The sequence below is a fragment of the Streptomyces sp. NPDC058683 genome (assembly GCF_042716195.1).
In the GTDB taxonomy this organism is placed as follows: Bacteria; Actinomycetota; Actinomycetes; order Streptomycetales; family Streptomycetaceae; genus Streptomyces.
The window spans coordinates 171,107-213,324 of record NZ_JBHXSK010000012.1 but is presented as its reverse complement, the minus strand read 5'-3'; the positions used below and the strand labels follow the sequence as shown (position 1 = coordinate 213,324).

General features: G+C 72.1%; 38 protein-coding genes and 1 pseudogene (1 of these 39 cut by a window edge). 22 read left to right on the top strand and 17 right to left on the bottom strand.

What is annotated here, in order from left to right; translation table 11 throughout:
• Window positions 1–5 precede the first annotated feature (5 nt).
• The gene (locus tag ACFWXC_RS15715) at window positions 6–923 is read right to left on the bottom strand and encodes a (2Fe-2S)-binding protein (RefSeq protein ID WP_384478902.1); all 918 of its coding nucleotides are present in this window, start codon (window positions 921–923) and stop codon (window positions 6–8) included.
• A gap of 163 nt (window positions 924–1,086) precedes the next feature.
• Here ACFWXC_RS15715 and ACFWXC_RS15710 point away from each other — a divergent pair, with 163 nt between their 5' ends.
• A complete protein-coding gene (locus ACFWXC_RS15710; RefSeq protein WP_384478900.1) occupies window positions 1,087–1,854 on the top strand; it encodes a GntR family transcriptional regulator in 768 nt (255 codons plus the stop codon).
• A 177-nt stretch (window positions 1,855–2,031) separates the two neighbouring features.
• Here the strand turns inward: ACFWXC_RS15710 and ACFWXC_RS15705 are convergent, their stop codons facing one another.
• Together ACFWXC_RS15705 and ACFWXC_RS15700 are read right to left on the bottom strand one after the other, a co-directional pair.
• On the bottom strand, window positions 2,032–2,799 hold the full coding sequence (locus tag ACFWXC_RS15705) for a hypothetical protein (RefSeq protein ID WP_384478898.1): 768 nt from the start codon (window positions 2,797–2,799) through the stop codon (window positions 2,032–2,034).
• 168 nt (window positions 2,800–2,967) lie between these two features.
• Window positions 2,968–4,668 (bottom strand): PucR family transcriptional regulator, encoded by a 1,701-nt coding sequence (locus ACFWXC_RS15700; protein WP_384478954.1) that lies wholly within the window; start codon window positions 4,666–4,668, stop codon window positions 2,968–2,970.
• Window positions 4,669–5,020: 352 nt separating this feature from the next.
• Between ACFWXC_RS15700 and ACFWXC_RS15695 the strand changes: the two genes are divergently transcribed.
• The 5 genes from ACFWXC_RS15695 to ACFWXC_RS15675 all read left to right on the top strand — a co-directional run bounded on the left by ACFWXC_RS15695 (window position 5,021) and on the right by ACFWXC_RS15675 (window position 11,711).
• Complete coding sequence (locus ACFWXC_RS15695) at window positions 5,021–5,911, top strand: FAD binding domain-containing protein (protein ID WP_384478896.1); 891 nt, start codon at window positions 5,021–5,023, stop codon at window positions 5,909–5,911.
• Window positions 5,911–6,480 (top strand): (2Fe-2S)-binding protein, encoded by a 570-nt coding sequence (locus ACFWXC_RS15690; protein WP_384478895.1) that lies wholly within the window; start codon window positions 5,911–5,913, stop codon window positions 6,478–6,480. Before ACFWXC_RS15695 ends, ACFWXC_RS15690 begins: the two co-directional genes overlap by 1 nt.
• Before the next feature lie 2 nt (window positions 6,481–6,482).
• The gene (locus ACFWXC_RS15685; RefSeq protein ID WP_384478893.1) at window positions 6,483–8,894 is read left to right on the top strand and encodes a xanthine dehydrogenase family protein molybdopterin-binding subunit; all 2,412 of its coding nucleotides are present in this window, start codon (window positions 6,483–6,485) and stop codon (window positions 8,892–8,894) included.
• A 150-nt stretch (window positions 8,895–9,044) separates the two neighbouring features.
• Window positions 9,045–10,505: an NCS2 family permease gene (locus tag ACFWXC_RS15680; protein WP_384478891.1), complete on the top strand. Its 1,461-nt coding sequence runs from the start codon at window positions 9,045–9,047 to the stop codon at window positions 10,503–10,505.
• 54 nt (window positions 10,506–10,559) lie between these two features.
• Window positions 10,560–11,711: an XdhC family protein gene (locus ACFWXC_RS15675; protein WP_384478889.1), complete on the top strand. Its 1,152-nt coding sequence runs from the start codon at window positions 10,560–10,562 to the stop codon at window positions 11,709–11,711.
• A 206-nt stretch (window positions 11,712–11,917) separates the two neighbouring features.
• On the opposite strand, the gene ACFWXC_RS15670 is transcribed toward ACFWXC_RS15675, so the two are convergent.
• Entirely contained in the window at window positions 11,918–12,592 is a 675-nt protein-coding gene (locus ACFWXC_RS15670) for a Crp/Fnr family transcriptional regulator (protein ID WP_384478887.1), read from the bottom strand.
• Window positions 12,593–12,677: 85 nt separating this feature from the next.
• Complete coding sequence (locus ACFWXC_RS15665; protein ID WP_384478885.1) at window positions 12,678–13,118, bottom strand: SRPBCC family protein; 441 nt, start codon at window positions 13,116–13,118, stop codon at window positions 12,678–12,680.
• A 157-nt stretch (window positions 13,119–13,275) separates the two neighbouring features.
• Here ACFWXC_RS15665 and ACFWXC_RS15660 point away from each other — a divergent pair, with 157 nt between their 5' ends.
• On the top strand, window positions 13,276–14,298 hold the full coding sequence (locus tag ACFWXC_RS15660) for a DUF2278 family protein (RefSeq protein ID WP_384478952.1): 1,023 nt from the start codon (window positions 13,276–13,278) through the stop codon (window positions 14,296–14,298).
• A 103-nt stretch (window positions 14,299–14,401) separates the two neighbouring features.
• On the opposite strand, the gene ACFWXC_RS15655 is transcribed toward ACFWXC_RS15660, so the two are convergent.
• Window positions 14,402–15,220, bottom strand: coding sequence for a polysaccharide deacetylase family protein (locus tag ACFWXC_RS15655; RefSeq protein ID WP_384478883.1), 819 nt, complete (start codon window positions 15,218–15,220; stop codon window positions 14,402–14,404).
• A gap of 122 nt (window positions 15,221–15,342) precedes the next feature.
• Between ACFWXC_RS15655 and ACFWXC_RS15650 the strand changes: the two genes are divergently transcribed.
• The 4 genes from ACFWXC_RS15650 to ACFWXC_RS15635 all read left to right on the top strand — a co-directional run bounded on the left by ACFWXC_RS15650 (window position 15,343) and on the right by ACFWXC_RS15635 (window position 19,002).
• Window positions 15,343–15,984 carry a phosphoribosyltransferase gene (locus ACFWXC_RS15650; protein WP_384478881.1) on the top strand — a complete coding sequence of 214 codons (642 nt, stop codon included), beginning with the start codon at window positions 15,343–15,345 and terminating at the stop codon, window positions 15,982–15,984.
• A gap of 15 nt (window positions 15,985–15,999) precedes the next feature.
• Complete coding sequence (locus ACFWXC_RS15645) at window positions 16,000–16,419, top strand: TIGR03668 family PPOX class F420-dependent oxidoreductase (RefSeq protein WP_384478879.1); 420 nt, start codon at window positions 16,000–16,002, stop codon at window positions 16,417–16,419.
• Between the two features lie 107 nt (window positions 16,420–16,526).
• A complete protein-coding gene (locus ACFWXC_RS15640) occupies window positions 16,527–17,897 on the top strand; it encodes a hypothetical protein (protein WP_384478877.1) in 1,371 nt (456 codons plus the stop codon).
• A gap of 139 nt (window positions 17,898–18,036) precedes the next feature.
• Window positions 18,037–19,002 (top strand): serine/threonine-protein kinase, encoded by a 966-nt coding sequence (locus ACFWXC_RS15635; protein ID WP_384478875.1) that lies wholly within the window; start codon window positions 18,037–18,039, stop codon window positions 19,000–19,002.
• A 23-nt stretch (window positions 19,003–19,025) separates the two neighbouring features.
• Here the strand turns inward: ACFWXC_RS15635 and ACFWXC_RS15630 are convergent.
• Window positions 19,026–19,121 (bottom strand): annotated as a pseudogene (locus ACFWXC_RS15630) (IS5/IS1182 family transposase); the annotation flags it as partial.
• Between ACFWXC_RS15630 and ACFWXC_RS15625 the strand changes: the two are divergent.
• A complete protein-coding gene (locus tag ACFWXC_RS15625) occupies window positions 19,080–19,313 on the top strand; it encodes a hypothetical protein (RefSeq protein ID WP_384478960.1) in 234 nt (77 codons plus the stop codon). The pseudogene ACFWXC_RS15630 and the gene ACFWXC_RS15625 sit on opposite strands and share 42 nt — an antisense overlap.
• 220 nt (window positions 19,314–19,533) lie before the next feature.
• Here the strand turns inward: ACFWXC_RS15625 and ACFWXC_RS15620 are convergent, their stop codons facing one another.
• From ACFWXC_RS15620 to ACFWXC_RS15600, 5 genes are all read right to left on the bottom strand, one after another.
• Window positions 19,534–20,556, bottom strand: coding sequence for a terpene synthase family protein (locus tag ACFWXC_RS15620; protein WP_384478950.1), 1,023 nt, complete (start codon window positions 20,554–20,556; stop codon window positions 19,534–19,536).
• A 28-nt stretch (window positions 20,557–20,584) separates the two neighbouring features.
• Complete coding sequence (locus tag ACFWXC_RS15615; protein ID WP_384478873.1) at window positions 20,585–21,739, bottom strand: Rieske 2Fe-2S domain-containing protein; 1,155 nt, start codon at window positions 21,737–21,739, stop codon at window positions 20,585–20,587.
• Window positions 21,739–22,755 (bottom strand): hypothetical protein, encoded by a 1,017-nt coding sequence (locus ACFWXC_RS15610; RefSeq protein WP_384478871.1) that lies wholly within the window; start codon window positions 22,753–22,755, stop codon window positions 21,739–21,741. Before ACFWXC_RS15610 ends, ACFWXC_RS15615 begins: the two co-directional genes overlap by 1 nt.
• A complete protein-coding gene (gene uppS, locus ACFWXC_RS15605; RefSeq protein ID WP_384478869.1) occupies window positions 22,752–23,426 on the bottom strand; it encodes a polyprenyl diphosphate synthase in 675 nt (224 codons plus the stop codon). The genes ACFWXC_RS15610 and uppS overlap by 4 nt, the downstream gene beginning before the upstream one ends.
• A 598-nt stretch (window positions 23,427–24,024) precedes the next feature.
• Window positions 24,025–26,433 (bottom strand): SpoIIE family protein phosphatase, encoded by a 2,409-nt coding sequence (locus ACFWXC_RS15600; protein ID WP_384478867.1) that lies wholly within the window; start codon window positions 26,431–26,433, stop codon window positions 24,025–24,027.
• 230 nt (window positions 26,434–26,663) lie between these two features.
• Between ACFWXC_RS15600 and ACFWXC_RS15595 the strand changes: the two genes are divergently transcribed.
• Window positions 26,664–26,894, top strand: a complete 231-nt coding sequence (locus tag ACFWXC_RS15595; protein ID WP_362578761.1) for a helix-turn-helix transcriptional regulator — start codon at window positions 26,664–26,666, stop codon at window positions 26,892–26,894.
• A gap of 60 nt (window positions 26,895–26,954) precedes the next feature.
• The gene (locus ACFWXC_RS15590) at window positions 26,955–28,082 is read left to right on the top strand and encodes an NAD(+)/NADH kinase (RefSeq protein WP_384478864.1); all 1,128 of its coding nucleotides are present in this window, start codon (window positions 26,955–26,957) and stop codon (window positions 28,080–28,082) included.
• A 242-nt stretch (window positions 28,083–28,324) separates the two neighbouring features.
• Here the strand turns inward: ACFWXC_RS15590 and ACFWXC_RS15585 are convergent, their stop codons facing one another.
• Complete coding sequence (locus ACFWXC_RS15585; protein ID WP_384478862.1) at window positions 28,325–29,257, bottom strand: AraC family transcriptional regulator; 933 nt, start codon at window positions 29,255–29,257, stop codon at window positions 28,325–28,327.
• 174 nt (window positions 29,258–29,431) lie between these two features.
• Here ACFWXC_RS15585 and ACFWXC_RS15580 point away from each other — a divergent pair, with 174 nt between their 5' ends.
• Window positions 29,432–30,748, top strand: a complete 1,317-nt coding sequence (locus ACFWXC_RS15580; protein WP_384478860.1) for an amidohydrolase family protein — start codon at window positions 29,432–29,434, stop codon at window positions 30,746–30,748.
• Here ACFWXC_RS15580 and ACFWXC_RS15575 read toward each other — a convergent pair.
• Both ACFWXC_RS15575 and ACFWXC_RS15570 read right to left on the bottom strand, forming a co-directional pair.
• Window positions 30,745–31,656 carry an alpha/beta fold hydrolase gene (locus tag ACFWXC_RS15575; RefSeq protein ID WP_384478858.1) on the bottom strand — a complete coding sequence of 304 codons (912 nt, stop codon included), beginning with the start codon at window positions 31,654–31,656 and terminating at the stop codon, window positions 30,745–30,747. The two genes, ACFWXC_RS15580 and ACFWXC_RS15575, sit on opposite strands and share 4 nt — an antisense overlap.
• A 210-nt stretch (window positions 31,657–31,866) precedes the next feature.
• Window positions 31,867–32,754: an aldo/keto reductase gene (locus ACFWXC_RS15570; protein WP_384478948.1), complete on the bottom strand. Its 888-nt coding sequence runs from the start codon at window positions 32,752–32,754 to the stop codon at window positions 31,867–31,869.
• A gap of 198 nt (window positions 32,755–32,952) precedes the next feature.
• Here ACFWXC_RS15570 and ACFWXC_RS15565 point away from each other — a divergent pair, with 198 nt between their 5' ends.
• Window positions 32,953–33,549 (top strand): TetR/AcrR family transcriptional regulator, encoded by a 597-nt coding sequence (locus tag ACFWXC_RS15565; RefSeq protein ID WP_384478856.1) that lies wholly within the window; start codon window positions 32,953–32,955, stop codon window positions 33,547–33,549.
• A 13-nt stretch (window positions 33,550–33,562) separates the two neighbouring features.
• Here the strand turns inward: ACFWXC_RS15565 and ACFWXC_RS15560 are convergent, their stop codons facing one another.
• Window positions 33,563–35,263 (bottom strand): purine-cytosine permease family protein, encoded by a 1,701-nt coding sequence (locus ACFWXC_RS15560; protein ID WP_384478854.1) that lies wholly within the window; start codon window positions 35,261–35,263, stop codon window positions 33,563–33,565.
• A 148-nt stretch (window positions 35,264–35,411) separates the two neighbouring features.
• Window positions 35,412–36,488, bottom strand: a complete 1,077-nt coding sequence (locus ACFWXC_RS15555; RefSeq protein WP_384478852.1) for a substrate-binding domain-containing protein — start codon at window positions 36,486–36,488, stop codon at window positions 35,412–35,414.
• A 110-nt stretch (window positions 36,489–36,598) separates the two neighbouring features.
• Here ACFWXC_RS15555 and ACFWXC_RS15550 point away from each other — a divergent pair, with 110 nt between their 5' ends.
• The 6 genes from ACFWXC_RS15550 to ACFWXC_RS15525 form a co-directional block, all read left to right on the top strand.
• Window positions 36,599–37,075, top strand: a complete 477-nt coding sequence (locus ACFWXC_RS15550; protein ID WP_384478850.1) for a MarR family winged helix-turn-helix transcriptional regulator — start codon at window positions 36,599–36,601, stop codon at window positions 37,073–37,075.
• A gap of 178 nt (window positions 37,076–37,253) precedes the next feature.
• Window positions 37,254–37,586, top strand: coding sequence for a WXG100 family type VII secretion target (locus ACFWXC_RS15545; RefSeq protein ID WP_384478848.1), 333 nt, complete (start codon window positions 37,254–37,256; stop codon window positions 37,584–37,586).
• A gap of 33 nt (window positions 37,587–37,619) precedes the next feature.
• Window positions 37,620–37,910, top strand: coding sequence for a WXG100 family type VII secretion target (locus ACFWXC_RS15540; RefSeq protein ID WP_384478846.1), 291 nt, complete (start codon window positions 37,620–37,622; stop codon window positions 37,908–37,910).
• Window positions 37,911–37,912: 2 nt separating this feature from the next.
• The gene (locus ACFWXC_RS15535) at window positions 37,913–38,524 is read left to right on the top strand and encodes a hypothetical protein (RefSeq protein WP_384478845.1); all 612 of its coding nucleotides are present in this window, start codon (window positions 37,913–37,915) and stop codon (window positions 38,522–38,524) included.
• 61 nt (window positions 38,525–38,585) lie between these two features.
• A complete protein-coding gene (locus tag ACFWXC_RS15530) occupies window positions 38,586–41,807 on the top strand; it encodes a hypothetical protein (RefSeq protein WP_384478844.1) in 3,222 nt (1,073 codons plus the stop codon).
• Between the two features lie 186 nt (window positions 41,808–41,993).
• A protein-coding gene (locus tag ACFWXC_RS15525; protein ID WP_384478842.1) for a YbaB/EbfC family nucleoid-associated protein crosses the window boundary here: on the top strand, window positions 41,994–42,218 show its 5' portion. It continues 210 nt past the right edge of the window; 225 of the gene's 435 nt are visible here — the first part of the coding sequence; the start codon lies at window positions 41,994–41,996; the stop codon falls past the right edge of the window.

Below are 42,218 nucleotides of genomic sequence, written 5' to 3'. Positions count from 1 at the left end.
TTTTTTTATTCCGCGTGCCCGCTTGGTGTCACCCCGCCGGGTGTTATTTTTGGGGCGCGGGGGGGGGCCGCCGGGCGGGCGGGCGGGGGGGGGGGCCCCCCCCCCCCCGCGGCCGCCGTGAGTTTGGCGATCCGCTCGTCGTCGCAGGTCCGCGGGCAGGTGGCGCAGGTGTCCTCGGGGCGGAGCGTGTAGTACATGCAGCAGCTCGCCCGGTCCCGGGTCGGCAGCGGCTCGCCCGCCGGGCCGGTCAGGACCCGGAAGGCGGCCGAGCCGACGTACGGCTTGGTGGCGCCCGGCAGCAGCCGGTCGAGTTCGCGTACGGCCCGCTCCTCGTCGCCGAGCATCTCGGCGACGTACCAGAGCCCCTCGACGATCTCGTCGGTCGCCATGCCCCACAGTGCGCGCCCGCGCCGCCGCATCCGCGGCCCGAAGGCGCCGAGGACCGGTTCCAGGTGCTCGGCGACGGCCGCCCGCACCTCGGCCCGCAGCGCCTCCTCGTCGGCGACGACGACCGCGCCGGGCAGCACCGCCGCCGGATCGCCCGGCAGGCAGGCGAAGGAGGCGACGCGCACCGCCATGCGGCCGGCCACGCGGTCGTACGAGACATGCGTCACGGGCAGCCGCGGGACCCGGCGGTCCAGGAACCACGGGAGGGTGATCAGGAGGCAGGCGGCCCAGCCGTAGCGGTGCAGGCCGAAGCTCGCCACCACGTCCGGGCGGCCCGGCTGTCCGTAGTCCCGCTGGATCTGGTCCTCGTCCCAGGCGAGGAAGGTGTCCAGACCGGCTCCGCCCGCCGCCAGCTCGGCGGCGCCGACCCAGTCGCCGCCCCGGGGTGCCGGCTCGCCCGCGCCCAGCTCCGTGACCACCAGGTCGGGGCAGACCTCGGTCAGGCGGGCGTAGGCGGCGGAGACGGGGGAGGTCATGGGCTACCACCGATCGGGTGCGGGCCGACTGCCGGATAAGTAAGCCTTACCTTACCCATTCATTCGGAAATTTGAACTATCGCCCGGGGCGCCTAAGGTGCTTGACGGACAAGTAACAACCCACCGTTAATGACCCAAGTCCCGACGAGTCGGAGGAGGACCCGTGAACCATCGCGCGCACCCGGCTCCGGCCGAGACGGCCAGGGTGCCGGCGCAGACGCGGTCCGGGGAGACGGCCCGGGAGGCGACCGGACACCCCGCCGGCACGCCGGCCGCGCGCGGCGAGCACACGCACTGCGAGAGTCCGATCCCGCCGCCCAGGCCCGCCGTGCAGCGGGCCTCCGTGCGGGGGCAGATCCTGGACGCGTTGCGTACGGCACTGGCGAGCGGGGAGCTGACGCCCGGTGAGGTGTACTCGGCGCCGGCGCTGGGGGAGCGGTTCGGGGTCTCCGCGACGCCCGTGCGCGAGGCCATGCAGCAACTGGCGCTGGAGGGCGCGGTCGAGGTCGTGCCCAACCGGGGGTTCCGGGTGGTGGAGCGGGGGGCGCGTGAACTCGCCGAACTGGCCGAGGTGCGGGCGCTGATCGAGGTGCCGGTGATGATGCGGCTGGCGCGCAGCGTGCCGGCCGAGCGGTGGGCCGCGTTGCGGCCGCTGGCCGAGGAGTCGGTGCGGGCGGCGGCGAAGGGGTGCAGGGCGACCTACGCGGAGGCCGACCGGGCTTTCCACCGGGCGGTGCTGGCCCTTGCGGGCAACGAGCAGCTGGTGCAGATCGCGGAGGATCTGCACCGGCGGGCGGTTCCGCTGCGCGGGGGCCGGGCCGACCTGATGGCGGACGCGGGTGAGCATGCGGCGTTGCTGGAGGCGTTGATCGCGGGGGAGCTGGACGCGGTGCGGCGGTTGGTGGCCGGGCATTTCGCCACCGCGGGTTGAGGGGCGGAGGGGCGTTTTCGCGGCGGCCCGCCGTAGAGGGTGCGGACCGGGTGCCGGATGCGGGCGCGTCGTGGCCGATCGCGCAGTTCCCCGCGCCCCTGAAAGACGTTGCTGTGAGCGCCCCTTCAGGGGCGCGGGGAACTGCGCGACCAGCCCCCGCCGGGCCGCAGATGGGCGCTACGCCGTCGCCGCCCCCGGGGTCGGTGGGGTCAACTGGGCCGCCAGCCACGTCGGGACGCCCCCCAGCAGGCGGAACAGGCGGCCCGCCTCCTCCCGTAGCCGCGACGCCTCCGGCTCCGTCTCCGTGTCGGCCAGGGACGCGAGTGCCGGTGCCGTGCCCACCAGGTAGCCCAGCTCCTCCCTGATCCGCAGGGACTCCGCGAAGCCGTGCCGGGCCTCCGCCAACTCCCCGTCCCGCAGCGCCAGTCCGGCCAGATGCCGCCAGGTGAAGGAGAGCAGCAGCGGGTCGGCGTGGGCGGTGGCGGCCGCGTGGGCCCGGCGGTAGGCCGCCCGCGCCGCCTGCGGGGAGCTGGTCAGGTTCTCCGCCAGCAGGCCCCGGCGGAAGTCGAGAAGGGCCCGCCCCGGCGCCCCCGGAGGGATCAGCGCGGCCGCTCTGCCGAGCGCGGCCCGCGCCTCGTCGGCCCGGTCCCGCACCCCGTGCAGCGTGGCCGCGTAGGCGAGTTGGCCGCGCTCGCACGCGGCGGCGCCCCGTTCCTCGTCGGTGCGGGCCACCGCCTCCGCCGTCCGCAGCGCGTCCTCCGCCTCTCCCCAGCCGCCCTCGGTGTACAGACACCGTTCGACCATCAGCCCCGCCCGTTGCAGGGAGGACGTCGGCGTGTCCGTCGGCAGCAGTGCCGCCGCGTCGGCCCAGCAGGCCCGCGAGCGCAGCCGCCATACCGCGGTCTGGAGCGGATCGTCACCTGCGTTCGTTCCGTTCCCAGACATGGCGGAGTACGCCACGTTGCCCTCCCCTTGCACGCCGTCGAGCAGTTGAGTGGTGGCCGCATTCCAGCATCGATCGCCACGCGGGGCCAAGAGGGTGGGTGAATAATTTCACAAAGTCGTGGGACGGTGAGGGCACTTGGCGCGCGCCGGTCGCACGCCCGCGTGACGTCAGCTCATCCGCAATGCCAAGAAGAAATCGAGCTTGTCCTCCAGTCGGGAGAGGTCCCGGCCCGTCAACTGCTCGATCCTGCCCACGCGATAGCGCAGTGTGTTGACGTGCAGGTGGAGGCGGGTGGCGCAGCGGGTCCAGGACCCGTCGCAGTCGAGGAACGCCTCGAGGGTCGGGATCAGCTCGGCGCGGTGCCGGCGGTCGTAGTCCCGGAGGGGGTCCAGCAGGCGGGCGGTGAAGGCGCGGCGGACGTCGTCGGGGACGAAGGGGAGCAGCAGGACGTGCGAGGCCAGTTCCTGGTGGCCGGCCGCGCAGACCCGGCCGGGGCGGGCGGCGGCCACCCGGCGGGCGTGCCGGGCCTCCTCCAGGGCCCCGCGCAGCCCCTCCGCCGAGTGCACGGCCGCGCTGACGCCGAGGGTGACCCGGCCGTCGTCGTCCAGGCCCGCGGACAGCGGGTCCCGCACCGACTTCAGGAGGGCGTCGGCGTGGATACCGGACTCGGAGCCGTCGTGCTCGGCGGAGACCGCGGGGAGCGGGACCAGGGCGATCGCCTCGTCGCCGGTGTGGGCCACCGCTATCCGGTCGGACGGCTCCGGGCCGGTGGCCAGCGGGTCGACCAGGATCTCCTCGAGCAGGGACTGCGCGACCGGGCCGCCCTCGACCTCGCCGCCCTCCCACTCGACGCGGGCGACCACCACCTGCCAGTGCGGGGCCGCGCCGAGACCGGGCAGCAGGACGGGCGCGGCCACCCGCAGGCGCGCGGCGATCTCCGCCGGGGCCGCGCCCGTCTGGACCAGCTCCAGCACCTCCTGGGCGAGCCGGCGCCGTACCGTACGGGCCGCGTCGCGGCGGTCGCGCTCGACGGCGATCAGCTGGGTGACGCCCTGGAGCAGGTCGAGGCGCTCGTCCTGCCAGTCGCTCGCGTCCGCCTCGACGGCCAGCAGCCAGTCCGAGAGCACGGTCTCGCGCACGTCCCGCGCGCCCTGCGGGGAGCGGCCTCCCCCGGCTGCCGCCGGGCGGTGCCCCCAGGAGCGGACCGGGAAGAGCGAGTACGTCGTGGAGCCGAGGAGGACCCGGTGCGGGCCCCGGCGGCCGGTGCGGGTCGCGGCCAGGTGCTCGGCGGCCAGCTGGGCGCAGGTCTCGGCGGGCAGCGCGGGCCCCGACACCTTGGAGCCCGCGATCAGACGGCCGGTCGGGGAGAGCACCCAGGCGCGCAGGTCGAGGTCCGAGCCGAGCAGGTCGAGGACCACGTCCGGGCCGCCGCCCGCCGGGCCCGAGGTCATCATCCGGCGGTGCCGGTCGACGACGGCCGCGAGGTCCCCGGCCCGCTCGCCGCTGACCTGCCGAACGACGTGCTCGGTGATCGTCGCGAACGCCACCGACTCGTGCACCGCGAAGAGCGGGAGCCGGTGCCGGGCGCAGGCCACGACCAGGTCGTCCGGGACGTCCCCCAGCTCGGCCTCACCGGCCGCCAGCGCGGCCACCCCGGCCTGCGCGAGGAGTCGTACGAACGGCTCGGAGTCCGCGGCGTCCCGGCGCCAGGCCAGGCCCGTCAGCACCAGCTCACCGCCCGAGAGGTAGCGGCTGGGGTCACGCAGGTCCGTGGTCATCACCCCGCGCACGGTGCGGTCCAGCTCGTCCTCGCCGCCGAGCAGCCGCAGGCCCAGCGCATCGGTGTCCAGCAGTGCGCGCAGCCGCATCTCGTCGCCGCCGTTCTGTGTCTCGAAATCTACGATGAATCGTGCAGTGTCATGGATGAGGCGCCCGGCGTGCAGGGTCACGGGCCGCGATCGCGGGGTGCCTGGGCGTTTCCTGCGTTTCCACAGGAAAACCAGGAGGTTACTGATGACCTCCGTTCATACGAATCTACAAGATGCCCGTGCTGGCCAGCCAACTCCTTCATGGTTTCGGTGACTGACCCCACTGGAGTACGGGGCGGTGTACTGGCGTCATTCCGCGTTAACAGGACATGAACGAGCCGGGCCCGCCGCACACGGATTGGCTCAATCCGCACGACTCACGAGACTCACGAGACGGAGAAGAGAGCCGGTCATGGACTTCCTTCGCCCCGCCAGCTGGGAGGAGGCGCTCGCCGCGAAGGCCGAGCACCCCACCGCAGTGCCGATCGCGGGTGGCACCGATGTGATGGTCGAGATCAACTTCGACCACCGCCGGCCCGAGTACCTCCTTGATCTCAACCGCATCGGCGATCTCTACGAATGGGAGGTCGGCGAGGAGAGCGTACGGCTCGGCGCCTCCGTGCCGTACACCCACATCATGGAGAACCTGCGCACCGAGCTGCCGGGCCTGGCCCTCGCCTCGCACACCGTCGCCTCCCCGCAGATCCGCAACCGCGGCGGCGTCGGCGGCAACCTCGGCACCGCCTCCCCGGCCGGCGACGCCCATCCCGCGCTGCTCGCGGCCGGCGCCGAGGTCGAGGCCGAGTCGGTGCGCGGCACCCGGCTCATCCCCGTCGACGACTTCTACACCGGCGTCAAGCGCAACGCCCTCGCGCCGGACGAGCTGATCCGCGCGGTGCACGTGAAGAAGGCCGACGGACCCCAGCAGTACTCCAAGGTCGGCACCCGCAACGCCATGGTCATCGCCGTGTGCGCCTTCGGGCTCGCCCTGCACCCGGAGACGCGGACGGTGCGTACGGGGATCGGTTCGGCCGCCCCGACGCCGGTGCGCGCGAGGACCGCCGAGGACTTCCTGAACGCGGCGCTCGACGAGGGCGGCTTCTGGGACAACGGAAAGATCATCACGCCGTCGGTCGCCAAGCAGTTCGCGGACCTGTGCGCCGCCGCCTGCAACCCGATCGACGACGTCCGGGGCACCGCGAGCTACCGCCGCCACGCGGTCGGCGTGATGGCCCGCCGGACGCTCACCTGGACCTGGGAGTCGTACCGCGGCGCCCGTCGCATCACGGAGGGAGTGGCGTAATGCGCGTCAACTTCACGGTCAACGGACGCCCGCAGGAAGCCGACGACGTCTGGGAGGGCGAGTCCCTGCTCTACGTCCTCAGGGAGCGCCTGGGCCTGCCCGGCTCCAAGAACGCCTGCGAGCAGGGCGAGTGCGGATCCTGCACGGTCCGGCTGGACGGCGTCCCGGTGTGTTCGTGCCTGGTCGCGGCCGGTCAGGCCGAGGGCCGCGAGGTCGTCACCGTCGAGGGGCTCGCGGACTACGCCCGGCAGCGCTCCTGCGGCGACGCCCACGGGACCTCGCCGGCCACGGCCCAGGGCCGGCAGGCCAAGGGCACCGACTCCCACACCGGCGAAGGCACCCCGCTCTCCCCGGTCCAGCAGGCGTTCATCGACGCCGGCGCCGTGCAGTGCGGCTTCTGCACCCCGGGTCTGCTGGTCGCCGCCGACGAGATGCTGGAGCACAACCCGAACCCGACCGACGCGGACATCCGCGAGGCGCTCTCGGGCAACCTGTGCCGCTGCACCGGCTACGAGAAGATCATGGACGCGGTCCGTCTCGCGGCCGCCCGGCAGGGAGAGGCGGTCTGACGATGACCACCAACAGCGCTCCCCTCGGCACCCCCACCAAGGTCACCCAGGGCTCCCAGACCAAGGGCGGTATCGGCGAGTCCACGCTCCGCCCGGACGGCACGCTCAAGGTCACCGGAGAGTTCGCGTACTCGTCCGACATGTGGCACGAGGACATGCTCTGGGGCCAGATCCTCCGCTCCACGGTCGCGCACGCCGAGATCGTGTCGATCGACACCAGCGAGGCCCTGGCCCAGCCCGGCGTCTACGCGGTCATGACCTACGACGATCTGCCGACCGAGGTGAAGAACTACGGCCTGGAGATCCAGGACACCCCGGTCCTCGCGCACGGCAAGGTACGCCACCACGGCGAACCGGTCGCGATCGTCGCCGCCGACCATCCGGAGACCGCCCGCCGCGCCGCCGCCAAGATCAAGGTCGAGTACCGCGAGCTGCCCGTCATCACCGACGAGGCCTCCGCGACCGCACCGGACGCGATCCACATCCACGAGAACCGCCACGACCACCACATCGGCCACGTCCCGCACCCCAACATCGTGCACCGCCAGCCGATCGTCCGCGGCGACGCCGACGAGGCCGCCAAGAGGGCCGCTGTCATCGTCAAGGGCGAGTACTACTTCGGCATGCAGGACCAGGCCTTCCTCGGCCCCGAGTCCGGCCTCGCGGTGCCCGAGGAGGACGGCGGCGTCCACCTCTACATCGCCACCCAGTGGCTCCACTCCGACCTGCGCCAGATCGCGCCGGTGCTCGGCCTGCCCGAGGACAAGGTGCGGATGACGCTGTCCGGCGTCGGCGGCGCGTTCGGCGGCCGCGAGGACCTGTCGATGCAGATCCACGCCTGCCTGCTGGCCCTGCGCACCGGCAAGCCCGTCAAGATCGTCTACAACCGCTTCGAGTCCTTCTTCGGCCACGTCCACCGCCACCCGGCCCGCCTCTACTACGAGCACGGGGCCACCCGCGAGGGCAAGCTGACGCACGTCAAGTGCCGGATCGTGCTCGACGGCGGCGCCTACGCCTCCGCCTCCCCGGCCGTCGTCGGCAACGCCTCCTCGCTCGGCATCGGCCCGTACGTCGTCGACGACGTCGAGGTCGAGGCCATCGCCCTCTACACCAACAACCCGCCCTGCGGCGCGATGCGCGGCTTCGGCGCGGTCCAGGCGTGCTTCGCCTACGAGGCGCAGATGGACAAGGTGGCGGGGCAACTCGGCATGGACCCGGTGGAGTTCAGGAAGCTGAACGCCATGGAACAGGGCACCCTGCTGCCCACCGGCCAGCCGGTCGACTCCCCGGCTCCGGTCGCCGAACTCCTGCGCCGGGTCAAGGCGATGCCCCTGCCGCCCGAGCAGCAGTGGCTCTCGGCCGGCGAGGAGGCGGACGTACGGCAGCTGCCCGGCGGCCTGTCCAACACCACGCACGGCGAAGGCGTCGTCCGCGGTGTCGGCTACGCGGTCGGCATCAAGAACGTCGGCTTCTCCGAGGGCTTCGACGACTACTCCACCGCCAAGGTGCGCATGGAGGTCATCGCCGGCGAGCCGGTCGCCACCGTGCACACCGCGATGGCGGAGGTCGGCCAGGGCGGTGTCACCGTCCACGCGCAGATCGCCCGCACCGAGCTGGGCGTCACCCAGGTCACCATCCACCCGGCCGACACCCAGGTGGGCAGCGCCGGTTCGACCTCGGCCTCGCGCCAGACGTACGTCACCGGTGGTGCCGTCAAGAACTCCTGCGAGCTCGTCCGCGAGAAGGTGCTGGAGCTCGGCCGCCGCAAGTTCGGTACCTATCACCCGGCCTGGGCCACCGCCGAGCTGCTGCTGGAGACCGGCAAGGTCGTCACCGACGGCGGCGAGGTGCTCGCCGACCTGGTGGACGTGCTCGGCGACGACGCGGTCGAGATCGAGGCGGAGTGGCGGCACCGGGCGACCGAGCCCTTCGACCTGCACACCGGCCAGGGCAACGGCCATGTCCAGTACAGCTTCGCCGCCCACCGCGCGGTCGTCGAGGTCGACACCGAGCTGGGCCTGGTCAAGGTGATCGAGCTGGCCTGCGCCCAGGACGTCGGCAAGGCGCTCAACCCGCTTTCCGTCGTCGGCCAGATCCAGGGCGGTACGACCCAGGGCCTGGGCGTGGCGGTGATGGAGGAGATCATCGTCGACCCCAAGACGGCGAAGGTCAGGAACCCGTCCTTCACCGACTACCTGATCCCGACCATCCTCGACACGCCGACCATCCCGGTCGACGTCCTCGAACTCGCCGACGACCACGCCCCGTACGGGCTCCGTGGCATCGGCGAAGCCCCGACCCTGTCGTCGACCCCGGCCGTCCTCGCGGCGATCCGGAACGCGACGGGCCTGGAGCTGAACCGCACGCCGGTCCGACCGGAACACCTCACCGGCACGGGACCCTCCGGGGGCTGAACCGGTGAGTTCTCCTGGGGGACTTCGTCCCCCAGGACCACCCCTGAATGTTCGCCTCGGGCCGTCCCCCGGGTCGGGCACCTCCCCAAATCCCGCCGCTCGCCGTAGGCGAGCCGCGGGTGCCCCTTTGAACCTTGGGAGTAGGCCCATATGACCCAGCAGTCACTCGAGCCGAAGACCGTCGCCGAAGACGCGGGCGAGGGAACCCGCGTCCCGGCCGGACGGTCCTGGCTCGACCGGTACTTCCACATCTCCCTGCGGGGATCCACCGTCGCGCGTGAAGTGCGCGGCGGCGTCACCACCTTCATGGCGATGGCGTACATCCTCCTGCTCAACCCCCTGATCCTGTCCGGCAAGGACGCGGCCGGGGACACCCTCGGCCAGAAGGCGCTGATCACCGCGACCGCCTTCGCCGCCGCCTTCACCACGCTGCTGATGGGCTTCGTCGGCAAGGTGCCGCTCGCGCTGGCCGCCGGCCTCTCCGTCTCCGGCGTGCTGTCCGCGCAGGTCGCCCCGCAGATGACCTGGCCGCAGGCGATGGGCATGTGCGTGCTGTACGGCGTGGTCATCATGCTCCTGGTCGTCACCGGCCTCCGCGAGATGATCATGAACGCGATCCCGCTCGCGCTCAAGCACGGCATCACCATGGGCATCGGCCTGTTCATCGCCCTCATCGGTCTCTACAAGTCCGGCTTCGTGCACCAGGGCAAGGCCACCCCGCTCACCCTCGGCCCCGCGGGCGAACTCACCGGCTGGCCGGTGCTGCTCTTCGCCGGCACCCTGCTGCTGATCTTCATGCTCCAGGCCCGGAACGTCTCCGGCGCCATCCTGATCGGCATCGTCGGCGGCACGGTGGTGGCGGCCGTGCTCAACGGCCTCGGGGTCATCGACCCCAAGCAGTGGGCGGGCGGCGTCGCCCCCGCCCTGCACGGCTCCGCCGTCTCCATGCCGGACTTCTCGCTCTTCGGGCACGTCGAGTTCGGCGGCTGGGGCGAGGTCGGCGCGATGACGGTCGCGATGATCGTCTTCACCCTGGTGCTCGCCGGGTTCTTCGACGCGATGGCCACCATCATCGGCGTCGGCACGGAGGCCAAGCTCGCCGACGACAAGGGCCGGATGCCGGGCCTGTCCAAGGCGCTGTTCATCGACGGAGCGGGCGGTGCGATCGGAGGCGTGGCGGGCGGCTCCGGGCAGACCGTGTTCATCGAGTCGGCGACCGGCGTCGGCGAGGGCGCCCGCACCGGACTCGCCTCGGTGGTCACCGGCCTGTTCTTCGCGGCCTGTCTCTTCTTCACCCCGCTCACCGCGATCGTCCCGCAGGAGGTCGCCTCGGCCGCCCTGGTGGTCATCGGCGCGATGATGCTGATGAACGCCCGGCACGTGGACTGGGCCGACCGGGCCACCGCCGTCCCGGTGTTCCTGACGGTCGTGCTGATGCCCTTCACCTACACCATCACCACCGGTGTGGCCGCCGGCGTCATCTCCTACACCGCCATCAAGGCAGCTCAGGGCAAGGTCCGGGAAGTCGGCGCATTCATGTGGGGCCTGACAGGCATCTTCCTGGTCTATTTCGCCCTCCATCCCATAGAGAGCTGGGTCGGCGTCCATTAGCCCGCCTCGCCAAGACCCTCTGCACCGACCGCCGTTGTGTAAGGAGACCGAGAGATGCTGGACATCGCCGAGGAGCTGAACCGGTGGGTCGCGGACGGCCGTGACTTCGCCGTGGCCACGGTGGTGGCGGTCGGCGGCAGCGCCCCGCGCCAGCCCGGCGCCGCCCTCGCGGTGGACGCCGACGGCACCGCCGTGGGCTCGGTCTCCGGCGGGTGTGTGGAGGGTGCCGTGTACGAGCTGTGCCGGCAGGCGCTGGAGGACGGCGACACCGTCCTGGAGCGCTTCGGCTACAGCGACGAGGACGCCTTCGCCGTCGGCCTGACCTGTGGCGGCGTCATCGACATCCTCGTCACCCCGGTACGGGCGGACGACCCCGCCCGGCCGGTGGTCGAGGCCGCGCTGGCCGCCGCCGCGCGGGGGGAGGCGGCGGCCGTCGCGCGGATCGTCACCGGGCCGGCCGAACTCCTCGGCCGCGTCCTGCTTGTGGACGCCGACGGCGGCTACCGGGGCGGCTTCGGCGCCCACCCCGAGCTGGACCGCACGGTGGCCGCCGAGGCGGGAGCCTTCCTGGACGCGGGCCGCACCGGCACCCTGGAGATCGGAGAGCAGGGCTCTCGCTGCGGAGCGCCGCTCACGGTGCTGGTCGAGTCCTCGGTCCCGGCACCCCGGATGATCGTCTTCGGGGCGATCGACTTCGCGTCGGCGCTGGTCCGCGTCGGCAAGTTCCTCGACTACCGCGTGACGGTGTGCGACGCGCGGCCCGTCTTCGCCACCAAGGCCCGCTTCCCGGAGGCCGACGAGATCGTCGTCGAGTGGCCGCACGAGTACCTGGAGCGGACGCAGGTGGACGGCCGTACCGTCCTGTGCGTCCTCACCCACGACGCCAAGTTCGACATCCCGCTGCTCCGGCTCGCGCTGCGCCTGCCGGTCGCGTACGTCGGCGCGATGGGCTCCCGCCGCACCCACCTGGACCGCAACCAGCGGCTGCGCGAGGTCGGCGTCACCGAACTGGAGCTGGCCCGCCTCAGGTCCCCGATCGGCCTGGACCTCGGCGCCCGTACGCCCGAGGAGACCGCCCTGTCGATCGCGGCCGAGATCGTCGCCAACCGCCGCGGCGGCAGCGGACTCCCCCTGACCGGCGCCCACACCCCGATCCACCACGACACGGCATCGACGCCGCCGCGGCGGATCGGGTCGGTGGCCTGACTCCCCCCGGGGACAGGCCACCCCGCAGGGAGCGGAGCGCCCGGTCCGTTCCCCCGATCGCCGTACCGGCCCGGGCGCCAGGGGACGATGGAAGCGCCTTCACGGGGGTCGTACAGCGTCAAATGACGCATTCGGCGGGGGGAGTTCCGTTCTGATGCGTTCGCGGTGCACGCCGCCTCCCGCTCCGGTGGCCCGAGCGGGGTGCCTCACTCCTCCGCCCAGCGCCGTAACCCCGCCAGATCGAGGACGACGGTGCGGCCCCGCCGGGTGGCCACCAGGCCCTCCTGCTGCATCGCCCGCAGACAGCGCACCACCGACTCCCTGGACGCCCCGGTGGCGGCGGCCAGCTCACGCTGGTTGACCTGGACGGAGACGGCACCCGGCAGGGTCTCCGGCGCGGCCGAGCCGTACTGCACGGCCAGCTTCACCAGCAGCCCGGCGACCCGGGCCCGGGTGGTGCGGGCGCCCTGTTCGGCGCGCAGCCCGTCGGAGTCCCGTAACCGGCCCACGACACTGCGCAGTACGGACAGGCACAGTCCCGGGTCCCGCTCCAGGAGCCGCAGGAAGGCGTCCGCGGCGACCACCACGCCCTCCGAGCGGCGCATCGCGGTGACGGTCGCGCCCCGCGGGCCACCGTCCACGCAGGCGAGTTCACCGAGGAGTTCACCGGGGCCGCGCAGGGCGAGCAGGCTGGTGTAGCCGTTGGCCGAGTCGACGGTCGCCTTCACCAGACCGGCCGTCAGCAGCACGACGGAGTCGGCCTCCTCGCCCTCCCGCATCAGCACCTCGCCGCGGACCCATCCGCGCGGGTGCCCGGCCTCCCGCAACAGCTTTATTTCCCCGGGCGAGAAGAGCGCCACCCCCGTGCCTCCCGGCCGCATCGACCCACGGTGACCGTTCGGCACCGGAGGGCCACTGTCCATCGTGCGGCCGGGATCTGCCAAGGGGTGGCCGCCGACGCCGCGCCTACGCCTTCCTGAGCAGCGCGTTGACCGCCCGACCGAACATCGCCCGGGCCGCCCGGTCCAGCAGCGGGTCGAAGGCCGACGGCAGGCCCCGCACCCGCAGTTCCTCGTGCCAGATCACCCGGGTACGGCCGCCGGGCCCGGGGTGCACCTCCAGTTCGGCCCAGCCGAGCACCACCCGGCCGTGCTTGACCAGGCGGCACCGGCCGGAGCCGCCGTCCTCGGGGGGCTCCCAGACGGTCACCTCCATGGGGTCCTCGAAGGACAGCGGCCCGAGCCCGGAGCGGGCCACGAAGACCGTGCCCTCGTGGGTCGGGGGTTCGGTGAGCACGGTGATGCGGGTCAGCGGGACCGCATCGGCGTGCGCGGACCACTCCGTGAGCCGGCGCCACGCCTCGTCGATCGGCAGCGGGGCCGTGCGTTGGAGAAGGAAGGTGACCACGGAACGATCGTAGGGAATCGGCCAGGCTCCGCGGGTCGCACACCATCTGTTCACAGGACCGACAGAAACGTCCAAGACGGGCCGGAACCGGCCCCGGGCCCGTACGATTCACGCCATGGGCGGGCAAACCGCCTGCCTTCACGGGGAGTTGGCCGACATGCCGTTGAAGACCTATGGCGTACTGATCACCCGGGCCGTCGACGTCCGGCGCGAGGGCGCCGGCGACAGCCCGCACTACCAGATCCACCTCACCGACGACACCGGCGTCCACTACCGGGCCGCCGTCAACGTCCTCTCGCAGCAGAAGCCCGCCGAACTGCTCTATCTCGTCGACGACGACTTCAAGCACCCCCTCACCGCCCGCCTGGAGGGCCTGACGAGCGGCTGGAACACGCTGCCGCCCGGGCCCGGCGGACCCAACCTCGACTTCGTGCGCGGCAACCTCTTCGACCCGGCGAAGATGCGCGTCCTGCCGGCCGACCGCTCCGGGCCCGACAACGACCTGGCCGACCTGCTCGACCACTATGTGCGCCGCGCCGTCGACGACCCCGGCGCCCGGCTGTACCTCTTCGGCGAGCGCTGGGGGCCCGAGACCGGCGTCAAGGACAAGATCTTCGGCTTCCTGCCCGGCAACGGCGTCCACGACATCCATATGAACCAGGGCAACAGCGGCCGCTTCAGCAGCGACGACGGGGTGTGGCAGGACGGCGGGCTGCTGATCCGCCTCCCCGGTGACGGCCAGAGCGAGGAACGGTGGGTCGGGATCTTCCTCGCCTTCCAGAACCAGGCCTGGCACACCGACGACGTCACCGGCCACGCCCTCGACGGCGTCGACACCTCCCGTCCGGCCCCCGGCGACCAGCCGGTCCGGATCCTCGCCGCGCTGGTCAACCCGGTCGGTCCCGCGCCCGAGGCGGAGACCGTCACGCTCCTCAACGCCTCGCCCGCCCCGGTCGACCTCACCGGCTGGCGCCTGCTCGACCGCATCGGTCAGGCCTCCCCGGTCCCGCCCGGCCCCCTCGCCGCCGGCGCCGCTCTCGCGGTGCCGCTGTCCGGCGGTGCCCGACTCGGAAACCACGGCGGCGAGATCACCCTCCTCGACACCGCCGGCCTCAAGGTGCACGGGGTGTCCTACACGGCCGAGCAGGCGGCCCGTGAAGGATGGTGGGTCGTCTTCTGACCGGACCCTGCCCGGGGTGTGCGGAACCCGGCCGGGGTGTGCGGGACCCTGCCGGGGGTGGGCGGCGCCACACACCGCCCCCGCGCCCGGTCCGGTGACGCCCCTAGGGCCGGTACACCTTTCCGGGTTCGGCCTTGCCGGGGGCCAGCAGCTGCGGGACGGTCACGAAGACGTACCCGCGCTCCTTGAGGGCGTCGATGATCCCGGGCACGGCGGGCACGGTGCCCTTGTAGATGTCGTGCAGCAGGATGATCCCGTCCCGGGACACCTGGTCCAGCACCCGCTTCTCTATCAGCGCCGAGTCGGTGGTCAGGTAGTCCTTGGCGGTCACGCTCCACAGCACCTCGGACAGGCCCAGCTCGCGGCAGATCCGGTGCACGTTCGCGTCGGTACGGCCCTGGGGCGGGCGCATCAGCGTGGGCTTGCGCCCGGTGATCCGCTCGATCGCGTCGTCGGTCCGGGTGAGCTCCTCGCGTATCTGCCGGTCGGAGATCTCCGTGAGGATCTTGTGGTCCCAGGTGTGGCTGGCGATCTCGTGGCCCTCCGCGGCCATCCGCCGGACCAGCTCCGGGTACTTCTCGATGTGCCGCTTGCCCAGCAGGAAGAAGGTCGCCGGGACGTGCTTCTCCTTGAGGATGTCGAGCAGCCGGGCCGAGTTCTCGCTGGGCCCCGCGTCGAAGGTGAGCGCGACGCACTTGGCCTGGCGGCAGTCGACGGTCCCGAACCGGGCCTGGCTCGCCTTCACGGCGTGACCGCGGGCGTCGGCGGGCGAGGTCGTGTCGACCTGCGCGCAGCCCGACAGGGCCAGGGCGAGCGAGACGGCGGCGGCGGTGAGCGCCGGTACGCGAAACCCGGGGGACGACCGGAACCTGTAAGGCCGTCTTTCCCTCTTCTTGGTCGGAAGCTTGCTCCAAAGTGGCATGCCGGGACTGTACACACAGTTTATAGAAAATGTGTACGAATATCTCCGGTGGACTCGGCCCTCGACACCTTCGGGTGTGAGCATGGAAGAAGGGGGCCGACCCCGGCCGGAGAGGATCAACCGTGCGCTACCGGGACCGCGCCCAGGCCGGTCGCGAACTCGCGTCCGTACTGGGGAAGTTGCGCGACGAAGGCGGCCTGCCGGACCCGATCGTGCTGGCGCTGCCGCGGGGCGGTGCGGCCGTCGCCGCGGAGGTCGCGCGGGAGCTGTCGGCCCCGCTCGACGTGCTCGTCGTACGCAAGATCGGGGCCCCGCGCCACGAGGAGTTCGGCGTCGGCGCGATCGCCGGGGACGACCCGCCGCTCCTCGACCGGGCGACCCTGGCCCACCTGGGCATGAGCGAGGACTCCCTGGCCCCCGTGGTGGAACGGGAGCGGCAGGAACTGCGCCGCCGTGAGCGCCGCTACCGGCAGGGCCGGCCGGAGCCCGAGCTGCGCGGCCGTACCGTGATCGTCGTCGACGACGGCCTGGCCACCGGCTCCACCGCACGCGCCGCCCTGCGCCACGTGCGACGCCGAGGCCCTGCCCGGACCGTGCTGGCCGTGCCCGTCGGCGCGCCCGACTCCCTCGACGCGCTCGCCGCCGAGGCCGACCTCGTCGTCTGCCCGTACCGGCCGGCCGTGTTCAACGCGGTCGGTCAGTGGTACGACGACTTCGCACAGCTGACGGACGCCGACGTGCTGGACGCGCTGCGCGGCGCCTGACGGGGAGGGGACGCCGTGCCGGAACTGGCCGAGGGTGAGGCGCGTCGGCGGTTCGCCGGGGCGCGGGTGGCGCGGCTCGCCACCGTCGACGAGACCGGCCGCCCGCATCTCGTGCCGGTCGTCTTCGCGCGGCACGGTGCCGACGGAATCGTCACCGCCGTGGACCACAAGCCCAAGACCACGCCCCGGCTCAAGCGGCTGCGCAACATCGCCGCACAGCCGTCCGTGAGCCTGCTCGTGGACGAATACGACGAGAACTGGGACCACTTGTGGTGGGTCCGGGCGGACGGAGACGCGCGGGTGATTCCCGCCGACGCGGCGGTCATCGAGCCGCTGTGCGCGAAATACCCGCAGTACCGGGAACGCCCGCCGGGCGGTCCGGTGATATTCGTGACCGTCTCACGCTGGACCGGGTGGCAGGCGGCCGCCTTTTAGACGCGGAATTTCCGCATGTCAAGTCCCGAGCTGTCGGAACATGACCCTGTCGCGCGTCGCGGGCCTACTGGAAGCACGAGCCCGATTCGCTTCAGGAGGAGAAGGAAATGATCCGCGAAATGCGCAACGCCGTCAGCGGGAATGCCCGTCCCAAGCGTCGTCGGGGTGCGGTGGCCGTCCTGGCCTCCGCGGTGGCGGTCGCCGGTGGTGTGGTCCTGCCGGTCGCGGTGGCCACGGCGGCGCCGATGCCGAAGGCGCCGGTGGCCGGCGCCCACCTGTCCAAGGAGCTCAGGAAGAACTGCGGCAAGAAGCCGCCGGCGCGCCATACGCAGGGCCGCGTGTACTCGTGCTGGGCCAACAACAAGCAGTACCACTGGGACGAGAAGTACCACTGCTACTACTACCTCGTCGACTCGCACCGGTATTACTGGGACTGGGACCGCGACTGCTATTACGTGGTCAAGAACCACCACAAGTACTACTGGGACCACCACCACGACTGCTACTACGTCGTGCACAAGCACCACAAGTACTACTACTGGGATTCGTATCGCCAGTACAACTACTGGGAGCACAACAAGCACGAGAAGCACTGGGACCACTGGAGCAGCGACAGCTGGAAGAAGCCCGAGTGGGTGGAGAAGCACGACAAGGAACCCCCGGACGACAAGGGCAAGAACAGCGAACACGGCCGGCCCCCGGCCAAGGGCCCGGACGGCACGGAGACAACGGGAACCCACGAGAACGACACGGATCAGGGGACCGATCAGGGGACGGACCACGGCACGGATCAGGGCACCGATCACGGTACGGATCAGGGGACGGACCACGGTACGGATCAGGGGACGGATCACGGTACCGATCAGGGGACGGATCACGGCACCGATCAGGGCACCGATCACGGTACGGATCAGGGGACGGATCACGGCACCGATCAAGGGACCGATCACGGTACGGATCAGGGGACGGACCACGGCACCGATCAAGGGACCGATCACGGTACGGACCAGGGGACGGATCACGGCACCGATCAGGGCACCGACCACGATACGGATCAGGGAACCGATCAGGGAACCGATCACGGTACGGATCAGGGCGGGGCCGACCAGCAGGGTGGCACTGACCAGCAGGGCGGGACCGACGAGCAGGGCGGTACCGACCAGCAGGGTGGTACGGATCAGGGTGGTGCGCCGGCTGACGACGGTGGTGCTCCCGCCGATGACGGTGGTGCCGACCAAGGTGGCGCTGCTGACCAGCCTGCCGATCAGGGTGGTACGGATCAGGGTGGTGCGCCGGCTGACGATGGCGGTGCTCCCGTCGATGACGGTGGTGTCGACCAGCCCGCCGACCAGGGCGGGGCCGAGCAGCCCGCCGATCAGGGCAGCGGGGCTGATCAGGGTGGCGGGGCCGATCAGGGTGGGGTTCCTGTTGGTGGGGACCAGGGGGTCGGTGGTGACCCGGCGGCTCTCGTTGGCTGAGGTGGGTGTCTGAGCGGTGGGTGGAGGTCTTCCGGCCTTCGCCCACCGCTCTTTCGCGGGTGCGCCGCCCGCCCAGGCGGGACGCCGCCCCTCTGGATACGATTTGGGAAGGTTTGGCACGCTACGGGGTGGACATGCCATGGCGACGCGCATCGCGGGTTACGAGGTCGAGGGCGAGATCGGGCGGGGCGGAATGGCCGTCGTCTACCGTGCGACGGACCTGCGCCTGGACCGCACCGTCGCCCTGAAGCTGCTCGCCCCGGAGATGGCCCGCAACGACACCTTCCGCCGCCGCTTCACCCACGAGTCGCGGGTGGCGGCCGCCCTCGACCACCCCCACATCGTGCCGATCTTCGAGGCCGGTGAGACGGACGGCGTGCTGTACATCGCGATGCGCTACGTGTCCGGCCCGGATCTGCGCGCGCTGCTGGACAAGGAGGGCGTGCTGCCGGTGGCCACGGCGCTGCGGATCGCCGCCCAGATCGCCTCGGCGCTCGACGCGGCCCATGAGCACGATCTGGTGCACCGGGATGTGAAGCCCGGCAACGTGCTGGTGGCGCGGGGCACGGACAGCGACCACCCGGAGCACGTCTATCTCACGGATTTCGGGCTCACCAAGAAGTCGCTGTCGCTGACGGGGTTCACGACGGTCGGCGAGTTCGTCGGCACGCTCGACTACGTGGCGCCGGAGCAGATCTCGGGCCGCCCGGTGGACGGCCGGTGCGATCTCTACAGTCTCGCCTGCGTGGTCTTCGAGATGCTCGCCGGCGGTCCGCCGTTCGTCCGGGACGAGGACATCGCGCTGCTGTGGGCGCACCAGTACGACCGGCCACCCGCGCTGAGCGAGGTACGGTCCGGGCTGCCGCCGGGGCTGGACGAGGTGTTCGCCAAGGCGCTGGCCAAGGTCCCCGAGGACCGTTTCGGCTCCTGCCTGGAGTTCGTGGGCGCGCTGCGGCTCGCCGCGTACGGCGTCGTACCGGGAGAACCGGCGTCGTCGGACCGTCCCACGGACCGGACCCCCACGGTCCGCCGGGACACCGGCCCCACCCCCGGCTCGCCTGCCCCCGGCCCGCCCGCCTGGGCCCGCCCGATGTTCGGCCCCTAGCCAGCTACGTTTTGTGCGGCCGATCAAGAGCGGAGCCAGCTGACGAGAGCGTCGACTGTGACGGTGCCGAGGAAGATATGGGCGCGCTTGTCATAGCGTGTCGCGACGGCGCGGAAGTGCAGGTCAAGCGCATCGCCCGTGACCGTGTGGTCGCTGAGGACGCGGCACAAAACGCCCGTCGCCTCGGCATCCGCGTCATTGAGGTCGACGGCACGCTCGACGCGGCTGCGGTGGCGGCTGCGGTGGCGGCAGCGGAGGCGTCTCCAAGCGGCCCCGATCTGGGAAGGTCGATGCTCGTGGAGGCGGCCTGAAACTGGCCCACTTGGCCCTCCGCGCTGGTCACTGATGGAGCCGATTCAGGCTGTCCCGGTCCGGACTTCACAAACTCGGGCCTGCTGGAGGCGCCGCGGTGGACCCGGAAGAAGCCGCCGTAGCCACCCGTCCGCTCGCGCCTGTCGCGGTGGCGTGCACATCGTCGCTGCGCCCGATCAGCCCGTGAGGGCCGCTCCGACCGGCTGCTCGGGGCGCCTGTCAGGGGCGGGCGGGAGGCGCCTCCCGCCCGCTCCGCTCGTTGGCTTCGGCGGCCCGGATGTGGTCCCACCACCAGGCGATCGCAGGGAGCTCTGGTGGGTGGGGGCTGTCGTCGGCCGGGTGGTCGCTCCAGTCAACGGTGAACGCGGTGGCGTCGTGGAGCGTCCCTGTTTTCGCGTTCTGGGGGGTTCGGTAGCGGCTGGTTTCCAGAGCCCATTCCATGTGGCCTCGGATGATGTATCCGATGTCGTGGGCGAAGCGGGCGAGGTGGGGGCCGGCGGTGCGGGCCAGATGGTCGCGGATGCGCACGTACAGGGTCATGAGGCGATCGCGCAGGGCGATCGTGTCGGTGACGGCGTGCGGGAGGGAGTAGCCGTTCTCCTTTTGCAGGACGTCGAGAACGTTGAACTCTCCGATGGCGGCTTCGCGGTGGTAGGAGACGATGTCGTTGTCCAGGGCACCGACCAGGGGGACGAGGTCGTTGAGGACCAGGGTGAGCGGGTCGGCGGCTTCCTGGGGTGTGAGCCGGTAGCCGCCGATGAGGGGGTAGAACGGCACCATCCAGCTGCCGGCGCAGTCGTCGCTGCGGGCGAGCAGGTAGTCGTTGAGGCTGGGAATCGCGCGGTTGCGCTGCATGCGGGTCCAGTGGTGGCAGCCGTGGAAGAAGCGGCGCATGCCGTCGGTGACGCGGATGGCCTGGTCGGTGTCGGGGAGTTCGGCGAGGCGGCGGCGCAGGTCCCACAGGGCCTGGCAGTAGGGGTCGCTCTCGTGCGGGCGGATCTCGGGGTGGTCGAGGATCCGGTCCAGGCGCTGGCAGTGTGAGGTCAGCGCGGCGGGGGGCCGCAGGTCCAGGCGTGCGTCGCGTGCGTCGTCCCAGGCGTAGGTCCAGTAGCAGACGTCGGAGAACAAGCTCATGTGCCGGGCCGGGATGCCCTCGTGGAGCGGGATCATCATGGCGGCGACGTGCCCGCTGTTGATCCGGGTGATCCAGGAGCCGGGCGTGCAGATCCCGAAGTCCACCATCCAGCGCACCGAGTCGGCGTCGAGTGTGTCAGCCGGCGGATGGGGTGCGGGGGGCACGGGGCAGTAGAAGGGGCGCTTGTCGATCGCTGGGGAGAGAGGCGGCATGGGTGCCCTTCTGCTCGTCGGCCGGCTGGTGCCCGCCGGGGTAGAACTGCTGGGCCCAGCGGCGGTAGGCCATGATCGGGCCGTCTCCGTCGGCCAGGCGCGGGGTCGGCTGGTAGCGCTTGGTGTGCCAGATCGGGCTGTCGTCGTTCAGCACGAACCCGGCGGCGGTGGTGCGCAGCCCGATGTCGCACAGGGCCCGGGCGGCGGCGTAGGCCAGGGGCCGGCCGAGACGGGGTGGCAGCCATCGCGGGGCGGGCAGGCTCAGGCAGGCGGCGAACCGCAGTTGGATCCGCCAGGGCCCGACAACGGTGGGCATGATCCAGCCGCGCAGGACGGGCCCGGCCTTCAAGGTCATGGATCCGGCCGTGTAGCCCAAGCCGTGAAGTTCGCCGTCGTAGGTCACGGTCATGGCCGCGCGGGGCAGGTGAGGGAGCGGGACGCGCATCGTGAAGTTGAGGCCGAGGACGTGCCCGGTGAAGGTGTAGGGGCGGATCTCCAGGATCGGCGACTTGTGCATGACGGGGAAGTGCCCCTCGTCGACCGTGTTCTCGCCGACCTCCTGGGGATGGCTGGGCATGTCCACGGTGATGTGCACCAGCGGTGAGTACCCGGTCAGATCGACTTCGGGGAGTTCCCACTGCGGTCCGGCGCCGTCGTGGTCGTACCAGGCGAAGATGATGCCGCCGTTGATCTCCCGGACCTCGAGCTGCCGCAGCCGGGCTTTGGGCGGCCGTTTGCCGTACGCGGTCTTCACGCACGTGCCGTCGGGCGCGTAGGAGAACCGGTGGAAGGGGCAGACGAGGTTCTCCCCTTCGACCGTGCCGCCGACTCCCAGGTGGGCGCCCAGGTGCGGGCAGTACGCCTCGGTCGCCCGAAGGAGCCCCTTGCGGGTGCGGTACAGCACGACGTCACTGTCCACGAGCCTGCGGGTGGCGACCTCGCCGGGCCGGACTTCGTCGGAGAAGCCGATGCAGAACCAGCCCGCGGGGTTGGGCAGGGCGGGCGGGAACGCTTCGTCGCCCGCCGTGGGGCGCAGGGCGGGTTTCGTGTACCAGCGCTGTCGCTTGCGACCGAACATCACAGTCCTTTCACGGCGTGTGAATCGGGAGGTTCACTGGCTGCCTGCGTGTACCGGACGCTGAGTTCGTGCCAGCGCTGTTCTCCCGCGATGAACGCCTCCATGGCCTCGACGCAGCGCCGGACGCCCTCCCGGTCCCCTGCCGGAAGGTCTTGCCGGCAGGCTTCAGCGTCGAGTTGCTCCTTGAGAGCGGTGAAGGTCCCGGCGAGTTCCTCGATGCGCGCGGCGACCTGGTGGGCAGCCTGCGCGAGGGGGATCGCCTCCTGCTGGTGGGTGAGGAGCACCAGGTTGTGCCGCAAGTCCCCGGCCGCCAGTTCCTTGGGAACCGATGCCAGGTCATTGACGAGTGAGGTCAGGTCGTTCCACACCTGCCGCATCCGGCGGAAGACCTCGCTTCGGTACAGGCCGTCCGGAACGGCGAAGCCCACGGACAATTCGACCAGGTCGCAGTAGACGTAGCTGCCGACCGTGAGCCGGCGCTGCTCGAAGAAGTCGTCGACCCCGACCTGCCGGGAGTCGCTGTCGTCCTCCTGGGATTCGGCGGCGCAGGCGTGGAGGTAGCCCGCGAGGTTGACCGCGAGATGCCGCCTCCAGTGCGGCGGCATCAGCCTGCCGGTGTCCCGCCACAGATCGGCCAGCGCCCCGGCGAGTGGATCCCGCACCCGCAGCGGCTCATCCCCGCCCACCAGACTCTCCGTCAGGGCGAGCAGCTCCCGCGGGGCCGGCGCGGCCGGCTCGTCGAAGTACCGCTCCACACCGGCGGTCCAGCCGATCCAGCACGTGAGGAGCAGCCCCGTGGACGCCTCCGCGTACGGATACGCGCGGGCACTGACCTCGCCCAGGCCCACCTCGCGCCAGTACGCCTCCGCCTTCCCACCGCTCACCAGTCCCCGCTGGATCGCCCATTCCAGCGCGCCGTCCTCGAACCCCGCGGCGTGCGTACTGCGCAGCGACGGGAACGCAAGGGCCGGGCGCGGGGGATCGTAGGGCGTGGAGAGCGTGCTGAATGTCGTCACTGCCCGTACCTCCGCGATCGGCGGGTATAGCTGAGGAGGGCGGCGTCAAAGTCTGCCCGGGTGAAGTCGGGCCAGTTCACGTCGCAGAAGTAGAACTCGCTGTAAGCGCTCTGCCAGGGCAGGAAACCCGACAGGCGCTGCTCACCCGAGGTCCGGATGATCAGATCCACCGGAGGCTGCCCGGTCAGGGACAGATGGCCGGCTATCTGATCACTGGTGAGGCCGTCCACGATGTCCGCGACCGCCGTCCCCCGGCCGGCGTGCTCGGTCAGCAGCGACCGGACGGCCGAGGTGATGTCCTCACGCCCGTCGTAAGCGACCGCGACGTTGACCGTCATACCGGACACCGCGACGGTGCGTCGCACGGCGTCGCAGATCCTGCCCCGCGCGCCCTGGCCCAGCAGCTCCGTGTTCCCGAACAGGTTCAGCTGCCAGCGCCTGGCATCGGCGAGCTCACACACCACTTCGGTGATCACCTGGACCAGGGCGCGCACATCACCGGGATCGCGCCGCAGATTGTCCGTCGACAGGGGCCACAGCGTGACCACACTCATACCGGCCGCCTCACACCACGTCAGCAGCTCGTGGACGCGGTCACCACCCCGCCGGTAGGCGGCGTCCAGATCGGTGTGATGCGCGCGCGCCCACCGGCGATTGCCGTCCACGATCACGGCGACATGCCGCAGTGCTGCCAGGCCCGGACGCGGCGAAGGAAGGTTCTCTGCAGGAGGCAGGGGCGGGTCGGCGGCAGAGCTGATGGTCATCGCACTACTCCCACAGAGGTGTTGTGCGCGGCCTGGGACGTTCTTCAGGAAAATCTGGGATGAACCTGCATAAATGCCTACGCGCTCGTGCACCGGCTTCGGGCGACTGTGCCTGATCCAGGTGTAACGGTCCGGCCCCCCCGGAACACCCCTTCACCGGGGGCTCACGGATTGACACGATGCATCAGCCTGCCCTGAGCGGGCCCAGGACCTGCCCTGAGCGCCGTGCACGCCCAGCGCGACAGGCTGGGGCTGGGCCCATCGGCTCCGCGTCACCGGTCCCGAAACCGGGCCCGATTGCAGCAGCTGCTGGACGACGGACGCCGCCGCTGCGGGCCACGGCATCGTCCGCGGCGCCTTCAGCAGGCCCGAGTATGTGAAGTCCGGACCGGGACGGCCTGAATCGGCTCCGTCAGTGACCGGCGCGGAGGGCCAAGTGAGCCAGTTTCAGGCCGCCTTCACGATCGCCAGGACAGAGCCTGGCCTCCCCGGCCCGCCGGAACTCTCACTCCTCCGTGAGGAACTGTTCCGCCCAGACGGTCTTGCCGGTGGTGGCGTGGCGGGTGCCCCAGCGTTGGGTGAGCTGACCGACGAGCAGCAGGCCGCGGCCGCCCTCGTCGTAGGTGTGGGCCCGTCGCATGTGCGGGGCCGTGTTGCTGGAGTCGAAGACCTCGCAGGTGAGGGCGTGGTCGTCGTGGATGAGCCGGAGCCGGACGGGCGGCCGGCCGTACCGGAACGCGTTGGTGACCATCTCGCTGACGATCAGCTCGGTGATGAACGCGGCCTCCTCCAGCCGCCAGGCGATCAGCTGGTCGGTGGCCTGTTTGCGGGCGTCGGCGACGGCGGCGAGGTCGAAGGGCAGTTCCCAGGTGGCGACCCGGTCGGAGTGCAGGGCCCGGGTGCGGGCCACGAGCAGGGCGATGTCGTCGTCGGGGCGGTGGGTGAGCATGGTCGTCAGGACCCGGTCGCAGACGGTTTCCAGGTTCTGCGCGGGCCGGGCGAGCGCGGTGAACATCTTGTCCAGGGCCTCGTCGATGTCGTGGTCGCGGGGTTCGAGCAGGCCGTTGGTGTAGAGGGCGATCAGGCTGCCCTCGGGCAGGTCCGTCTCGAAGGACTCGAAGGGCAGGCCGCCCAGGCCCAGCGGGGGCCCGGCCGGCACGTCGAGGAAGCGGACGGTGCCCGAGGTGACCACGGCGGGCGGCGGGTGTCCGGCCCGGGCGACGGTGAACCGGCGGGTGACCGGGTCGTACACGCCGTACAGGCAGGTGGTGCCGACGCCACCGGCGGTCTCCTCGGCGTTGTCGGCGCCGGCCTCCTCGGCGGAGAGATGGACGACCAGGTCGTCCAGGTGGCTGAGGAGTTCGTCGGGCGGCAGATCGACGTCGGCCAGGGTGCGGACGGCGGTGCGGATCCGGCCCATGGTGGCGGCGGCCCGCACGCCGTGGCCGACCACATCGCCCACGACGAGCGCGACCCGGGTCCCGGACAGCGGGATCACGTCGAACCAGTCGCCGCCCACCCCGGCCTGGCTGACCGAGGGGAGATAGCGGGTGGCGATGTCCAGCGCCGCCTGTTGGGGCAGCGTCTGCGGGAGCAGGCTGCGCTGGAGGGTCATCGTCGTGGTGTGCTGGCGCTGGGCGCGTTCGGTGCCGTGGATGCTGGTGGCCGTGCGGGCCGCCAGCTGCTCGGCCAGCCACAGATCCTCCGGGTCGAACGGCTCGTTGGGCGGGTTCCGCCCGAACAGGGCCACCCCGAACGTGGCGCCGGCCGCCCGGAGCGGCACCGCCATCAGCGAGTGCGCCCCGCTCTCCCGGATCCACGCGGCCGCCTGCGGATCCTCCCGCGTCCAGCGGGTCACGGCCTCGTCGTCGCTCGCGTAGACCGTGCCGCGCCCCTCCGCCAGACACCGGCCCGAGGGCGACCAGGGCGGGCAGCGCAGCACCTCGCCGGAGGGCTGGGGGAGCGGCGGGCCGTGCGGCACCGACCGCACGGCGGCCCGGCGCAGCGCGCGGCCGTCGGCTGCGGCGGCACCGGACCTGGGCGCGTCCAGCAGGTCCACGGCGCAGGCGTCGGCGAAGGCGGGGACGGCGACGTCGGCCAGCTCCCGCGCGGTGCGCTGCACGTCGGAGCTGGTGCCGATGCGCACCCCGGCGTCGCTCAGCAGCAGCATCCGCCGCCGTACCAGCTGCTCGGACGGATCGGAGTGGGCGGTCAGGGCCACCGCCCGCACCCGCCCGTCCGTGTCCGTCAGCGGGGCGAGCCGTCCGTGCCACTCGTGGTCGGGGTCGGCCGGGTCCAGACGCAGGCGGACGTCCTCGGCACCGCCGCCGTCCAGGATCCGCCGTATGGCGGCCTCGGCCTCGGTGGCGCCCTCGTACGGCGCGATGTCGGTCAGCCGCAGCCCGCGCATCGTGCCCTCGGCGAGGGACAGGCCGCGCTGCATCCCGGCGCTGGCCACCACCAGCCGCAGTCCCTCGTCGAAGACCGCGGCGACACAGGGGGACTGGTCGAAGGCCCATTCCCCGAGGGTCCGGTCCGCGGCGTCCGCCGGCGGTCCGGTGACGGCGGACACCACCCGCCACTCCATGCCGCCCGGCCGGTCGCCGGAGGGCCGACGGTGGACCAGTACGTCCCGGTCCAGCCGGTGCCCGTCCCGGTGGCGCAGGGCCGCGGTCCCGCTCCACCGCGGGCCGGCGGCCGCCTCCCGCCAGGCGTCCCCGTCCGGCTCGGCGAGCAGCCGGACGGCGTGCTGCCCCAGGATCTCGGCGGGCGGGTAGCCCAGCAGCAGCCTGGCCCCGTCGCTCCAGCCGGTCACGGCACCCCGCTCGTCGACCGTGACCGCGGCGGTGTACGTTCCCCGCGGTACGGCGTGGGTCCCCGCCCGGTTGCTGGGAGGGGTGGGACGTCGTTCCATCGCCGCTCATCCTTCGCGGAACCTGCACGGCCGGCTCTTCTCCCAGGATGGTCCCGGCCGACACGGAGCACCAATCCGCCGCCCGTACCACCCGGCCGCCATGGTCACGCTCGTCCGGGGTTCCTGTGACACGCCTGTGACGGACGGCGGACAGCGTCATGACGTCGGCTTGTCAGGGTTTTGTAAACGGACAAATCGCCGTTATCGGTCAATCCGGCAAGGGAATCCTCATGAGCTTCGCCGTTGTCACCCAGCACACCGAGACCGCCGCCGTCGCGCTGGCCCCGCGTGAGCGCGAGACGCTGAAGCACATCGCGGCGGGCTGCACATACCTGCAGGCCGCACGCCTGATGGGGCTCTCCCGGCACACCGTCGACGCCTACCTCCGCCGGATCCGCGCCAAGCTCGACATCAACACCACGGCCGAGCTGACCCGGCTGGCCATCTCCCTTGGCCTGTGAGATCCGCCCGGCCGTGACAGCGTGGGAACAACGGCTGGGCACGGTGTCCTGGAGGCGGAGATGACGGTGAACGGGCTCGGACTGGTGGTGCACGGGGGCCGGGCGGAGGCGGTGGACGCCGCCCGGACCGTACGGGCGTGGGCGGCGGAGCACGACGTGCGGTGCACGGACATCGACGTCTGGCACGACGGCGGACGGCACAGCTCCGGGGAGGAGGTCGCGGCCGCGGGCGATCCCGACCTGATCGTCACCCTCGGCGGCGACGGCACCTTCCTGCGCGGCGCCCGGCTCGCCGCCCACCACGACGCCCTGGTCCTCGGCGTCGACCTGGGCCGGGTCGGCTTCCTGACCGAGGTGGCGGCCTGCTCGGTGACGGAGGCGCTGGACGCGATCCGCGAGGACCGGTTCACCGTCGACAGCCGGATGCTGCTCACCATGCGCGCCTCCCGCCGGCTGGAGGTGCCGTCCGACATGGAGGAGCTGATGCGCTACGGCCGCGGGCCGCTGCTGCCGCCGCCCGAGGTGCGCACCGACTGCGAGGAGAACACCGAGTGGGGTGTGCCCCTGCACATCACCGCGGTCAACGACGTCGTCCTGGAGAAGCTGTCCCGGGACCGCCAGGTGTCCGTCGGCGTGTACGTCTCCGGGCGGCTGCTCGCCTCCTACTCCGCCGACGCGCTGCTGGTGGCGACGCCGACCGGCTCGACCGCCTACAGCTTCGCGGCCGGCGGTCCGGTCGTCTCGCCGTGCGCGGACGCGCTCGTCTTCACGCCGGTCGCCCCGCACATGACGTTCAACCGGTCGGTCGTCACCGCCCCGAACGAGCCCGTCGGACTGCGCGTCCTGGAGCGCTCGGGGCAGGCCGCGGTCAGCGTCGACGGACAGGTGCGGGGCGTCCTGGGGCCGGGGGACTGGATCGGTGTGTACGCCGCCCCGGCCCGGCTGCGGGTGGTCCGGCTCGCGCCGACGGACTTCTACGGCCGGCTGCGCGAGCGCATGAACCTCACCGACGCCCCGGCCGCGGTCGCCGACGGCACCCCCACGCCCCTGTGGTCGACGCGGACGCCCCCGCCCGGCGACATGGCCCACCTCTCCCTGCTGCCCGTCAGCCTGCTGGACGCCGAGCCGGAAGAGCCGTGCGTCGAGGTGAAGGAGGGCGAAGTCGCCCCGGCCCCCGGCCGCGGCTGACCCCCGCGCCACCCGCGGCTGACCACCGCGGCCCCGGTGCAGCGTGCGGCTGACCGGGGCGCCGCCCCTCGCGCTGCCCGCGGCTGACTGCCGCGGCCTCAGCGCCGCCCGCGACCGCCCACCGCGCTCCCCCTCGCGCTGCCCGAGGTTGACCCCTGCGGCCCCAGTGGCGCCTAGGGCTGACCACGGCGCCGCCCCGTCCCCCGTGCCTCGGGCGCCGCCCGGCCGCCCGCCCCGGTGTCTCAGGCCGCGCCCCGCCGGGCCGCGCTCGGTGTCATGCCGAACTCCGACCGGAACGCGGTCGCGAACGACGCGTGACTGGCGAAGCCGCAGGAGTACGCGATCTGCGCGATCGAGTACGCCGCCCAGCTCCCGCCGGCCAGCCGGGCCCGCGCCAGGTGCAGCCGTTCCCGGCGGATGAGGTCGCGGGCCGTGGTGCCGGCCTCCCGCAGCACCTGCTGCACATAGCGAACCGACCAGCCGAGCGCCCGGGCGATGGCGACGACGTCCAGGTCCGGTTCACAGGCGTGCTGGCGGACGTGACGGCGGATCGCGGCCTCGACCGTCGCCCGCTGCCCGGCGGGTGCCGTGTCGGTGCCGCCCTCCGCGGCCAGGCACACCAGGTCCAGCAGCCGGTCGCAGGCGATGTCGAAGGTGCTCTCCGAGAGCTGTTCGCGCTCCTCGTGCAGCGTGGTGGTCAACTGCCGGACGATCCGGCCCAGTCCACGGTCCGCACCCAGCATCCGCGGCTCACCGGCCGCGAACGGGCTGCGCGCGGCGACATCCGTGCCGGACATGATGAAGGCGATCGACAGGAAGTCCGCGTCGTGCGCGAACCGCATCGGGCGGTCGATGTCGCACAGCACCATGCTGCCGGGCCGGATCTCCGTGGCCGACGGCCCCTGTTCCACCCAGGCCCTGCCGGCGAGCGGGACCAGGAGTTCGTACGTCCCCCGGGGGTCGGAGCGGATGTGCCGGGTCTCCCGCTGCACCACCTCCCGGCCGCCGGCGCACAGGGCGACGCCGTACGCCGTCGACTGCTGCCACTCCAGGCGGGCGCTCCACGGGGCCTCGTGGTCGGGCACACTGATCCGGCTGGCGCCGTGCAGGGTGGTGAAGAGTTCGTCCCATTCGCCGGCCGAGGTCAGGGTGAGGGCGTCGCTCCAGGAGTACACGCCTCATCGTAAGCTGCCCGGGGCGAGGGCAGTTGGGGCGCGCTTCGGCACCGCCGCGTGACCGGTCTCACACCGCGGCGGCCGAACTCGTGGGCCCGTACGGCGTCTTGTCCATGTTCACCGTTCCCCTGAGTTCGACCGAACGACCCGCGACGCATTGGACACAGCCCCCCCATGACGGTTTCACGACGTTTCCTCGCCCCCGTCGTCCTGCCCGCCGACCCGTCCTGTTCCGTGATCCGGGACGCGGCGGTGGACGTCGGCCCCGACGGACGCATCGCCTACTGCGGTCCGGCCGCCGCCGCGCCGCCGGTCCCGGACGCCCACCCGCGCACCCGCCTGACCGGCATCCTCGCCCCCGGACTCGTCAACACCCATGCGCACTCCCCGATGACCCTGCTGCGGGGACTCGGCGGCGACCTGCCGCTGCTGTCCTGGCTGCAGGACGCCGTCTGGCCGGCCGAGGCCCGTATGCGGGCGCAGGACGCCCACGCGGGCATGCTCCTCGGCTGTGTCGAGATGCTGCGCTACGGCGTGACCACCAGCGCCGAGATGTACGCGCACGCCGAGGCGGTGGCCGACGCGGCGCTGGAGGCCGGGAGCCGGGTCCTGCTGGCGCCCGCCTACTTCGACCGGCCCGGCGACGGCTGGCGCGCCGCCGTCGACGGAACGGGGAAGTGGATCGACGCCGACGGCCTGCGCTTCGGCCCGGGCGAACGGATCGAGCTCTGCTACGGCCCGCACTCCGCCTACACCCTGCCGCCCGAGGCCCTGCACGTGACGGCCGAGGAGTCCGCCCGGCGCGGCGCCCTGGTGCACATCCATGTCGCGGAGACCCTCGCCGAGGACACCGAACAGCGCGCCCGGCACGGTTCCGTCCTGCAACTCCTGCGGGAGACCGGGCTCCTGGACGGGCGGCTGCTCGCGGCCCACGCCGTGCACCTGTCCGACACCGACATACGGCTGCTCGCGGAATCGGGCGCCGGGGTCGCCCACTGTCCGGGTTCCAACGCCAAGCTCGCCTCCGGGACGGCCGCCGTGCACGCCCTGCGCGCCGCGTCCGTCACCGTGGGGCTGGGCACCGACGGGCCTGCGAGCAACGACGACCTCGACCTGTGGGAGGAGGCGCGGCTCGCGATGATGTTCAGCCGCCTCGCCACCGGCGACCCGCTGGCGCTCACCGCCGCGGACGCCTTCCTCATGGCCACCTCGGTGGGCGCCGCCGCCCTGGGCCGCACGGACATCGGCGCCCTGCGGCCCGGGAACTGGGCGGACATGGTCCACATCTCCGTGGACGGACCGCACTTCGCGACCGGCCTGGACGTCGAGGACGGCCGGCTGCTCGCCAACCTCATGTGGGCGGCGGGCTCCCGCGGGGTCCGGGACGTCTGGGTCGCGGGCGAGCCGGTGGTCGAGGAGGGGGAGACGGTCCGCGTCGACCGCGGGGCCGCGCAGCGTGCCGCCGCCGAGGCGGCGGCACGCGTCGTCTAGACGGATCGGGTTCCCTGGCGGGTGCTCGTCACAAAGCCCGTCACCGCCCGGGCGAAGGTCTCCGGCTCCTCGAGGTGGCCGAAGTGCCCGCTGTTCTCCAGGATCAGCAGGTGCGAGCCGGGGATCAGCTCGTGCAGTTCCTCGGCCCAGCGCACTCCGCAGATGAAGTCGTGGCGGCCGGCGAGCACGAGGGCGGGCACGGTGAGCCGGCCGAGGTCGGCGCGGTCGTCGACGGCGACCGGGGAGAGGTCCTCGTCCAGACCGGAGATGTGGGTGGACGCCAGGGCCGCCCGGAGGGGGCCGAACTCCGGCTCCCGGCCCCAGTAGTCGGCGAAGTACGCGGGGAACAGCCCCCGGGCGACCGCGGTGTGCTCGCTGTCGCTGCCGACGGTCGGAATGGCCTGGAAGGCCGCCAGTACCTCGGGGAGCCCGGGGTGGCCGGCGTTCCGCGCGGCGAACGCCTCCATCTGGCGCACGGTCTCGGTGATGTGCTCGCGGCCGGTCACCGGCAGGCTGTCGTAGAGGATCACCCCGGCGAGGCGCTCGGGGTGGTGCAGGGCGTGGTACTGGGCGACGAAGCCGCCGTGCGAGTGGCCCAGCAGGTGCACCCCGGTGACGCCGAGGTGCTCGATCAGCGCGCCGAGGAACCGGCTGTAGCGGGCCCGGCTGTAGCCGTGCGGGTGGGAGGGCAGGCGGTCGGAGCCGCCGCTGCCGACCGGCTCCGGGTAGACGACCGTGAGATGCCGCTCCAGTTCGGGCATCCGCAGGTACTCCCAGGCGATGCCCGGCCCGCCGGAGTGCGCGACGCACACCGGCCCGGTGCCGTGCACGTGGTAGCGCTGCACGAGACCGTCGATCTCGACGGTGTGGGTTCCGGTGGTGAGGGGATCGGTCAGGGACGTGGTCATGGCTTCTCCGTGGTCGGCGGTGCGTGGTGACAACGGCAGGACGCCAGGGCGAAGGAGAAGTTCGAACCGAGTGGTGTGAGGGCGGTCACAGGCCGACGCGTCCGTTGTGTACGAGCGGGTGCGTGGGCCGCGTCGCCTCGGCCGGCCGTGGACCGTGGCCCGGCCCCTGACCGGCGCGCGGGCGCCGGTCAGGGGCGGTCGCGGCGGTGCTCAGTAGCGGCCGCCCACCGTCCGCGCGGCCAGCCCGTCCAGCGTGGCGACCTCCTCGGCGGTCAGCTCGATGCCCGCGGCGGCCACGTTCTGCTCCAGCCACTTCACGCGCTTCGTCCCCGGGATCGGCACCACGGGCACACCGAGCCGCGCGCCGCGCGCGTGCACCCAGGCCAGTGCCAGCTGCGCGGGGGCGACGTCCCGCGCCTGGGCCAGCGCGCGGATGGCGTCCGCGATCGCCTTGTTGTCCGCCGTCTGGAAGCGCGGCAGCCGCCGGCGGGCGTCACCCGCCGGCAGGGCGGTGACGTCGACCGTGCCGGTCAGGAAGCCCCGGCCGAGCGGCGAGTACGCCACCAGCGCCACGCCCAGCTCGCGCAGGGCGTCCCCGACGGTGGTCTCCAGGTCGCGGGACCAGATCGAGTACTCGCTCTGCACGGCCGCGACGGGGTGGACGGCACTGGCGCGCCGCAGCAGTTCGCCGTTCACCTCGGAGAGGCCGATGTGCCCGATCTTGCCCTCCTTCACCAGCTCCGCCATGGCGCCGACGGACTCCTCGATCTCGGCGGTCTCCGGCGGCCGGTGCAGGTAGTAGAGGTCGATGTGGTCGACGCCCAGCCGCAGCAGGGAGGCGTCACAGGCGCGCTTGATGTAGCCCGCCTCGCCGCGCAGGACCCAGCTGTCGCTGCCCGTGCGGTCGATGCCGGTCTTCGTGGCGAGCTGGACCTGGTCGCGCCGGCCGGCGATGGCCCGGCCCACCAGCACCTCGTTGTGCCCGAAGGCGTAGGCGTCGGCGGTGTCGATGAGGGTGACGCCCAGGTCGAGGGCCCGGTGGACGGTGGCGATCGCGTCGTCCCAGCTGGTCGGGCCGTACCCCTCGCTCATGCCCATGCAGCCGAGGCCCTGGGCGGAGGTGGTGAGCCCACCGAGAGAAACCGTGTCCACGGCATGTCTCCGTTCGATGTCGGCGGTGCGTACGATGACAGATACCGGAGGATCCTCCGGTATCAACGACGTTAACGGAGGATCCTCCGGTAAGCAAGTGGGAAGAATGCCGGGTACGGTGACCGGCCTGGAGGGGAGTACCGCATGAACGGACAAGGACCCGCGCGGCCCGTGCGCGCCCACGCCCGCCGCAACCGCGAGAAGCTCGTGGCGGCGGCCCTGGAGGAGTTCACGCGCACCGGCAAGGACGCGCCGCTCGACAGCATCGCCAGGGCGGCCGGCGTCGGCATCGGCACCCTCTACCGGCACTTCCCGACCCGGGACTCCCTCGTCCTGGCCGCCTACGAGCACGAGGTGGACCAGCTGTGCGCCGTCGGGGACGAGCTCCTCGCGGCGCTGCCGCCGGACCGGGCGCTGCGCGAGTTCATGGGCCGGCTGGCGGGCCTGCTGGTGACGAAGCAGCACATGTCCGAGGCGCTGCGCAGCGCCGGACCCGACGGCGGGGAGTCGTACGCGAAGGTCTACGACACGATCGGCACCCTGTTCACGGCGGGCGTCGCCGCCGGGACGCTCCGGTCCGACATGGAGACCGGTGACGTGGTGCGGGCCATGGGCGGCCTGCTGCGCCTGGACGTGGACGGGGACTGGAAGGGACAGGCCGAGCGCCAGATCCGGCTCCTCATGGACGGCCTGTACACAGGCGCTCCGGCCCGCGCCGAGGGGCACGGGCCGGAGCGGTGAGGAACGGAGCCGGTCAGTCCGCGGGGCGTACCGCCGGCATCGCGAGCGCGACCGGCCCGCTCTTGCAGGAGTCGTGGCAGTCCTTCTCCAGGCTGCAGCACAGCGAGCAGATCGCCCCGGAGTGGAACGGGCAGTTGGCCACGTCCGGCCGCTCGAACTCGGTCGTGCACACCGTGCAGGTCAGCAGGGCCGCCGACGGCAGCCCGTCCGCGCCCAGCAGCGGCTCCGCCAGGTCGTCGACGCGGGCGATGTAGTACTTCCCCTTGGTCAGCACCGCGAACAGCGGCGAGAGCACCATCGCCAGGAACAGCGCGATGAACGGCGAGTACGCCTTGCCGTACTCCCCGAAGGCGTGGAAGTAGGCGGCGATCGAGACCGCCGACGCGATCAGCATCGAGCCGAAGCCGACCGGGTTGAAGTTGTACAGATGGGCGCGCTTGAACTCGATGTACGACGGGCTCAGCCCGAGCGGCTTGTTGATGACCAGGTCGGCGACGACCGCGCCGATCCAGGCGATCGCCACGTTGGAGTAGAAGCCGAGGACGGTGTTCAGGAAGCCGAAGACACCGCCCTCCATCAGGGCCAGCGCGATGCCGACGTTGAGGAAGATGTAGACGACGCGGCCGGGGTGACGGTGGGTCAGCCGGGAGAAGAAGTTCGACCAGGACAGCGAACCGGAGTACGCGTTCGTCGAGTTGATCTTCACCTGGGAGAGGATCACGAAGAACGTGGCCAGGCCGAGCGCGACGGGCGCCGCGAAGGTCTTGAAACCGGACACGTACTGCTGGATCGGCTCGTTGGCCTTCGCCAGGCCCACGCTGCCGGCGATGTAGAACGCGAGGAAGGCGCCGCCGATCTGCTTGGCGGCGCCGAGCACCACCCACCCGGGACCGGCGGAGAGCACCGCACCCCACCACTTCCTGCCGTTCTCCGGCGTCTTGTCCGGCATGAACCGCAGATAGTCCACCTGCTCACCGATCTGCGCGATCAGCGACAGCGCCACACCGGCGCCCGCGCCCACCCCGAGCATGCTGATGCTCGACCCGGTGGGCGAGTTGCCCGCGAAGTGCGTGAACTCCGAGAACTTGCCCGGCTCCTGGATCGCGATCGACACGAACGGCGCGACCATCAGCACCAGCCACACCGGCTGCGTCCACACCTGCATCTTCGACAGCGCGGTCATGCCGTAGATGACCAGCGGCAGGATGATGACCGAGCAGATCAGATAGCCGACGGCGAGCGGGATGTGCAGGCCCAGCTCCAGGGCCTGCGCCATGATCGAGCCTTCGAGGGCGAAGAAGATGAAGGTGAAGCTGGCGTAGATGACCGAGGTGAGCGTCGAGCCGAGGTAGCCGAAGCCCGCACCCCGGGTCAACAGGTCCATGTCGATGGAGTACTTGGCCGAGTAGTACGAGATCGGGATGCCGGTGAGGAAGATGACCACCGCCGCGGTCAGGATCGCCACCAGCGCGCTGGAGAACCCGTTGGAGATGGCGATCGAGCCGCCGATCGCGAAGTCCGCGAGATAGGCGATACCGCCGAGCGCCGTGGTGGCCACCACGTACGGGGTCCAGCGGCGGAAGGACTTCGGCGCGTAGCGCAGCGAGTAGTCCTCCAGCGTGTCGTTCTTCGCCCAGTCGTTGTAGGTCCGTTTGCCGTCCGTCCCGCCGTCCGCCACGGCCGGCGGCGCCTCTTTCCCGACGATCTCCGTCACGACTCTGCCCTCTCTCGTCCCCGGTCGTTTGCACGGAAGAGTCGCGGCGCGCTGTTTCCCGAACGTTTCACCTGCTTTAAAAGACAAAGCTTGAATCTTCCCGTGGGAAGTATCGGGTGTGGCCGGGGAGTTGGGATCAGCTGCGGGCTCAGAGCTGGGCGACGATGTGGAAGTCGAAGGCGTTCGCCCGCGCCAGGTACAGCCGTTGCGCGAGATGGTTGCCATGCAGCCGTACGACACCGCGCGGGCCCTCGTACGACACCGAGTCCCGTACCGCGCACATCGTCCGCACATCCAGCGACCGGGCCCGCTCGGCCAGCGCCGCCAGCAGCCGTACCCCTTCGAAGCACGACTCGCCCGGGCTGCCCACGACGGGTGCGTGGACACCGAACCGGGCCGCGTGGCGGGCGCTGAAGTCGAGGCTCTCGGCGGTCGCGAGGGTCTCGAAGAAGCCGGCCGTCGCCCACAGCCCGTCGGTGGCCTCCGCACCCGTGGCCAGCAGGATGTTCTCGTCCATGTGGGTGCTCAGCCTGAGACACCGCTGGTGCAGCCCGTAGCCGGCGAACGCCCGGTTGAAGCGGGCCGCGTCCGCCCCCACCAGCAGCATCAGCACCGCGTCCGCCTCGCACCGCTCGACCCGGCGCAGCACCGGCCCGAACTCCTCCGTCCCGAGCGGCACGAACACCTCGTCCCGCACCCGGCCCCCGCACTCCCGCGCATACGCCCGTACCGTACGGGCGGTCACCCGGGGCCAGACGTAGTCGTTGCCCACCGTGCACCAGCGCCGCACCCCGGCTGCCTCCGCCAGCAGCCGCATCGCGGGCAGCAGTTGGGCGGCATCGGTCTCACCGGTCAGGAAGACGCCGGGAGTCCGCTCGCCGCCCTCGTACTGGGCGGTGTAGACATACGGCACCCGGCCCGCGATCCGGGGCAGCAGCGCCTGCCGTACCGCCGAGGTATGCCAGCCCACCACCCCGTCCACGGCACCCGGCGCGACCAGGGACCCGACCTCGGCCGCCACCCGCCGCGGCGGCGCCCCGCCGTCCACCGTGACCAGCCGGACCTCCCGGCCCAACACACCGCCCGTGGCGTTGAGTTCCTCCGCGGCCAGGCGCGCGGCCGACTCGCACGACGGCCCGAAGACCCCCGCCGGTCCCTGTAACGGCACCACCAGGGCGACGACCAGGGGCGTACCCGAAGGGTCGCTCGGCGGCGCCCTGTGCATCAGGCCACCTCCGTGCGGGCATGGGGAGCGGATTCCGGTCCCGGGCCCCGGCGCCCTCGCGGAGGCTCGTATTCTGCGCGCACACTAGACCTACCGGAAGGACACCGGCAATGCCGTCCGTACCCTCCTCGCCGGACCTCGCCCACCTCCTCAGCCACGCCGAGCGACGCGTCGTGCAACGGCTGGCCGCGGTACTGGCCGAGGAGGACTGCACGGTCGAGGAGTGGCGCGTGCTGTCGATCGTCGGGGACGGCCAGGGGCATCCGATGTCCGAGATCGCCGAGCACGCGCTGATGCCGGCGCCCAGCCTGACCAAGCTCGTCGACCGCATGGTCGCCGACACCCTGGTGTACCGCCGCCCCGATCCGCACGACCGCCGCCGCGTCCTGCTCCACCTCACCCCGCGCGGCGAGGACCTGCACCGGCGCGCCGCCCGCCGGGTCCGCACCGACCAGGCCCGGCTGCTCGCCGAGACGGCCGACGGGGGAGCGCTCGCCCGGCTGCTGCCCCGCCTCACGGCGGCGGCCGACCACCGGCCCACCGCCCCCGACCCCCGGCCCACGGCCGTCCCTCACGCTTCCGCGTAAACCGGTACAGCCGCCGCCGGCGCGCGGGCACGGACAGGCACATTTTCCAGGCAGCCGGGCAGCCCGCGTGGTTCGGCGGCCTCCGGCCGCCGGAGCCTGCCCACGATGGGGAGACGGATCAGCCGGTGGGTGCGTACGCGTGCGCGTTCGCCGCGACGACGTACCGAAAGGAGGAGGCATGGCCTCCACCCAGGTCGATATTCAGGGAATGATCACCGCCCGGGGCGCCTTCCAGGACGCTCTGGAGCACACGACCGGTGCCTACAGCCAGATGGACGGTCAGATCTCGGGTCTGCTCGGCAGCTGGCAGGGCGACGCGTCGAACATCTTCCACCAGGCGATGCAGGAATGGCTGGCCGACTTCGGCAAGGTCAACACCGCCCTGCAGAAGATGCTGGACCAGCTGGTGGCGAACACCAGCCTGTACGACAACGTGCACAGCACCACCACGGACAGTGCCACGTCGGTGCGCAACGCCGTCGGCAACGGGCTGCCGAACTTCACGATCTGACGCGCAAGGGATCCCGGAAAGGAGCACACCACCATGCCTACGTACAGCGTCGACATGCCGCAGGTGGACACCATCGTGGGTGAGATGAACGCCATCACCCAGCGCATCACCCAGACCCTCTCCGAGCTGGAGAGCCAGGCGCAGAGCTCGCTGAGCGAGTGGACCAGCGACGCCCGCAGCGTCTACACCGAGGTCAAGGCGCAGTGGGACGCCGCCGCGGCCGAGATGGCCCGGCTGGCCGGACAGGCCACCTCCACGCTCGGCAACATCAACGGCTACTACAGCGACGGAGAGCGCCGGGGCGTGCAGATCTGGGGGAACTGAGCGTGGATCCCGCCAACCCGGGGCACAGGTCGCCCACCGCGCCTCCGGTCAAGACCACACCCGACCCGTACGCCGGGCCGACCCACATCGATGCCGGACACGGCACCGTGAACCCCGACGCCGGGAAGTTCCAGCCGCCGCCGGTGCCCTCCGGCAGCGGGAGCGGGAGCAAGACCCAGGTCGACACAGCGCCGATGGAGGTCTTCGCCTCCAACATGGAGCAGTTGGTCGACCCGGTCCGCAGGGCCCTCGACCGTCTCGACGGCATCGATGTGCGCGCCGGCGCCTTCTACGACGCCAACGTGATCCGCAAGGACCTGAACGGACCCAACGGGGACGACGGGCTGAAGAAGAAGCTGATGGCCGTCCTGCACGACCTCACCGAAGGCCTCACGGACGTCGCCAAGGGCGTCAGGGATGTCGCCGGCCAGTACGGCAAGGTCCATGACGCCTCCCTCGTCGACGTGAGCGATCTGACGAAGGCCATGCAGCCGGCGCAGGCCGACTTCGACGCGCTGTCCAAGGACAACGGCGGATCGGGCACTCCCAGCTCCACGTCGTCCGGAACGTCCGACAGCGATCCGGACAGCCCCGACAGCAGCAAGGGGAGCTGACCCACCCGTGGGCGGGTCCTCCCCACCCGCCCACGGCAGGGCCTGACAGGACAGGAACGCCATGCCCGACAACAACGACAAGTACAACGGCGGCGGATTCACCCAGGGCAGCGACGGCGCCGTCTACGGGGACAGCGGCAGCACCCCCGGCTCGACGTCGGACTACGACACCTGGGACTGGAAGCAGATCCAGGCCGCCATCGTCGGTATGTCGGCAGGCGTCCACAGCCAGGCCAACGAGGACCACGCATCCGGGGTGGCCTCCCCGCAGTCGCTGCGGGACGCGGCCGACATCCTGGCCGAGGTGCAGGGCGTGCTCGCCACCGTCGCCCAGTCGCTGACCGCCCAGGCCAAGGCCCTGGCAGGGGACAACGGCCCGTGGCAGGGCGCCGCCGCCGACGCGTTCGCCGGGATGATCGACGGCTTCTCCAAGCAGGTGCAGGCCAATGCCGAGGCGCTGGCCGGCGGCTCCACCGGCGCCGACAACGTCCCGCAGCAGGTGGCCGACAACGCGGTGAACCTGGCCAACGCGCAGCACCTGATCCAGGAGATCGACGTCTGGTACGCCAACCAGGCGCGGCAGATGGGCGTTCAGCCGATGAGCAACGGTCTCATCCCGATCAGCAAGAAACCGCAGCTTGTCGAGATGATGACCAACGACATGCGCAAGGTGCTCAAGAGCCTTGCCGGCAACTACCGGGTCACGATCGACAGCATCAAGTCGCCCTCGCCCATCGTCAGTCCCGGCAACAACACGTCCCCCACGGACGGCCTGCCGCAGCCCGACCCCTTGTCGCCGGACGGCCTCCCCGACACCGGTACCGGAACCGGCACGGGCCTCGACACCGGCACGCCGGACCTGGGGACTCCGGACGGCGCCCCGGCGTTCAGCACGGACGCGGCCACGGGACTCGGCACCGACGGCACTCCCACGCCCTTCTCGGGTTCCCTCGATCCCGGCGGCACCGGGGCCCTCGGCACCGACGGTCTGTCGCCGGACAACCTCCTGGCGACACCGTCCGCCTTCCCCGGCGACACCGGTACGGGGGCCGGTGTCGACGGTCTGCCTGGTGACGTCTCCGCTTTCCCGGGTGATACGGGTACGGGGCTCGGTGTCGACGGTCTGCCTGGCGATGTCTCCGCTTTCCCGGGTGATACGGGTACGGGGCTCGGTGTCGACGGTCTGCCCGGTGACGTCTCCGCCTTCCCGGGCGACACCGGTACGGGGACAGGTGTCGACGGTCTGCCCGGCGATGTGTCCGCCTTCCCGGGCGACACGGGCACGGGGCTCATCGCGGACACCGGCACCGGGGCGGGCACCAGCGGCTTCGGGCTGCCGACGGCGACCGCGCTGCCACTGCCAGGGTTCTCCGGTGCCACCGGTACGGGGGACACCTCGCTGCCCAACCCCGGCCTCGCGAACAGCGGTTCCGCGTTCACCGACGACGACCTGCCCACCGGCTTCCCCGGCGACACCGGCCTCGCGGACACCGGCGCCGGCCTCCCCGGTACCGGCGCGCTGGACACCCCATCGACGGCCGACACGCCCTCGGCGTTCCCCGGCGACCTCGGCCTGGAGTCACCCGGTCCCACGGCCGACGGCAGCCTGAACCTGCCCACGTCCACACCGACGGCGTTCCCGGGGGCGACCGACGTGGCGGTCCCGGAGACGGCGTCGGGCGCTGCCGGGCAGGGGTCGGGCACGGGGATGCCGTTCCTGCCGCCGGGCATGGGTGCGCCCGGCGGGGCCGGGGCCGCCTCCGGGCTCCCGGAGCCGAGTGACTCCTCCGGTCTTCTCGACAATGTCGCGGAGCCGTGGACGGGTTCGACGGATACGGATCCTGTCGATGTGCCCACCGTGGACACGGCGGCGCTTCCGGGTGCGGGCCGTCTGGATCTGCCGACGTCGACTCCGGCGGCGTTCCCGGGCGGGACGGGTGTGGGGGTTCCGGACGGGGCCGGGGTGCCGGGCGGCGTGAGCGGTTTCCCCGGCGGGGCGGAGACGGCGTCGGGTGCTGCCGGGCAGGGTGCGGGGATGCCGTTCCTGCCGCCGGGTATGGGTGCGCCCGGGGCGGCGGGGGCTGCCTCCGGGGCTTCGGAGCCGAGCGATTCCTCCGGTCTTCTCGACAATGTCGCGGAGCCGTGGACGGGTTCGGCGGATACGGATCCTGTCGATGTGCCCACCGTGGACACGGCGGCTCTTCCGGGTGCGGGCCGTCTGGATCTGCCGACGTCGACGCCTGCCGCCGGCGAACTGCCGGGCGGCGCGACCGGCTTCCCCGAGGAGCCCGTGACGGGTGCTGCCGGGCAGGGGGTGGGCACGGGGATGCCGTTCCTGCCGCCGGGTATGGGTGCGCCCGGGGCGGCGGGGGCTGCCTCCGGGGCCTCGGAGCCGAGCGATTCCTCCGGGCTTCTCGACGGCAGCAGCAGCCCGTGGGAGGAGACGGGAAATGTGCCGGCGGGTTCCGCCGAGGGGGTCGGCGGGGCGGTCGCGCCGGGTGGGGCCGCTCTGGCCATGGGGGCTCACGCGGACGGCGGTGCGGCCATGCCGTCCGGTCTGCCGGTGGGCGTCCCCGGAACGCCCGTCGCGGCCGCCGCGGGTACGGACGGCCGACGGGGCGCGGAGCCGGAGCCGCGGACCGCGCGGCTGCCGGCGGCGGAAGCCGAGTGGGCCGACACGGCGACGGGCGAATCCCCGCTCGACGCGCAGGAACCGCCGTACCGTGAGGCGGCGCTGCTGGGCGAGGCCGCCCTGGTCGCCGCGGCCGTGATCGGCGGCCTCGCCGGCCGGACACGTGAGGAGGCCCCGCCGGAGCGGGAACCCGCGGCGCCCGGCCCCGAAGGGCCCGGGGCGGCTGCGGAGGCCGAAGAGGACTTCGCCGCGTGGGACCGTACGGACGGCTCCTTCGTCCCGCTGTTGCTGAGCACGGCGGCCGAGGAGGAGGGCGACGGGCCGGCCGCTCGGTTCTCCCGGGAGGACGAGGAGACGTGGACGGGCGTAACGGGCGCGCGATCCGGCGAGCCGGCGCCGTCCGGCCTGGTCACGTGGCAGCCCAGCCGTCAGCAGCCTTCCGGGACGGGAACGCCGGACGGGTTCGGCCTGTCCGCGAGCGGCCTGATGTGCGCCGACGTTCCCTACGACCCGGAACTCGACGAACAGGACGACGACGAGGAGGGCGAGGACGGCGAGCGGAAGCCGGCCGCGGTCAGCGCCGCCGACCTGCTGGTACAGGACCACGGCGCCTGGGGAGAGCCCGACGACACCGACAACGGCTTCCTGTGATGTCCGAGCGTCGGCACGACAAGGCCGTACGGACACATCCGGGAGTACGAACGGGACGACCGGCCGGGACGGGCTGGAAGTCGGGGCGCGGGCTGGTGCTGACTGGATCCGGGTACGGCCGCGACGGGCGGCGCCCTTGACGACGGCCGGGGACGGCCGGGTACGGCGCAGGACGGAGGACGGGCGTTGTCCGGGTACGAGCAGGAGATCGAGCAGTTGCTGGCGGACTACCGCAAGCGGCGGGACGAGGCCGACTCGGTCCGGCGCCGTATCAACGAGGTCACCGGCACCGCGACGGCACCGCGACGGGTCGTGAAGGTCACCGTCAGCGCCCGCGGTGAGGTGACCGACATCGACTTCCCGACCGGCGCGTTCCGGCGGATGACGCCCAAGGAGCTGGCCGATGTCCTC

What these genes read in the sequence shown, in the direction of transcription:
- ACFWXC_RS15590 (WP_384478864.1), top strand. Translation starts at nt 26,955, where the DNA reads ATGACGGTGAACGGGCTCGGACTGGTGGTGCACGGGGGCCGGGCGGAG.
- ACFWXC_RS15565 (WP_384478856.1), top strand. Translation starts at nt 32,953, where the DNA reads ATGAACGGACAAGGACCCGCGCGGCCCGTGCGCGCCCACGCCCGCCGC.
- ACFWXC_RS15695 (WP_384478896.1), top strand. Translation starts at nt 5,021, where the DNA reads ATGGACTTCCTTCGCCCCGCCAGCTGGGAGGAGGCGCTCGCCGCGAAG.
- ACFWXC_RS15530 (WP_384478844.1), top strand. Translation starts at nt 38,586, where the DNA reads ATGCCCGACAACAACGACAAGTACAACGGCGGCGGATTCACCCAGGGC.
- ACFWXC_RS15660 (WP_384478952.1), top strand. Translation starts at nt 13,276, where the DNA reads ATGCCGTTGAAGACCTATGGCGTACTGATCACCCGGGCCGTCGACGTC.
- ACFWXC_RS15540 (WP_384478846.1), top strand. Translation starts at nt 37,620, where the DNA reads ATGCCTACGTACAGCGTCGACATGCCGCAGGTGGACACCATCGTGGGT.
- ACFWXC_RS15635 (WP_384478875.1), top strand. Translation starts at nt 18,037, where the DNA reads ATGGCGACGCGCATCGCGGGTTACGAGGTCGAGGGCGAGATCGGGCGG.
- ACFWXC_RS15595 (WP_362578761.1), top strand. Translation starts at nt 26,664, where the DNA reads ATGAGCTTCGCCGTTGTCACCCAGCACACCGAGACCGCCGCCGTCGCG.
- ACFWXC_RS15575 (WP_384478858.1), bottom strand. Translation starts at nt 31,656, where the DNA reads ATGACCACGTCCCTGACCGATCCCCTCACCACCGGAACCCACACCGTC.
- ACFWXC_RS15675 (WP_384478889.1), top strand. Translation starts at nt 10,560, where the DNA reads ATGCTGGACATCGCCGAGGAGCTGAACCGGTGGGTCGCGGACGGCCGT.
- ACFWXC_RS15580 (WP_384478860.1), top strand. Translation starts at nt 29,432, where the DNA reads ATGACGGTTTCACGACGTTTCCTCGCCCCCGTCGTCCTGCCCGCCGAC.
- ACFWXC_RS15615 (WP_384478873.1), bottom strand. Translation starts at nt 21,739, where the DNA reads ATGTTCGGTCGCAAGCGACAGCGCTGGTACACGAAACCCGCCCTGCGC.
- ACFWXC_RS15640 (WP_384478877.1), top strand. Translation starts at nt 16,527, where the DNA reads ATGATCCGCGAAATGCGCAACGCCGTCAGCGGGAATGCCCGTCCCAAG.
- ACFWXC_RS15600 (WP_384478867.1), bottom strand. Translation starts at nt 26,433, where the DNA reads ATGGAACGACGTCCCACCCCTCCCAGCAACCGGGCGGGGACCCACGCC.
- ACFWXC_RS15570 (WP_384478948.1), bottom strand. Translation starts at nt 32,754, where the DNA reads ATGGGCATGAGCGAGGGGTACGGCCCGACCAGCTGGGACGACGCGATC.
- ACFWXC_RS15545 (WP_384478848.1), top strand. Translation starts at nt 37,254, where the DNA reads ATGGCCTCCACCCAGGTCGATATTCAGGGAATGATCACCGCCCGGGGC.
- ACFWXC_RS15680 (WP_384478891.1), top strand. Translation starts at nt 9,045, where the DNA reads ATGACCCAGCAGTCACTCGAGCCGAAGACCGTCGCCGAAGACGCGGGC.
- ACFWXC_RS15620 (WP_384478950.1), bottom strand. Translation starts at nt 20,556, where the DNA reads ATGGTGGACTTCGGGATCTGCACGCCCGGCTCCTGGATCACCCGGATC.
- ACFWXC_RS15655 (WP_384478883.1), bottom strand. Translation starts at nt 15,220, where the DNA reads ATGCCACTTTGGAGCAAGCTTCCGACCAAGAAGAGGGAAAGACGGCCT.
- ACFWXC_RS15685 (WP_384478893.1), top strand. Translation starts at nt 6,483, where the DNA reads ATGACCACCAACAGCGCTCCCCTCGGCACCCCCACCAAGGTCACCCAG.
- ACFWXC_RS15700 (WP_384478954.1), bottom strand. Translation starts at nt 4,668, where the DNA reads ATGCGGCTGCGCGCACTGCTGGACACCGATGCGCTGGGCCTGCGGCTG.
- ACFWXC_RS15555 (WP_384478852.1), bottom strand. Translation starts at nt 36,488, where the DNA reads ATGCACAGGGCGCCGCCGAGCGACCCTTCGGGTACGCCCCTGGTCGTC.
- ACFWXC_RS15705 (WP_384478898.1), bottom strand. Translation starts at nt 2,799, where the DNA reads ATGTCTGGGAACGGAACGAACGCAGGTGACGATCCGCTCCAGACCGCG.
- ACFWXC_RS15550 (WP_384478850.1), top strand. Translation starts at nt 36,599, where the DNA reads ATGCCGTCCGTACCCTCCTCGCCGGACCTCGCCCACCTCCTCAGCCAC.
- ACFWXC_RS15715 (WP_384478902.1), bottom strand. Translation starts at nt 923, where the DNA reads ATGACCTCCCCCGTCTCCGCCGCCTACGCCCGCCTGACCGAGGTCTGC.
- ACFWXC_RS15670 (WP_384478887.1), bottom strand. Translation starts at nt 12,592, where the DNA reads ATGCGGCCGGGAGGCACGGGGGTGGCGCTCTTCTCGCCCGGGGAAATA.
- ACFWXC_RS15690 (WP_384478895.1), top strand. Translation starts at nt 5,911, where the DNA reads ATGCGCGTCAACTTCACGGTCAACGGACGCCCGCAGGAAGCCGACGAC.
- ACFWXC_RS15625 (WP_384478960.1), top strand. Translation starts at nt 19,080, where the DNA reads ATGGGCGCGCTTGTCATAGCGTGTCGCGACGGCGCGGAAGTGCAGGTC.